We start from the raw sequence: 56,760 nt of genomic DNA on the forward strand, positions 1-56,760 counted from the left end.
TAGTACGCGCCTCGACGGGTGGCGTACCGTGCCCGTCGCGACGGAACGCGTTCCGCCGGGATGACGCGCGTCCCGAAGCCGTCCCGGCCCGCACGTGCATCGCAGAACCCTTTGCCGGCCCGCAGTTTCCGGTGGCTCCGGCACGGTCACTCGCCTGAGCCACCGGGCGCGCGGCCCGTTACGTCGCCGTCTCGCTCTTTTGCGTGGCGGCCGCACACTCTTCTTCAAGTCGCTGGTTCACGGCCCAGCGGAACTGCGACAGCGCGGCATCGACGCCGAAAGGTATCATTTTGAAACCCGGATCGAGTACAAGATTGCGGTGCTGCGCACTGATCATTTCGCGATCCTCATCGAATGCATCTACCACCGACTGATGGATCGAGCGCGTTACCTCCGGCTTGTCGAGCGAGAAGTTATGGGGATGCGCGAAGAAGTAGTGTGTCGAGCCCTCCGTCTCTGGTGTCAGCGCCTGGCAACCGTGGAATTCCGCCGCGTCCACGCGGGTCCCCTCCGGGGCACCGGTCCCCACGGGCGCCATGCCCGAATCCATGCGCAGGATCGCGGGAATCGTGAAGTCGTAGATGTTCCAGCGATCGACCTTGCCCGGCCAGTCACGCACCGCTTTCACGAACGGCGGCGGCTCGGTGTTCAGCGTCCAGCGCGTAATGCGCACGCCGTCCTTGACACGCTCCACTTTCGGCCGGACCGTCGCGTAATCTTCTCCGCCGCCCAGCGTCGTGGGATGGACATAGGGCAGATGCGAAAAGTCCAGCAGGTTATCGCAGATCAACAGGTAGTTGACGTCGTAGTGGATGTAGCCGGGCAGCGAACGCCACTGTGGATCGTCGACCCAGTGAGTGTCGGGAATCGCGGACGGATCGGCCTGCTCGGGCTCTCCCATCCAGATCCAGATCCAGCGGTGCTGCTCCACCACCGGGAACTGCCTCACCTTCGCGTGCGGCGGGATTCGCTCCTGTGCCGGCGCCTCGACACATGTGCCCTGACTGTCGAATTTCAGTCCGTGATACATGCACCGCACGCAGTCACCTTCGCGTCGGCCGTGCGACAGCGGCGCGCCACGATGGCAGCAGCGATCCGCAAGCGCGATCACCTCGCCGGACTCCTTGCGGTAGAGCATCACCGGCGTATTGATGATCGTGCGGGAAAACAGCTTGTCGCCTTCCACCTCGTGTGACCACGCGGCCACGTACCATGTATTGCGGATGAACATCGCTCGTCTCCTGTTTGTTGTAGGACATGCTGTTGCACGTCGCGCCATAACGATAGAATCGGATCCGTGATGCAGCAATCTAATGGGATTAATTTGACCTATGCATGCCGCGCATATACGTGATCTCGATCTGAATCTGCTGGTGCTGTTCGATGCGATGCTTCGCGAGCGAAGTGTCACGCGCGCGGCGGCGGAAGTCGGCCTCTCCCAGGGCGCCATGAGTCATGCACTCAATCGTCTGAGGACGTTTTTCGAAGATCCGCTGTTCGTCAAGACGCCTGCGGGCATGGAACCCACGCAAAAGGCCACGCAACTAGGCGCGACGATCACGGAGCTGATGACGGCATTGAGGGAGCGGGTTCTCTCCCAGGCGAGCTTCGATCCCGCGACGGCACGACGCATGTTCGTGATATGCATGACGGACATGGGAGAACTCGTCTTCCTGCCGCCTCTTGTGCGGCGCCTGCGGGAAGTCGCACCCTACTGTTCGGTACGTTCGGTGCAGGTGCCGCTAGAGGACATCGAAACCACGCTTGCCGCAGGCGACGCCGATCTAGCGCTCGGCTCCGTGCACGCCGCGCCTGACGGCCTGTACCAGCAGCAACTGTTTCTGCATACGTTCGTCACGATGGTCAGCGTGCACAACGAGGCCATCGGCAGAACGATCAGCCGCGCGCAGTTCGAGCGCGCACCGCAGATCGTCGTTTCACTGACGGGCCGCGCAAGCGCCGCCTACGATAGTGCGTTCGAGGAATGGGGGATCAAGCGGAATGTCTTTCTGACAACGCCGCACTTTCTGGTCGTGCCGCACCTGATCAACGCGCAGCCGGACCTGATCGCGACTGTACCGCTGGAGCTTGCGAACGTCTTTGCGAAGCTCGGCACGGTGCGGATCGTCCCTCCCCCCGTGCCGTTGCCGCCATTCGCGCTACGCCAGCATTGGCATCCGCGTTTCCACGACGATTCGGCCAACATGTGGCTACGTCGCCTCATCAAGGAGACGTTCGACCGCTACCCAGAGATCTATGACGGCCCGTGATCCACTTCACGTCTCCCCATGACCAGCCAACCGCGAGCAAAGAACGACTGGCCATGGGCATACGAGATCAGAACATATGCATCATCCCGATCGCAACCCCCGTTGTGGTCCCGGTTGGTGCAAAGAGCGAAGTCGCCCCGACTGCCGGGGTCAAGCCAAGATTCGCCTTGCCGTGATTGTTGACGACGCCGACTTGTGCGTACAGCGAGGTCGCCTTCGACATGAAATACGTGGCCCCCAATGCGCCCATCAGCGAGCGGCTCGACGTGTCATTGCGATTGCTGACGTACCAGATACCGCCATTCAAGTCCAGTTGCGGCAACGCTTGAAAATTGAGACCGCCGCCATAGGTATTGTTGCTTGGCCCGCCGCTCACTCTCAAACTCATGAACGACGCCTTCGCTGTCACCCGACCGAACTTGTAGGCCGCGCCGAGGAAGCGCCCCTCAAATGGAACATTCGTCGGCGGAAGGGTGCTTACCGTTCCTCCTGCGTTACCGTCGTAGTAGGCAGCATCGAGCGTCAGGTCATTCCATTCGTACTTGAGACTAGCCGAGTATTGACGGCCGGACTGAAAATTCCCCGGCACGCCGCCGAATGAAAACATCGCACTCGCCTGCAGTCCCGCAAGCACGGGAGAGGTGTACGAAATTGCGTTCGGATTAAACGATCCCGTCGCACCGATGGTGTTTCCGTATATCGCCAAGATACTGCCGAATTCCGAGAAAAAACGGGGATCAAGATTCCATACGGACAGGAAGAATGGCGAAAATTGAAGCCCTGCCTTCACCTCCCCGAATCCCCCCTTCAATCCGACCCATGCTTCACGACCAAAGAGATTACCATTCGAGTTATTGAATCCACCATTGGTGAGATCAATGCCACTTTCGAGATTGAATTCGGCCTTCAACCCTCCGCCAAGGTCCTCCGTGCCTCTCAACCCGAACATCGATGGAGCAATCCCGGCATTTTGCAAACCGACAAACTTTCCGCTATTCCCTCCCGTGGCGAGATTCTGCGTCTTACTCAAGTAAAGGATGCCAGCATCCACGATGCCATACAATGTGACGCTGCTTTGCGCGTGAGCCGCTACCGAAAACAACAGGCTCGACGTCACACCGATCGCCGACCCGATAAGGCACCTCCGATACATAATCGTCTCCTATGATTGTCTTTTGTGTTTTTTAGTTAATATGTAATGCCAATTAAATTACATAAAATTCATACACATCCTCTCCTGAAAATCATCGTCATGATCTAACGAACCATTGCCCTCTATATAAATTAAACGACGACCTGCTTATCTGATTCGATCTCCATCAAGATTATTTCCGGAAAATGACAGAAGGATGCGGGCGTGGTGTTCGATGTGATCTCCGATAAAGCTCTGGATGAAGAAGAATCCGTGGTCATAGTCCACGTGCCGACGCATCATGAGCAACTGCCCCGCCGCCCTGCATCCTGCCTCGAACATTTCGGGGTTGAGCTGGTTCGACAAAAACTGATCCCCGAGCCCCTGATCGATTAGAATTCCATCGTCGAACCGATTCGCGACGTGACCTATCAGTTCGCTTGCGTCGTACTGCTTCCACGCTTCGCGATCGTTGCCGAGATAACCACTAAAGGCCTTCTCGCCCCACGGACAATGCATCGGCGCCGCAATCGGCGCGAACGCGGACACTGAGCGGAAAATCTGTGGATTACGAAGAGCAAGAACCAGCGCTCCGTGTCCGCCCATCGAGTGACCGAAGATGCCGAGGCGCCCGCCGTCAACGGGTAGATGATGCATAACTATTGCGCGCAGTTCGTCTCGCACATACGAATACATGCGCCAGTGTTTCGACCAAGGCTCGCGCATGGCATCGACATAGAAGCCGGCGCCGACACCGAAATCCCACACCTCATCCTCTCCAGGTACGCCCGCGCCGCGTGGACTTGTGTCCGGTGAGATCAGCGCAATACCGTGAAGCGCAGCGAAACGCTGTGCCCCCGCCTTGATTGGAAATGTCTCTTCGGTGCAGGTCAGACCCGCGAGAAAGAATAGCCCCGGAACCTTCCTCATACGCGCCTGGGGCGGCAAATATACTGAAAAACGCATCGGCAGGCCAATGGTTGTCGAGTCGTGTCTGTAGATGCGTTGCACACCGCCGTAGCAGGCATGCTCTTCGATCAGATTCAATACTTTCTACCTCCTGTCAATGGACAACCGAACGGATCGGCTCCCCTCCATCTCGTGAGAGCGTGCCCTTCATTGACCTGACCGAGTTGCGGCGCGCTCGTCATCCGATCAAATGAATCCTGATTTCGCGATCCGCTTCCTAGATGGTCAACTTTAAGTCTCTCTATCGATAGTGACGACGCCATCCCTCACTTCATTTGTCCTCGCACTGCGAGAAAGCAGCGCATACTGCGTGATCGTCAGTGTGTGCATAGCATCCATCGAACAATTTTTTATTTCGCACTTCTATTTAATTTGTGTAAATGTTAGACTTTTTCCTTCACCTCGCTCATCGCCTGCTCGGATCGAATCAGCCCATCCAGCGTCCTTCTGACACGCACGCCGGCCGCATCTCCCGGCAGCAATACCGGCTTGAGGGACCAAAAGTCCTGTTCTCCGATTGACTCCTGCTGCCTCTCAAGCATCGGCGTATCTTCCCGATCAAAAGTGCTGGCGAATGTTTCTACGATCCTGTCGGCAACGTCTGCGGCCTGAGGGCCGTTCGATTTTGGAAGACACATTGAGAACCAGTAGTGCGACGTATCCTTTGTTTCAGGCGTAAATAGATGAGGGTTGGTGAACGAAACCCCTACCGCCTCACTACGCGGACACCCAGTTGGCGTCGCGCCCCCGAGCAGGAGAAGATTGGACGGCGCATCCCAACGAACATCGAGCCAGCGATCTACGCGCATCCCCAGTGGCACGCCGAATTGCTCGCACGCGGCATCGGGCAGAACCTCGTTTTCCATCAAGCGAAGCGACCAGACATGGTTTCCATCTTGACGTACCTCCGTACGAGCACGCCTTACCGATTCGCTGCCCAAAAGTCCGGGATGAAGAAACTCGATATGCGAAAGATCCAAAATATTCTCGACTTCGAGCAGGTAATTGGCACGGGGACGCAAGTAACCTTTGCCAACGTACCAGTTCTGGGGGTCCATGCAAGCAAAGTCCGGAATAGTCGATGGATCGGCACGTTCAGGTTCTCCCATCCAGATCCACATCACGCTGAACCGCTCAACCAGCGGATACGAACGCACCTGAGCCGCAGCCGGGATTTTTCCGTCTCCATGCGGATTTGTGACGCACTTCCCAGAACCATCAAACTGCAGCCCGTGATACCCGCATTGCACAACGCCCTTTTCCGCCAAAAGACGCCCGCAGGATAGGGGCGCAAACCGATGCGGACAGCGGTCCTGTAGCGCGTGCGCCAGGTTGTCAGAATCACGGAACATCACGATCTGTTGATCGAGAAGCTTTCTCGTCAATAACTCACCCTGCACTAGCTCACTACCCCAGCCAGCCATGTACCATGTGTTGAGCAGATACTTCACGTGGTTGTCTCCTTGTTCCGTCAGAGCGTATTGCTGATGACGGAGGTTTTCCTCGTATTTGTATTCCGTCAGATTCAACCCTACCAATGCAACTCCTACGCCTCGCGATCCATCCAGCGGGCGACGATGCGGCGTGCCTGGATGCCAGCCGCGTCGGCTTTCACGCTACGCTCGCCGGCGCTTACGCGCCGCGGGCTACGGTTTGCCTGAGCCTGGATCGCTTCGAGCACGACGCGGTCTTCGTCGAACCCTTTTCGAATCGCGCCCACCAGATGATCCATTGCCTCTGGTACGGTCGCGAAATCCCGACCGACGACCCAGAAGTACAACATGTGGGTCTGATCAATCGGCGTCGTAGCATGTGCAACGCGGAAGCGGGACGGAGCACGTTCCGGCTTGGAGGGATCCTGGAAATCCACGCATCCTTCCTGCAGCGCGGGTGAGAGGAACGATCCGCGGTGCTCACGGTGCCACGGCGTACCGGGCGGAACGCCTAGGGACATTGCGTAGCCGGGAGCGAGAGGTTTGCTCAAGAAACGTTGGCAATATCCGACGGTTTCACCGTCACCGCTTACCTCAGGCGGATTGGTCCAGTCCTCGATCTGAAATGTCGACGCATGGACATATCCGAAGTGCGTCAAATCCAGAACGTTTTCTTTGAGAAGCATGTAGTTTGCCGCGATCTCCATTCCGCCCGATCGAGTGGCAAAGGATGAGTCGGACAACCAGTCCAGCTCAGGCGGCGGGGGCACCGAATCGACCGTCGACGGATCACCGAGATAAATCCATACAAAAGGGCCTACCTCCTTCACCGGATAGGGTCGCGCAGAAAACGTTGGGGCGACATCTGCAGACGGTACGCGCACACAGCTCCCCGTGGAATCAAAACAGAATCCGTGATAGCCACATTCCACCGTGTCGCCATGAAGGCGACCAAGCGACAACGGTGCCTGGCGATGAGGGCAGCGATCTTCAAGCGCCGCAACCGTGCCGTCCTCCCGCCGGAAAAGCACCACGGGCGTATCGAGCAACCAGCGCCCCAGCAGCGAGCGCCCTACTTCACTCCCGAATGCAGCAACCCACCAGCAGTTGTAGGGGTAGTTACGCATTTCGGTGATGCTTTCCGCAACATTCATGGTTGCCACGATGTCTCACTCCTTGTTGAAAGAATTTTTTCCGTCGGTGCCGCGGCGTAAGACATCAACCACGACATCCGGGTGCTGGCGTCGCTCACCAGCGTCATCGCTATGGCGCGATCCGCTTTTCCTCGACAATTCATCTATAGCGACCGCTCCACCCGAACCGGCCATTCGATCATTCGGCCGTCGGCGACACGGCCCCATTCCCGTCACTCCTCTCGTTAACATCGAACCGACAAATCGGTGTCCGAACTGGGTGATGCTGCGCCCGGGCAATGATCTATTCTCGAAAGGGCCATGGTCACCAAGTGAAACAAATCAACTACCGAAACGATTCGTCTCGTTTCACTTTAGCCCAACGATTCTCCCCGAGCAAGGGTGATATCGATCACGCGCTCCAGTTCAGCGGTATTCGCGACGTAGTCGAACCATTCCGATCGACGGATCCGAAATAGACTTACCCTAGAGAACCCCCCGTGGTTGTGGGCAACTTGCCTGCCCTGGTCCATCGGCAGTCATATGTCCCATAGATCATTCGGTGCCCCACGGCAAGGGTAAATCCCGATGCCGTTGCTTGGCGGCATCATTACTATTCGATACGGTTCGTTTCTATTATTTTCCGGAATCCCTACTATTTGCCGCGACAAAATTCGGGCACGCAGGTTCGCTCTGTCCGGAGGACAAAGGTGGCGTACGAGTGATGACAGGCAGGTATCGCTGGAACCCGAACCAGCAAACATTATTCAAGAACCCCAACCCATCGGCCACTGAAGGTTGGGCAAACGACCAGGAGCGTTGATATGGATGCGATGACACGTCGTCAAGTGCGAATCGTCGCCAAGGTGACGGAAGCTTGCGACATCTGCAGCTTCGAGCTGGTTTCACTGGACGGTGGTGCGCTCCCCCGGTTCTCCGCAGGCGCGCACATCGATGTCCACCTGCCCAATGGACTCGTGCGTCAATATTCGCTGTGCAATAACCCGACGGAGACGCACCGGTACCAGATCGCGGTGCTTTTGGACACGAATTCACGGGGCGGCTCCGCGGCTATGCATTCGCTCCACGTAGGGCAGACTATTGCCGTCAGCGCCCCGAAGAACCATTTTCCTCTTGTCGACAATACACATCACAGTGTGCTGCTTGCCGGAGGCATCGGCATTACACCCTTGCTGTGCATGGCTGAGCAACTGACAAGCCAGGACCGGTCGTTCGAACTGCACTATTGCACACGGTCTGCAGAGCGCACCGCATTCGTCGATCGCATTCGCTCGGCTCCGTTTTCCGACTGTGTGCACATTTACTACGACGATAGTCCCCCGTCACAAAGGCTGGATCTTCCTACCTTGCTCGCCAAGCGGAATTCCAGCGGCGCGCTCTATGTATGCGGACCGACAGGCTTCATGTCGTGGGTGATCGACACGGCCCGATCGTCCGGTTGGCCGGAACCACATCTGCATCGAGAGTACTTCGCAGCGGCTCCGATCAATACGGCCGGAGACGGCAGCTTCGAGGTGCAGATCGCCTCGACTGGGGCGGTAATCCGTGTTGAGGCTAATCAGACCGTGATTTCCGCGCTCTCGGCCAACGGCATCAAGGTGCCCACGTCTTGCGAGCAGGGTGTCTGCGGCGCGTGCCTCACCAGAGTACTGGAGGGTACCCCCGAACATCGGGACTTGTTTCTTACCGCCGAAGAACAGGCCGCTTGTGACCAGTTTACGCCGTGCTGCTCCCGAGCAAAAAGCTCGCGACTCGTCCTGGACTTGTGAAACAGTCACGGTCAGCCTACACAGGCTGGCAACCTCTGGCGATGCAGTGCGATCTTGATTCGGTGGAATGTTCCTACCACCCGTCTTACTCGACCCATTGAGAAAACTGTCATGAAATCACGTGCTGCCGTTGCGTTTGGACCTGGCAAGCCGCTGGAAATCGTAGAGATCGACGTCGAACTACCCCGCAAGGGTGAGGTGCTGGTGAAAATCTCTCATACCGGGGTATGTCACACCGATGCGTTCACGCTTTCGGGGGACGATCCCGAAGGCCTTTTCCCCGCAGTGCTGGGCCACGAAGGCGCAGGCATCGTTGTCGAAGTAGGCGAAGGCGTGACCAGCGTGAAACCTGGCGACCACGTGATCCCGCTCTACACAGCCGAATGCGGCGAGTGCCTCTTTTGCCGGAGCGGGAGGACCAATCTGTGTGTTGCTGTACGCGCCACTCAGGGCAAGGGCGTCATGCCCGATGGCACCACCCGTTTCAGCTATAACGGCCAGCCCCTTTACCACTACATGGGCTGCTCGACCTTCAGCGAATACACGGTGGTGGCCGAAGTCTCACTGGCAAAGATCAATCCGCTTGCCGATCCCGAACAAGTCTGCCTGCTCGGCTGCGGCGTGACCACCGGACTGGGTGCAGTCAAGAACACCGCAAAGGTCCAGGAAGGCGATACTGTGGCCGTGTTTGGCCTCGGCGGCATCGGCCTCGCAGTCATCCAGGGCGCAAAACTCGCCAATGCGGGCCGCATCATCGCAGTCGACACCAATCCGGGCAAGTTCGACCTCGCAAGAGTCTTTGGCGCCACCGAATGCGTCAATCCGAAAGATCACGAGAAGCCCATCCAGCAGGTTATTGTGGAAATGACCGGCTGGGGCGTGGACCATAGCTTCGAATGCATCGGCAACGTCAACGTCATGCGCGCCGCGCTCGAATGTGCGCACCGAGGCTGGGGACAGTCGGTCGTCATCGGCGTTGCAGGTGCCGGTCAGGAAATTTCCACACGTCCGTTCCAGTTGGTCACCGGCCGCCGTTGGCTCGGCACCGCATTCGGAGGAGTCAAAGGCCGCTCCGAACTGCCGGACATGGTCGAAGACGCAATGAGCAACAAGATTCAACTCGCGCCGTTCGTCACTCACACGAGGTCGCTTGCCGACATTAACGAAGCGTTCGACCTGATGCATGAAGGTAAGTCGATCCGGACCGTCATTCACTATTGAGATTCCTCAAGGAGAACGCGCATGACCATAGCCATTCACCCTTCAGTCGATCACGGCATTACAAAAGGCGCAGGCGAGTTCGCCGGCGGTACGCTGCGCTGCCTATGCACTCAGGATCCGGTAGAGGTGCGAGTCGACTCGCAGGTCGCATTCAACCATGCGTGTGGCTGCACCAAATGCTGGAAACCTGCCGGTGCTATTTTCTCTGTCGTCGGCGTGGTGTCACGCGACAAGGTGACGGTCACTGCGCACGGCGAAAAGCTCACAGTAGTAGACGAACAGGCGCTCATTCAGCGCCATGCCTGTTCCGAATGCGGCACGCACCTCTTTGGCCGCATCGAGAACAAGGAGCACGCGTTCTACGGGCTAGATTTCATCCATAACGAGCTGTCAGATGATGCTGGCTGGGAAGGCCCCGGCTTCGCTGCCTTCGTTTCCTCGATCATTGAAAGCGGCACACCGCCATCTCGCATGGCCGCTATTCGTCAGGCACTGCGAGACAAACGACTCGAGCCATACGACTGCCTCAGCCCTGCACTGATGGATCTCCTGTCTACGCACGCAGCAAAGGCCAAAGGCACCTACCGCGACTCCTGATCCACCAGTCCGCGCCGGGATTTCTCTGCAGCGGCACGGATCGCAAGAAGAAAGAGGGGCTCGATCTCGGGGCACTTCTTGCGACACTATGCGACGAACACGAGGAAGCCGGCGCCACACTTCGCTACAACGGTCCGAGAAGATTCGCTTATCTTGCTGGCCTGCCCTTCGGCGACGTCGGCAAACAGCCACGCGCGGCACCGGGTGACAGCTTTGGAGCCGCACGTAAGGCTCTTTGCGCCCCGTTGCTGACAGTCGCCTTCTGCGAGCCAATGCCCGCTCTCGAGCGCGAGGCGGTCGCTCAGCGTAGCGCATCGTCAACAGATCGTGTTTGACGAAAACATCAGCTTTCTCCGGTTCGCCATTTTGCAACGACTAGGGCTGCCCACGAATCAGGCATCGAAGGAATTGACCGGACCAATGAAATCCAGCTTTCCAACATCGACGCCATTCGTGCGCAAAATCGCGTAGGCCATGGCTACATGGAAGTAGACGTTCGGAATCACGATCTGTAGCAGATAGTTTTCACCAGTTAACTTACCCGGCACCCAGGATACTTTAACGATCTGACTGGCGGCGTCAGCGTACTGGTCTACCTTCACGCTTTCCGCAAACTCGATCGTCTTGCGGATGCGCGCACGTGCATCATCCAACGTTTGCTCGTTGTCTTCATGCCGTGGCGGCTGCTGACCTGAAAGCCAGGCGGCGCCCCCCTTCAGATAATCGCACGCGCTTTGTATCTGATAGAGCAGCCCACCCATGTCGGGGGCGAGACGGGTCGACAACAGCACGACAACGTCGAACTTCTTCGCATGCGCGAAGCGCTCTGCTTTGTCGAGATAGGTCTCCATCGTCTTTACTGCTTGCACGCATTGCGCGATAGCCTGTGCATACATCGGAGTCTCCGGGAAAGGGGTTTTCGTCAAGTCACGCGTCGATACGGCACCCTGGGAGGGACTTCCCATACAATATTGCGACCTGATCGAACGTGAGCGAACGCATTGGACCGACTAGAAGCCATGGAAATGCTGCTGACCGCCGTGGACAGGGGAAGCCTGTCGGCGGCAGCACGCGAACTGAAAATCCCTGTCAGCACGCTCACTCGTAAGGTAGCCGATCTCGAGGAATTGCTCGGAACCCGGTTGCTGATACGAACCACCCGCAAACTGACATTGACCGACGCGGGCATGTCGTATGTCGCGGCGGCCCGGCGCATTCTCGACCTCGTGCGTGAACAGGAACACGAGGCCACCGGCGAGTTCGCGACGGCCAAAGGCGAACTGGTGGTTACGGCGCCCGTGCAGCTTGGGCGTCTGCATGTTTTGCCCGTCATCAACCAGTTCCTCGCGCAGTATCCGGACATCACCGTTCGGCTCCTTCTCTCCGATCGGAACATCGATCTCATCGATTCGCACGCCGACCTCGCCTTGCGGATCGGAGAACTCGCGGATAGCAGCATGATCGCCACGCGCATCGGTTCGTTGCGGCCGATCGTTTGCGCGAGTCCGGCCTTTCTTGCCAACCGTACGCCGCCGCGCGAACCCGACGATCTCGTCAAATACTCGTGCGTCGTCTTCAATAGCCCGTATCTGTCGCCGTGGCGCTTCCGCCTTCCCTCGACGAGCAAGATCTATGTGCTCGGCGTGAAACCCCGGCTCGAAGTCACAACGCCCGACGCTGCCGTCAGCGCCGCCGTGGACAACGCAGGCATCACCTACGTCTTCGAGCACGATGCCGATGAAGCGCTTCGCAACGGGCAACTGGAGATACTCTTGCCGCAGTTCGAGATCGAGCCGGTGCCCGTCCATCTGGTTCATGTGTCCAGAAACCTCATGCCCATCAAACTGCGGCATTTCATCGACTTTGCGGCGCCGAAGCTCAGGCAATCGCTATCCAGATTCGGCAAGCAGAAGCAGCGCTAGCGCGTTTTCGTTGTTTCGTTGCCGCCAACATTCACGGCTCTTCGCTCCAGTCACCGAGCACCCGATCGTTCCGGTTCTCGATGACGTCATGCGTCGTTTTCGTCGCACCCGGACCGGCAGCGAACCGAACGTCCCGATAGCTCAGCGCCTGCCCGTCCGTCGTGCGAACTTCGACGGCCTGCACGGGATTCCCGCTCGCATGGTCCACCAATGTGATTGGTGGCTTGCCGTCCGGCCTTAGCCACCTGTCGCCCCATTGCATGAGCGCGACCAACACCGGGTATAGATCCGCCCCTTTCGCAGTCAACCGATAACCGAACGTATTGGCGCGTTCCGCGATCGAGAAGCGTTCGAGAACATCCATCTCGATCAAACGTTCCAGTCGCGCCGCGAGGACATTGCGGGCGATACCCAGCCCGCTCTGAAATTCGTCGAAGCGCCTGCTGCCTTGCGTGCACTCGCGAACAATCAGAAGCGTCCACCACTCGCCCACCTCGTCGAGGGCGCGAGCGATCGAACAGTCCATTCCATCGAAGCGTTTTCTATACATGATGGAACGTATCGTAGCTCAGGTTTCGTCACGCAACTTAACCGGTTTGTGGGGAACAGCTTCCCGGTTTCGGCCAGTAGTGTGACGCAACGGTGTTGCCTATAGTTGCGTCACGAAACTTAGCCGGCAGTCGTTCACGGAGAAGTCTCCTGGGATCGCGGCCAGATTCTGGACTACGTGGCTTTCTTCCTTCGAGAGAGCAACGATCGATCATCTGACGGGCGAGCTGGGCCACGGCCCTCTGCTGTACAGCCTGTTTCTATATTTAGGAATGCCATGAATACTGAAGTTGATCAGGCCGAGGCGAGAGTGACGACTCCCGCCAGCTCGGCGCCCTCCGGCCCTGTTCGATGGGTCGTCAAAGGTGTCGCAGCCGCTGTGATCGTCGCGATTGCGGCGACGGCGGCTCACATGCACTGGTCGAGTGCAGCCCCCGTTGCGGCACCGCCGCCACCGTCGGTTGCCATCAGCGCGCCATTGCAGCGTGATATCGAGGGCCGGCTCGGCTTTCTCGGTCAGTTCTCGGCCGTGAACCGCGTCGACTTGCGCGCGCAGGTCGGCGGCACGCTCGTGCAGATCAATTTCAAGGACGGCGACATCGTGCATAAAGGCGACGTGCTGTTCGAGATCGATCCAGAGCCGTATCACATCAAGCTGAGCCAGGCGACGGCTGGACTCGAATCCGCGAATGCCCGACTGGCTCTCGCCACGCGCGAGCTTGCCCGCGCGCAGGAACTGCAGCGTTCGGAGGCGGGAACGCTCGAGAACGTCGACCAGAAAGTCGCCGAACAACGTGCGGCTCAAGCGGCCGTCGATAACGCAAACGCGCTCGTTCGCGACGCCCGGTTCGACCTTGACCGCTGCAAGATCACGGCGCCGTTTACCGGCCGCATCGGTACACACCTCGTCTCGACGGGGAATCTGATATCCGGCAGCCGCGCCGGCAGCGGCCCCACGACGCTGCTCGCGACCATTGTGTCGCTGGACCCGATCTACCTGGATTTCGACATCAGCGAAAATGACTACGCCGCGCTCCAGCACGCTCGTGAAGACCGGAAAGGACCGCTCGCAGATGCAGTGAACATTTCGCCAACTGGCGACGATGGGTATACCCGCACCGGCACGCTCAACTTTATCGACAACACGCTCGACCGTTCGAGCGGAACCATTCATGCCCGCGCGACTATTCCAAATAGCGACCTGTCGTTAACGCCGGGTGGCTTCGCACGCCTGCGGCTGGCGACGACGGCACCGCAGGCGGCATTGCTCGTCCCGGATGCGGCCGTGCTGCAGGACCAGACCGATCACATGGTGTACGTCGTCGGAGCAGACAACGTGGCAATGCCCAGAAAGGTCGAGATCGGCGATCTTCGAGGCGGCCTGCGTGTCATTCGATCCGGACTTGCGCCGACCGACCGGATCGTGATCGACGGCATTCCGTCTGTGCGCCCGGGTTCGAAGATTTCCCCACACGCGGGAGCGATCCAGTTCTCGGCGGAGCACGGCGGCCAAGGAGCCGAATCATGAAACTGACTCACTTCTTTATCGAGCACCCGCGCTTTGCGGCGGTGCTCAACATATTCGCGGTTTTGATCGGTCTGGCAACCATGGTGAAGCTGCCCGTCGCTCAATATCCGAACATCGTTCCCACGACCATTCAGATCACAACTTCGTACCCCGGTGCATCGGCCGACACGATTGCACGCACGGTCGCCACGCCGCTCGAGCAGTCCGTCAACGGCGTTGAGAACATGGATTACATCTCAAGCCAATCGACCAGCAATGGTCAGTTGACGATCACCGTGATCTTCAAGGTCGGCACGGACCCGAATACAGCGCTTCTGCTCACACGCAGCCGCGTGGAAGACACGCTGTCTCGCCTGCCCGCCGAGGTTCAATTGCAGGGCGTCCAGGTAAAAAAGACTATCCAGGCGCTGCTGCTCGGCGTTCACGTCTACTCACCCGACGGCTCGCGCAGCCCCGAATATCTGTCAAATTACATGCTCAAGGTGCGCGATCAGATCGCGCGTCTGCCGGGCGTGTCGGACTTTCAGTTGTTCGGCGAACGGCAGTACGCGATGCGCATCTGGATCGATCCGGACAAGGCCGCTTCGTATAACATCAGCGCCAATGAAATACTGGCTGCGCTTCGTGCGCAGAACGCCGCCGTGTCGGCAGGTGTGCTCAACCAACCGCCTGTGTCGAACAATGGCACGGGTGCCTATCAGATCAATATCGATGCGCTTGGCCGCCTGACGACGGCCGAACAGTTTGGTGACGTCGTCGTCAAGTCAGATACGCAGGGACGGGTGACACGCATTCGCGATATCGGCCGTGTCGAGCTTGGCTCGGTGGACTACGGCTCCAAGGCTTATGCTGACAGGTACGCCGCCACGCCGTGGTTCGTCATCGCCACGCCCGATGCGAACGTCGTGCAGGTCGAGCACGACGTGTGGGCCAAAATGGCCGAACTGAAGAAGAGCTTCCCGCCCGGCGTCGACTACATCAAGATCTACGACCCGACCACCTTCGTTTCTCAGTCGATCGAGGAAGTCGCGAAAACCATCGGCATTGCCATTCTGCTGGTGGTTGGCGTTGTGTATCTGTTCCTGCAGAACTGGCGCGCGACGATCATCCCGGTTGTCGCGATTCCGGTGTCGCTGGTCGGCACGTTCACCGTCCTGTCGCTATTCGGCGCATCCATCAATAACCTTTCGCTGTTCGGGCTGGTTCTGGCCGTCGGGATTGTCGTCGATGATGCCATCGTGGTGGTCGAGAACGTTGAACGGAACATGGCGCTCGGCATGTCGCCGAAAGAAGCCGCGCATCGCACGATGAACGAGGTCTCGACGGCCATCATCGCCATCGCGCTCACGTTGTGTGCGGTGTTCGGCCCGACTGCGCTGATGTCCGGCATCTCGGGGCTGTTCTTCAAGCAGTTCGCGATTACGATCGCTGCGTCCACCGTCATCTCGTGCTTCGTCTCGCTTACGCTGAGCCCGGCTCTGTGCGCGGCGCTCCTCAAGCCGCACGACATGGAGAAGCCGCATGGCGGATCGACCGCGCAGGGCCGCCTCCATCACGTGATTTTCGGCCGCTTCAATACGTCGTTCGAATGGCTGTCGTCCCGCTACGGAAAATGGACCGGCCGCGCCGTACGTGCAACGACCGTCATGCTGATCGTCTATGCCGGCCTGATCGGTGCGACTGCGTTGCAGATGTCGAGGATGCCCACCGGCTTCATTCCGGAACAGGACATCGGCTATCAGGCTGTGATTGCGTTCCTGCCTCCGGGCTCCAGTCTCGAACGCACCGACAAGGTGATTCGCGAGATCAACGACATCGTGCTCGATACGCCGGGACTCAAAGGCGTGACGCACACGTCGCCCGTGTCTGGCCTCGACGTCACGACGGGCACGATTGCGCCCAACGTGGGGACGCTGTTTTACGGGCTGCCTTCGCTCTATGGCAAGCATGTCCCCGGTGTCAATGCGACGTCGATGCTGGTCGCACTGCGCAAGCGCGTCGCGGGTGTCAAGGACGCGGTGGTCGTCGTGATCAATCCGCCGCCCGTGCAGGGTCTCGGCGCAGCGGGCGGCTTCAAGCTGATGCTGGAAGACCGCGGCGGGCTCGGCCCGCAGGCACTTGCCGACGCGTCGCGCGCACTCGTGGCTGCCGCCAACAAGGACAAGGTATTCGGCGGCGTATTCACGCTGTACAACGCGGGCGCGCCGTTGGTCTATGCGGATATCGACCGCCTCAAGGCGGAAAAGATCGGCCTCACGCCAACCGATGTGTTTTCCACCATGGATCTCTACCTCGGCTCGCAGTACGTGAACGACTTCAACTTCATGGGACGCACGTATCAGGTGCGCGTTCAGGGCGATGAAGCATTCCGTCGGACGCCCGAAGACATCGGTCGGCTCAAGGTTCGCAATTCGACGGGTGACATGGTGCCGATCAGCAGCGTGGCGACCTTCAAGAGCACGACGCAGCCATATCGCGTGCCACGCTACAACATGTATCCCGCAGCGGAAATCATGGGCGCGGCAGGCCCCGGCTATTCGTCGGGCGATGCCATTCAACACATGGAACAGCTCGCGGCGCAGGTCCTCCCGAACGGCATCGCGTACGAATGGACCGATCTTGCTCATCAGCAAAAAGAGCAAACCATGTCGCCGCTCGTGATCTTTGCTGCATCGGCACTGTTCGTCTTCCTCGTGCTCGCTGCGCAGTATGAAAGCTGGAAGACACCGCTCGCGATCGTGCTGATCGTGCCGATGTGTCTGCTCGCAGCGGCGATCGGCCTGAACATGCGCGGGATGCCGATCGACATTCTTGCGCAAATAGGCTTCGTGGTACTCGTCGGTCTGGCAGCCAAGAACGCCATTCTTATCGTCGAGTTCGCGAGACAACGTCAGGACGAAGACGGCGTCAATGCCGAGGACGCTGCCACTCATGCGGCACACGTGCGGCTGCGCCCGATTCTGATGACATCGTTCGCCTTTATCGCGGGTGTGGCGCCGCTCGCCATTGCCAGCGGCGCCGGCTCGGAAATGCGGCAATCACTCGGCACGACGGTGTTCTTCGGCATGCTCGGTGTGACGCTTTTCGGGCTCGCATTCACCCCGGCGTTTTACGCCTTCGTTCGCAAGCTCGGCGTCAAGCGCCCGCTTGCCGTGCGGCAACTCGGTAGTGGAGAAGTGAAATGAACGGCTTCTTACCCAGAACTTCAAAAGCGATCATCGGTAGTCTGATTGTCAGCGCAATGCTTGCGGGCTGTGCCGTCGGGCCCGACTACGCCGCGCCTCACACCGATATGGTGCCGTTTCACAACGGGAAGGTCGTCGCGGACCGGCAAACGACATTGCCCGCCCCGAACCTCGACAGCTGGTGGACAGGCTTCAACGATCCCGAGCTGGTCAAGGTGGTGCAACGGGCGCTCGAGCAGAACCTGAGTCTCCAGGCTTCGATGGCACGCGTCGTGCAGTCGCGCGCGGCGGCCCAGGCGGCGGGCGCCAGCCTGCTTCCGACCGTCGACGCCAATGCATCGTACACGGCAGTACACCAAAGCACGCACAGCCCGCTTGGCACTATTGCGAGCGCGTTCCCCAACTACAGCCGCGATCAAAAGGAATACCTCGCCGGCGCGACGGCAAGCTGGGAAATCGATCTGGCCGGCGGGCTGCGGCGCGCCCACGCGGCAGCCACCGATGAAGAGCAGGCCGCCGAGGCCACTCAACTCGGCACGCGCGTGACGGTCGCTGCCGACGCTGCCGACGCTTACCTGCAAATCAGAGGACTGCAGGCGCAGTTGGCCGTCACCCAGGATCAGGTGACTACCGATGCGCGTTTGCTGCAACTCGTGAAAGCGCGTAAGCAAGCCGGTGCATCCGACGAGCGCGAAGTGGCGCAGGCTGAAGCCCTGTTGCGTCAGGCACGCGCCAGGGTTCCGAGCTTGCGCGTGTCGCTGGAAGCGCAAATGAACCGGCTCGATGTGCTGATGGGTGCACAGCCTGGAACCTATGCGGCAGAACTCGGCACGAATGGGGGCGTCATTCCGGACGTGCCCGCCATCGGCAGCGCGGATCAACCCGTCAACGTGCTGCGGCGCCGCCCTGACATTATTGCCGCCGAACGCCATCTCGCGGCTTCCAACGAAGCGATCGGCGTAGCAATCGCCAATTACTACCCGAAGATTTCGCTGTCCGGCGCACTCGGATTCGACAGCATCTCAGCCAGCAACTTCCTGAGCGCGAAGTCGTTTCAGCCAATCGGCACAGGTGCGCTGCAATGGCGCCTGTTCGATTTCGGCAAGGTCGACGCCGAAGTCAAGAACGCACGCGGCGCGTACGCAGAGGCATTGGCGCAGTATCGCGAAGCTGCCCTCAAGGCAACCGAAGACGTCGAAGACGCGTTGATGACGCTGTCGCAAACGGAGATTCGAGTGCAGGAAATCCAACAGGAAGTCGACGCATTGACGAAGGCGCGAGACCTTTCGGAGAAAGCGTATCGCGCGGGTTCGATCACGCTCACCGACGTGCTCGACGCCGACCGGCAACTTCTCGGTGCGCGTGACGATCTCGATGCCACGAAGGCAGACGCCGCCCGCGCCGCTGTCAGAACGTTCCGTTCGCTGGGCGGCGGATGGGACGCTCCGCATCAGCAGCTTACGCAGACGGAGTGATCCGGCGCATGACTTAACCGGTTTATGGGGAACAGCTTTCCGCTTTCGGCCCGTAGTGCGATGCAGTCGGCTTCCCTATAGTTTCGTCACGAGACTTGATTCGCAATCTTTCTGGAGAAGTCGACATGGACCGCCGCGTTCTGACACTCTCACTCGGCATGTTCGCACTTGGCACTGACAGCTTTGTCTTTGCGGGCATCCTGCCGGAGATCGCGCATTCGTTTGGCGTCAGCATCGGCGCCGCCGGTCAATTGATCAGCGTCTACGCGCTGAGCTATGCGTTGCTGGGCCCGACCATCGCAGCGCTTGCTGCGAACGTGGCGCGCAAGCGCCTGCTGTTGAGCGGCATTGGCTTGTTTGTGATCGCCAATCTCGGCACCATCGTCGCGCCGAATCTCGGCATCGCATTGGCCACGCGTGCTTTCGCGGGCCTGGGTGCAGCCATGTTCTCGCCGACTGCCAGCGGAACGGGCGCGTCGCTGGTGCCGCCCGAGCGTCGCGGCTACGCGTTGTCCATCATCGTCGCGGGATTGACGGCGGCCACCGCGCTCGGTTCGCCGATTGGTGCCGTGATCGGCGGGCTCGCCAGCTGGCACTGGACGCTGGTGCTCGTTGCCGGACTCGGTGCAGCCGCGTTTGCGGGCATTCTCGCGTTCATGCCTGAAGTGCCGCTACCGCCCGCCATCTCGCTGCGCGAACGCCTGTCGCCCCTCACCGATTCGCGCGTCGGACTCACTCTCGCGACGACGGTACTTGCGCAGATCGGCACGTTCATCATCTTCAGCTACTTCTCCGTGGTGTTCGATCGTGCGATCGGTCATAGCGCTCTAGTGCTGGGCGAATTGCTCGTTCTCTGGGGGCTGGCAGGCACCTTTTCGAATCTGCTGACGGGACGGATTCTCGACAAGATTGGTTCGCACAAGGTCGTGCTGATCAAACTCACCATCGTCGCCATCGTCATCCTCACGATGCCGGTCACGGGCGCACACCTCTGGAGTGCGGCCATCGCGGTGACGATCTGGGGAGCCTGTGCGTGGGGCGTGCTGGTGCCGCAACAGTTCCGTCTCGCGAGCCTGAATCCGCCGATGACGGCTGTGCTGGTTGGCCTCAACACGTCGGCGACCTATGTGGGTGTGTCCGTTGCCGGTGCGCTCGGCGCAGCTGTGATCCCTGTTATCGGCAGCCATAACCTGGGCTATCTCTCCAGCATTCCAGTCGTTATCGCGATCGTCGTCTCCGTGCTCGCGACGCGCCGCATCGCATCATTTGCGAAAACAGCAAACGGCGCCGTAGCGGCCTGAGCTTCAATCTCTTTCCGAGGAAAACAGCCATGTCTAATGCAAGTACATTCCGCCAGTTGCACGACAATTCGATCCCGCTGCGTTTGCCAAATGTCTGGGATGCCGGTAGCGCGCGTCTCGTCGAGGCTTTGGGTGCATCCGCGATCGCCACGACGAGCGCAGGCTTTGCGTGGGCTCTGGGCTATCCCGACGGCCGCTTGCTCCCTTTCGATGAGGTCGTGGCTTCCGTGCCCCGTATCGTCCGCGTACTGAGCGTGCCCTTGTCGGTCGATATCGAGCATGGCTATTCCGACGATCCAAAGACCGTCGCGGACCATGTAATGCGACTGGTCGATCTCGGCATCGCCGGCATCAATATCGAAGACGGCCCGGACCCGGCATCACTTCTCGCGCTAAAGATTGAAGCGATCAAGAATGCCCTCGCGAAGTCAGGTTCGGATCTTTTCGTCAATGCACGCTCCGACGTCTTTCTTGCGGGCCTCGCTGAAAAATCAAGGCAAGCCGAAGAGTCGATTGCTCGCGGCAATCTATATGCATCGGCCGGTGCGGATGGGCTTTTCCTGCCGGCCCTCATGCAGTCATCCGATATCGAAACGATTGCGGACGCAACCCGTCTGCCTCTTAACGTCATGGCCCTGCCAGGACTCGCCGATGCAGCGACGCTCGGCAAGCTCGGTGTGCGCCGGTTAAGCGCGGGCAGCGGCATCTCGCAGGCCGTGCTCGGCAAAGCGAAGGCTCTCGCGCAGGACTTTCTGAACGACGGCCGTTCTGAAACGGTCGCTAGCAATCTCCTGCCCTACGCCGAAGTCCAGAACCTTTTCGCCGGACCGACGAATCGGTAAGCAAAAAGTATGGGCAAGACACATGCCGACATCAGTTCTTTCCGTTTCCGTTACTCAACACAAAATGGAGTTTTAGATGACACTTACTGGTAAGCGCGCTCTGGTCACGGGAGCGAGTCGAGGGATCGGGGCTGCAATCGCGCAGGCTTTGGCGGCTGCCGGCGCAGACGTGGCCATCACATATGAAAAGTCCGCAGAACAGGCCGACAGCGTCGTGAAGGCGATTGAAGCGAAAGGCCGCCGCAGTACCGCAATTCAGGCCGATAGCGCAGACGCATCGGCAGTTCAGGCGTCCGTACAGAAGACTGTCGAAGTATTGGGCGGGCTCGACATCCTGGTGAACAACGCCGGCATCCTCCGGATGGGCGATGTAAAGGATATTTCCATCGAAGACATCGACGCGACGCTTAACGTCAATGTGCGTGCGCCGATCGTGGCCGCAAAAGCCGCAATCCCTCATCTGGGGATGGGAGGGCGGATCATTTCGATCGGTAGTTACTTTGCCGATCGCGTCCCGGCGTCGATGCTTGGTGTATATGCTGGCTCCAAGTCGGCTCTCGTTGCGTTCACACAAGGCCTGGCGCGAGAACTCGGCCAGCAAGGAATTACGGCAAATCTTGTCCAGCCTGGCTCCATCAACACGGACATGAACCCGGTCGATGGTCCATTCGCGTCGATGATGAAATCGCTCACGGCCACAGGTGACTACGGCACAGGCGAAGACATTGCACAAGCAGTGGTCTTCCTCGCGAGCGCCAGCGCCAGTTACATCACCGGCGCGACGCTCACCATCGACGGTGGTGCCAACGCGTAAGCGTCAACACAGGTGTCGTCGCGGACGGCATGCGCGAGCAGGGCCTCGTACTCGAACGCCCGTGCAGCAAAGGCCGCACGGGCGCACGAGAGGTCTGGCTTGACAGTCGTATACGGCCTATCGCTCCGTCGCTGCATTGCGTTGACGTCCGCTCAACCCGACGAAGCGGTCGTTCGCGGGCGGATGTTGAGCGGCTACTTTTGGTTGCGGATTCAACCCGTTGATGCAACGAATTGATGAAAGCGTTCCGCCGGTGTATCGACGGGTTGAATCCGCAGTTGAGAGTAGTCGGACGCAGTTCGCCCCGGATGTCCCGCAAAATTGTCTTTCCAGCTTAGGTGACTGAGCTTGAGGCTGTGAGCGTCGTGTCTGAACCCAGCGCTTCGATAGTCCGCGCGGTGCCCGCCACCCCCTCTGCCATTCGCAGGCTCGCCGCGGTCACCGGCTCGTCCATCAAATACTCGATGATCTGAAGCTGCTCGAGCGCGTCACTTGACAGCAACCCCGCCCGGGTCGACGAGATGTCACGCGGTCCTGTAAGTCTGTCGTCGCCTCAAACGAGGCCCATGTTGAGCCGCCCGTGCAGTCGGCGCCACGTTCACCCGCTCTCCGCCCTTCGTCTTCTGTCACCCGCGGGGAGAGCGCCAATGCCAGGTCATTCAACCTGCTCGCATTGAGTTGATTTTCGCCCCAATTCGAAAGCATTATGAAAGAATGTCGCTTTCCTTTGCCACATCGACTTAGTGCGCGCATTCACTTAGAAATACTAATAAATTTTCTCGACAGGCGACTTCTGCACGTCCCTGCCGACTCTCAAGCCCTCGTAACGCGGCGGGACATAAAATATATTTATATCAATCAGTTACATCAATTTATCACATAATGAAATGCGAGGTACGGTCTTTTTTGCACATTTCCACCCCCTTCTTCCAAGTGCGAACTTTTTTGTATGTCGACAGCTATCAACCCCATTGCCAGCAATGCTTTCAAACATATCGTCAAATTCCGATATATGATTCGCCCATCGACGATACTTCATTGCCCGACCGAAACGCCCACCCCATCCATGCCGACCGAACTCGACATCGACGCGATCCTGAAAGCGCTCTCGAATCCCGTGCGCCGGGAAATCCTCAACTGGCTGAAAACGCCGGGCGAGCATTTCCCGAACCAGACGCTGCCGTATGAACACGGCGTCTGCGCAGGGCAGATCGACGCGCGCTGCGGGCTGTCGCAGTCGACCGTCTCCGCACACCTCGCGACGCTGCAACGCGCGGGGCTCGTGACGTCGACGCGGATCGGCCAGTGGGCGTTCTTCCAGCGCAACGAGGCCGTCATCGACGCATTTCACGACGCCCTGCGCCGCGATCTCTAGTCAACACGGCCGAACCGGCCATGCGGAGCGCCGTCGCCCATGACGCGACGGTTTCCCGCCTTTCGTGAAGAGGTTATTTGCCATGCCCACACTGTTCGATCCCGTCACCCTCGGCGACCTGACCCTGCCGAACCGCATCGTGATGGCGCCGCTCACCCGCTCCCGTGCGGGCGCGACGCGCGTGCCGAACGCACTGATGGCCCGCTACTACGCCGAGCGCGCAACGGCCGGCCTGATCATTACCGAGGCCACGTCGGTCACGCCGCAGGGCGTCGGCTACGCGGATACCCCCGGCATCTGGTCCGACGACCAGGTCGAGGGCTGGAAACAGGTGACGCAGGCCGTGCATGCGGCTGGTGGGCGCATCGTGCTGCAACTCTGGCACGTCGGCCGGATCTCCGACCCGGTGTTCCTGAACGGCGACCTGCCGGTCGCGCCGAGCGCGATCGCCGCGGGCGGCCACGTGAGCCTCGTGCGTCCGCAGCGCCCGTACGTGACGCCGCGCGCACTCGAACTCGACGAAATCCCGGGCATCGTCGCCGCGTACCGCAAGGGTGCGGAGAACGCGAAGGCTGCCGGCTTCGACGGCGTCGAGATCCACGGCGCGAACGGCTACCTGCTCGACCAGTTCCTGCAGGACAGCACCAATCACCGCACCGATGCGTACGGCGGCCCGATCGAGAACCGCGCTCGCCTGCTGCTCGAAGTGGTCGATGCGGCAATCGACGTGTGGGGCGCCGGCCGCGTCGGCGTGCACCTTGCACCGCGCGGCGATGCGCACACGATGGGCGATTCCGATCCGGCGGCAACGTTCGGCTATGTCGCGCGCGAACTCGGCCGCCGCAAGATCGCGTTCATCTTCACGCGTGAATCGTATTCGGGCGACCACTTGAGCCCGCGCCTGAAGGAAGCGTTCGGCGGCCCGCTGATCGCGAACGAGCAGTTCACGCTCGACACCGCGCAGGCAGCGCTCGAGGACGGCAGCGCCGACGCGATCGCATGGGGCAAGCTGTTCATCGCAAACCCCGACCTGCCGCGCCGCCTCGAACTCGGCGCACCGCTCAACAAGCCGGTGCCGGAGACGTTCTATGCGGAAGGCGAAACGGGTTACACCGATTACCCGGCGCTGAGCGACGCGGCCTGACGGCCGGGCAGCGCGTGTTCAGCGGCGCACGTCCGCACGCATGAACACGCGCTGCGTCTCGTCGAGGCCGAGCGACACGTGATACGCGCGAATGATGCGCAGCGTGTCGTCGAGCGCGGCGTCGTCGACGATGCTGAAGCCCAGGCGCGTGTAGTACGGCGCATTCCACGGCGCGTCGCGAAACGTCGACAGCACGACTTCCGCGATGCCGTCCTGCGCCGCGCGTGCCATCACCTGTTCGATCAGGCGCGCGCCGATCCGTTGCCCGGCATGCGACGGCGCGACATCCAGCTCTTCCAGATAAAGCCGCTGCGCATCGAGCAGCCGGTAGAACGCAAACCCGACGCACGTGCCTTGCGCATCGACGGCCACATACGCTCGGCCACCATCGATGCGGACGAGCACCGCAGCCGTATCGGTCGGCTCGGCTTCAGCGATGTGGGTCATGCCGATTTCGCGAAACCGCAGCGCGGCGGCGACTTCCACGGCGGCCATCGCGGCCGCGTCTTCCCGCACGGCGGGACGGATCAGGATCGATGCAGTCATGACGGCAATTCAGGCAGTCTGGAACGGCCGTCACTATAATCGAAACTTCATACGATTCGAACACCCCACCCACGAGGTTAGTCATGACGTTGTCCGCGCTCACCGTCTTCGCTGTCGCCCTGCTCGTCACCGCCGGCACGCCCGGGCCGAGCGTCGCCGCGCTGGTCGCGCGCGTGCTGACGAACGGCGTGCGCGATGTGCTGCCGTTCCTCGCGGCCATGTGGCTCGGCGAAGCGCTGTGGCTCACGCTCGCGGTCGCGGGGCTGTCCGCGTTCGCACGCACGTTCGAGACGGGCCTGATCGTGCTGAAGCTGCTCGGCGTTGCGTACCTGCTGTTCCTTGCATGGAAGATGTGGACCGCGCCGACCGAGACGGGCGCCGACGACCTGCCGCGCGGCCAGTCGCCGTGGCGCATGTTCGTCGCGGGCATGCTGGTGACGATCGGCAATCCGAAGATCGTGGTGTTCTATCTCGCGCTGCTGCCGACCATCGTCGATCTCACCCACGTCGGTGTGACCGCATGGGCCGAGCTGGTCGGCACGATGCTCGCGGTGCTGATCCTGGCCGACTGCTTCTGGTCGCTGCTCGCATCGCGCGCAAGGGCCTTCCTGACGTCGGCGCGCGCGAAGCGGATCGCCAACCGCACGAGCGCGACCGCGATGGCCGGTGCGGCGGTGGCGATCGCGACGCGTTGATGCGATATCGCGGCGTTTGACCGGACGCTCAGGTCTTTCCGTTCGATCCTGGCTTTTCGCGGACCAATATATAGAGGCACATCTTCGGTGAAGCCCCGCTCGGGCCGTTCCCGCATGTCAATTTTTGCCCGCTATTGGAGTCGATGAAGCCCGTCCTGAAGTAATTGATGGCCTCTTGTTCCATGAGATCGAAGGCGTTACTCACATTGACGGCATCCTCCTCGTATATCGGAACCATCCATGTGTAGTCGGGCTTGTTGACCTGGTGATCCTTCAACCGGGCTTCCTTGTTGCTGGTGACACCGATATAGAACCTGTCGTATTTCTTTTCCCTGGCGAAATGCCCCAATACCTGCTGCAAGTGAAAGATCACAACGCGGTATTGAAAGACTCCCTTGGTGCTGGCACCCCGGTGAACAATGTCCCTGTTCAGCGCCAGCTTCTTGTACTCCGGGTAAAGTGCCAAAACCATGATTGACCTCCACGAGAGATGAAGCTTCAATAGGCCGAAACTATCGTTCATTCGGTCAAATTCTGGATGACTAAAAGTCCCCGACCCTCAAGCTTCGAGAAGCACGGAATCGTGGAATGCTCATAAGAATGCACGACTCACGTTTTCGCGTCGACATGAATGAACCAGGGCATGATCAAATGGGATCATGACCTGCCGCGCCAGCCGTTGACGCACGATCCGCGGATCAAGGCCTACGTGATTGCCGGCCCGATGAACGAATTCCCGACCGCCGATACGCTGAACGACGTGCACGCTGTAGCGATGCGAACGGATTCGATCGCGCGACGTTCCACGCAACGCTCGACGCAAAGGCGCTCGCGTTCTTCAGCGCGAATCTCCGCTAACAGCGAAACGTCTTGCGCCAGACGCCCGGCACCGGCACATGGTCATTGCATGCGATCAGCGCGCGCACCAGCGCCCAGTCGTCGTCATCGCAGAAATCGAGCAGCATCGCGCCGGACGGGCCGCGCTGCTCACGCAGTCGTTCGGCCAGCCGTGCATGAATGCCCTGCACCCTGCCGTCGCCGTGCGCGACCACCGACGGATTCGCGCCCATCCCGGTCCCGCTGCAGAAGTTGATCGCCCAGCGGCCGCTGTCGGGCGACGGCAGGTCCGTCAGCAGCGCATCGATCGCACGCCACTTCCAGCCGATCGACGCGGCCACCGGCACGCGATATTCGTCCTGGATCACGAACGCGCCGTCGGGATGATCGATCGTGAACGTCGCGTTGTCGGGCCACGCGGTCAGGTCGATGCCGAGCGGCCGGCTGCTGCGAAAGCGCCGCAGCAGCACGATCGCGCCGCGCACGTCGCCGAGCGCCGGCAGCGTGCCGCCGGCATGCCAGCGCAACCGCGGATGCCGCGCGCGATGCATGTCGAACGTCGCATCGAAACTGCGCGTGCACGCGTGCGCCGGCCATTCGTCCTTCACCGACATCACAATGCATTCGCGCGGATGCGCATCGAGAAAGCGCGTGCAGGTTTCCAGCACGTCGTCGAACGTCATGCCGAGCGCGATGCCGCCATGATGGATGTCGAACGCATCGCGCACGTGCCGGCAGCGGATGTCGAGCAGCCGCACGCCATGCGCGAGCTGCGCATCGAGCGGCGCACGCTGGGTGCGCACGAGCCGATCGTCGACGGTATACGCACAGGTGTCATGGCTGCCCGGTAGGGTCAGCGTATGCAGCGGCCGCGCGTCGTCGAGCGCCGACATCCAGTCGGCAGGCGGTGTGCACGTATCGTGGCTCGAAGGAATCATGAATCGATGAATGACAAGGAAAGAAAACCGTGGGTAACGGCGTCGGATGTCGCGGCGCGCGCCGGTGTCTCACGCTCCGCGGTGTCGCGCGCGTTCACGCCGACGGCGAGCATCGCGCCGCAAACGCGTGAGCGCGTGATGGTCGCCGCGCGCGCGCTCGGCTACCAGGTCAACCTGATCGCGCGCGACATGATCACGCAGCGCAGCAGCATGATCGGCGTCGTGACGGCCGGGTTCGAGAATCCGTTCCGCGCGCGGCTGCTGTCGGACCTGATGGCCGCGCTCGGGCAGCGCGCGCTCACGCCGCTCGTGACCAATGCGGAAGATCCGCGCCAGGTCCGGCAGTCGCTCGAGCAGTTGCTCAGCTACCGGATCACGGGCCTCGTGATGACGTCTGCGTCGCCGCCGCTGTCGGTCGCGCAGCAGTATCTCGAACACCGGATCCCGGTCGTGATGATCAACCGCGAGGCCAACCTGCCGGGCGCGGACATCGTCGTCAGCGACAACGCGGCGGGCGCCGTCCATGCGGCGCAGCGGCTCGTGCGGGCCGGCGCGCGCCGGCTTGCATTCGTCGGGCCGCGCGGCGCGAGCTACAGTGCACAGTCGCGTGCCGCTGCGTTCGAGCACGCAATCGGGCGCGGCGACGCGTTCGACGCGACGCTCGCGCACGTGCTCGACACGCCGTCCGACACCCATGCGAGCGGCGTCGAAGCCGCGCGGCAACTGTTCGCGAACGGCAAGCGGCCCGACGGCGTGTTCTGCTCGTCCGACCTGCTCGCGCTCGGCGTGATCGACGTCGCGCGCGGCGAATTCGGGTTGCGCGTGCCGGACGACCTGCGCGTGATCGGCTTCGACGACGTCCCGGCCGCCGAATACGACGCGTATCGGCTCACGACGCTCCGGCAGGACACGCGCGGCCTTGCGCAGGCGGCCGTCGACCTGCTCGCCGACCGGATGCAGACGTTCGACGGCCCGTCGCGCACGCGCATCGTGCCGGTCACGCAGGTCGTGCGAGACAGCTGCGCGTGACGAACCGAAATCGGGCGCGGCGTCGCCGCGCGTCACTTCAGCCCGCCGGCGAACCCGCGCAACAGGTAGCGCTGCACATAGCCGGCCACGGCCAGCGTGGGCAGCGACGCCATCAGCCCCGCGCTCATCAGGTCGCCCCAGTCGATGCCGTTCTCCGTCACGTAGCCGGCAATCGCGAGCGGCAGCGTGAAGCGGCTCGGCGTCGACACGAACAGCAGCGCGATCAGGAATTCGTTCCACGCGGCGATGAACACGAAGATCGCGGTCGCGATCAGCCCCGGCGCGCACAGCGGCAGCACGATCTGCACGAGCCGTCGAGCAAGCCCCGCGCCGTCGATGCAGGCGGCTTCCTCGTATTCGATCGGCACGTCGCGCACGAACGCGAGCAGCATCCAGATCGCCATCGGCAGCGCGTAGATCTGGTACGCGAGCATCAGGCCGAGCGTCGAATCGAGCAGGTGCAGCCGCTTCGCAAGCGCGAACAGCGGCACCGCGATCGTGATCGGCGGCATCAGCTTCAACGCGAGCACAAGCACCAGGAACAGCAGGTCGAGCCGCGCCGGAAACCGCAGCCGCACGAGCGCATAGGCGGCCGGAAACGCGAGCGCCAGCGCGAGCAGCGTCGTGCCGAACCCGACCAGCAGCGAATTGAACAGCGGCGCACCAATGCCGTTGGACCAAACCGATGCGAAATGCTCGAAGGTCGGCGCGGCCGGCCAGATCCGCAATGGATGATCGAGCCGTTCGAGCGTCGGCATGAAGGCCGCGCCGGCCATCCACAGGCACGGCAGCAGCAACAGCGCGAGTGCGACGATGCGCAACGCCCACGGCATCGCCCGGCCGAATGTGGCGCCCATGCGCGCGTGCGCGATGCCTGCGGTTGGCGCCGTCATGCGCGCCGCTTGCGAACCGTCTGCCATACGTACCCCGAGACCAGCAGCGCGGACGCCGCAAGCATCAGCACCGACGCGGCGCTCGCCGGCCCGACGTTGAAGAAGCGGAAGCCCGTGTCATAGATATAGGTCGACAGCGTCTGCGTCGCGTTGCCGGGGCCGCCGCCCGTCAGCGCATAGACCTTGTCGAACAGCTTGAACGTGTCGATCGAGCGCAACAGCAGGGCGAGGCCAATCTGCGGCGCCGCGAGCGGCAGCGTGATGTCGCGCAGGCACTGCCACTCGCTCGCGCCGTCGGTGCGTGCGGCTTCGTAGAGTTCCTGCGGGATCGACTGCAGGCCCGCGAGCACGATCAGGAACGCCATCGGCGTCCACTGCCACACGTCGACGAGCGCGAGCGACCACAGCGCGAGATGCGGATCGGACAGCCAGCGCACGCCTTCGATGCCGAATGCCGCGAGCAGCGCGTTCAGGAAGCCGTCGAAGTTGAGCCAGTTGCGCCAGATCGCCGAGCACACGAGCGTGGACAGCATCATCGGCAGGATCGCGAGCGGCAGCGCGATGCGCCGCCCCGGAAACGCGCGCACGAACAACAGCGCGAGGCCGAAGCCCAATGCGACTTCGGCGAGCGACGCGACGATCGTGAAGCGCAGCGTGTTGCCGAAGCCGGCCGTAAAGGCATCGTCGCCGAGCACCGCGCGATAGTTCGCGAGCCCGGCGAATGCGCGGCGGCCGGCCGAGTAGTCGACGCGGCAGAACGAATCGATCAGCACCTGCGCGACCGGATACAGCGCGAGCGCGGCGAGCACCAGCAGCGCGGGCCCGAGCAGCGCGACGAACGGCAGGCTGCGGCGGAAGGCTTTCATGCGCTGTATCCCGGCGAGGGGTCGCGGCGAGCCGTCACTTGCCGGCCGCGGCCGTCGCCTGCGCGATCTTTTGCTGCGCCTGACGCAGCGCGGCGTCGGGTGCGGCCTGCCCGGTCAGCGCGAGCTGCAGCTGGTCGCCGAGAATGCTCTCGACCTGCTGCCAGTCCTTCACGCGCGGCCGCGCACGGCCGGCTTCGAGCGCCTTCAGCTGATCCGGATACCAGCGGTACTGACGCACCAGCGCCGGATCGTTGAACACGCTGCGGCGGGTCGGCGGAATGCCGATGCCGGCGAGGCGCGCCTGCGTGTCACGCGCGGTCAGGTACGCGAGGAAATCCTGCGCGAGCTTCGCGTGCGGGGCGTCCTTCGGGATGCCCATCTGCCAGATGCCGAGCATCGGCGCCGGGCCCGCGGTCTGCCCGGGCGGCGGCTGCAGCGCGATCTGCCCGACCACGCGCGACTGCTTCGGATCGTCGAGCGCCGGCACCCACGCCGGCCACACCTCGATCGACTGCGCCGCCGTGCCGCGCTGCAGTGCATCGCGCACTTCCGCCGCGCCGTATACGTCGACGTCCTTCGGCGCGGACGCCTTCAGCGCAAGGAAGGTCTTCAGCGCGGCCTGCGCCTCGCGGGAGTCGATCGTCACGTTGCCGGCATGGTCGAACACGTCGCCGCCGTAGGCCCACAGGATCGGCAGGAAACCCGTCACGACCGGGTTGCCCTTCGTGCCGCGAAACACGACGCCCGACACGCTCTTGTCCGCGCCGCCGACGGTCTGCGCGATCTTCAGCACGTCGTCCCAGTTGCGCGGCGGCTGCAATTTGTACTTCGCGAGCAGGTCCTTGCGGTACGCAAACATCTCGACGTTGCCGACGATCGGCAGCGCGTACAGCGCACCGGCCGCATTGCGGCCGAGCGCGACGGCGGACGGCACGAGATCGGCATCCGCGAGCGACGCGGGCAGCGGCTTCAGCCAGCCGTTGCCGATGAATTCGGGCGCCCACGTGTCGTCCATCATCACGAGATCGTACGCGCCGGTGCCTTCGCGCATCGACAGCTTGAGCTTCTGGTACAGGTTCGCGTTCGGCAGCTTGAGCAGCTCGATCTCGGTGCCCGGGTGCAGCTTGTTGAAGCCGGCGACGGCGTCGGCCAGCCCCTTGCCGTAGATGTCGTCGCGGCCTGCGATGACGAGATCCGCGGCAACGGCGTGCGTGGCGGCGAAGGACAGCGCAAGGGCGGCGGACAGCGCGCGCAGGCGGCTCAGCAAGGTCATGAGGTCTCTCTCGTTCGGCGTGGTGGCGGGACGGCCAGGCGTTGCACACGTGTGCAACGCGGGCGACGCTTCTGGCCGCCTGAAGCGAACGCCATTGTTCACGCCGATCGTTACGAATTTATGGCACGCGGCGGCAGAGGCCGCCGCCGTGCCCGGCCGCCCCGCCCGCCTGGCCGCCTCACTGCCTCGGCGCGGCCTCCCCGGCCAGACCTCCCCGGCCGGATCAGAAGTTCACGCGGATCCCGGCCATCACCGCCAGTTGCCGGCTCGAGTTGCTGTTCGCGAGCACCGGAATTTGCGCATAGTTCACCGCATTGCCGTCCGCGTCGGCGCCGAGCCCCTTGCCGCTCGCGATCTGGCCGATCGCGACCGCATACAGCGCCGTGCGCTTCGACAGGCTGTAGTTCGTGCCGACGTTCACCTGGTGGAACCGCGTCGTGCCGCGCCCGTCGGTATGCACAGCGTTGAAGATATAGGCGACGCCGCCCTGCAGCGCGGGCGTGAACATGTACGTGGCGTTCAATTCGCCGATATCGAACGTGAACGCCTGCGTGCGCGGCTGCGCGGCGGTCGAGAAATAGCGGCTGTCGCCGAGGCGCGTATGCGTATAGGTGAGCGCGATCGTCGCATCGCCGAACGTGACCGACCCGCCCGCGCCGAACGCGCGCATCGAGCCGGCATCCTGCAGCAGGCAATACATCGCCCCCGCGTTGCTGCACGCGAAATCGCCGATATAGCCGCTCGCGCCGCCGAGCGCCGCGTCGAGCGGCTGGTGCAGGTCGAGGTAGCCGACCGAGAACGCCACCGGTGCGCGCGTGTACGTCGCGGCCACCGCATAGCCGCGCTTCGCCGAGAAATCGCCGGCCTGCCCGCCGAAACTGAACGTGCCGCCGAACGTGAGGCCGTTGAAATCGGCGCTGGTGAACTTCACCGCGTTGTTGAAGTTGAATGCGGCGTTCAGGTTGTCGACGTCGCCGAGGTGCGAGCCGTACGGCGTCGCCCAGTTGTTGCTCGACACGTACGCACCGAGCATGTCGGTGTACGAGTCGTACTGACGGCCGAGGCCGAGCGTGCCGATCCCGTCCTGGCGCAGCCCGACCCACGCCTGCCGGCTGAAGGCCGTGCCGCCCTGCAGCGCCTGCCCGTTCGCGGACAGGAACTGCTGCTCGAGCGTGAACACCGCATTGAGCCCGCCGCCGAGCGGCTCGGCGCCCTGGAAGCCGAAGCGCGACGGCACGAGGTTGCCGCCGCCCATCTGCCACGCATGGCCGCCGCCCGTACTGCCGTCGGCGCGCGTGAACTGCTGGTTCGTCGAGTAGATGATGCCGGTATCCACGGTGCCGTACAGCGTCACGCTGCCCGAGGTCTGCGCGTGTGCGTGCATGCAACCCAGCGTAGCCGCGGCCGCGGCCAGTCGTCGTCCGATCTTCATGTCCCGCCCCTCTGTTGTCATCGATTCGCAGTGCAGATCGATGGGGTTATCGATATGGGTGACAGGACTCTATCCAGCGAAAATTCAGGACCTCTATCGCAAATCGGCAAACAGTGGCACGCATTGACCGCGACGGCACCCGGCGGCGCCGCTGCGGTGCGCGTGCGTCATTCGGGACGCGTCGTCTGGGAAGGCAGCTCGCCGAACAGGTCGCGATACTCTCGCGCGAAATAGCCGAGGTGCGTGAAACCCCAGCTCGCGGCGGCCTCGCCGACGCCGAGCTGCTGCACGGACGTCGTGCGCAGCATGCGGCGCACCGCGTTCAGCCGGATCGTGCGCAGATAGCCGACCGGCGTGACATCGGCCACACGCTGGAAGCTCGTTTGCAGCGTGCGGCGGCTGCAGCGCAGCGCGCGGCACAGCTCGAGCACGGTGACGGGTTCCTCGGGCCGATCGCGCAGATGCTTCTCGCAGCGGCTCACGATGTCGCTGTAGGTGGCGTGCGTGATGTCGCGGCGCTCGACGCCGATGCCCTGCTCGAGCGCGTCGAGGAACATGCCGAGCATCGCGTCGCGGAACATCTTGCGGGTCGCCGCATATTCGAGGTGGCCGGGATTGCGCTGCGCATCGTCGATCAGCGACGACAGCCGCACGCCGAGCGCGACGCCCTGCTCGTCGGACAGCCGCGTCACGTGCCGCAGCTTGCGCGCGCCGGCCGCGCCGAATTCGGCTTCGCACAGCTCGTCGACCATGTCGGACGCCGCGCTGATCCCGACGAGCCCCATCCCTTCCGGCGTGTGGAATTCGAAATCCTCGCCGGCGCGCAGCGCGAGCAGCGCATAGCCGTCGACGGGCTGGCCCTGGAACGTGCCCGCGAGCGGCACGGACAACGGCACCGCGAGCGACGTGCGCCCGGCCGGCGCGAGCCCGGTTTGCGCGACGCGCCGGTTGGTCGTTTCGCGGAAGAAGTGGAAATCGTCGTACAGCACCTGCGTGACGGTGCCCTTGAAGCGGCCCGGCGTCATCTGGCGGTAGACCTGATGCCAGCCCGCGATCGCGAGCCCGTGATCGTGCACGTCTTCGTGTGAGCGTGACTGGAACAGCATCGGCATCTCCGGTAAAACCCTTAAACGCGGCCGCCGGTTCCCCGGCGCGCAACGCCATAGCTTACCCGTGCAAAATCCTGCGTAGTGCGGTTTCGAACGCAAGGCAAGCCGCCGACAGCGCAGCGGCCTGCTCGCCCGTCAGGCGGACGTAGCGGCGGAACGACGGCATCCGGTTCACGACCTCGCTGCCGCCGAACGGCACGATCGCAAGCGTCCAGCGGCCGGCGCGCGCGTCGATCGTACAGTCGGTCAGGTGCAGCGGCCGCAGCGCATCGGCCAGCGACGGCTCGGCGACCAGCGCGGCCACCGTGTCGACGAATCCGGGGTCGCATCCCGGCACGGCCGCCGCGTCGATGCCGGTGCAGCGCAGCCAGCCGGTCTGGCGCACGCGCGCGCTGCCCTGCACGGCCGGGCCGCGCGCGGTTGCCGCCACCTTCACGCTGACCGTATGCATCAGGAACTGGCGGTCGACACACTCCTCGATGCTCACGCGCACGCCGTTCGGCAGCCTCGCGGTCGGACTGCCGACGCGATCGGCATCACGCGCGGCACCCAAATCGGCCAGCACGCGCGCGGCGATCGCGCCGGGCCGATGGCCGGGCGGCGGCGCATCGGGCGCCGCGCGCCAGCGGGCAAGCGCGGCCTTCACGATGCAACGTGCTCGTTGCGCAGCACTTCCTCGACCGGCACCGGCCTGAACGGATGCCGGCGCTGCACGACGAGCGTCCAGAACAGCGCGTACAGCGCGGTGAGCCCGAGCATCGCGCCGAACGGCACGTAGATGTCGCGCGCGTTCATGCCCGGCGGCGTGATGTACCAGATCGCGAGCACGATGCCGACGCTCGACACGATCTGCGGCAACGGGAACAGCGGCGAACGGTACGGGCGCGGCAGGTCCGGGCGGCGAATCCGCAGCATCACGACCGACGCGGTGACGAGCAGGTACGCGGTGCCCCACGCGCAGGTCGCGGCGAGCACGAGGTGCAGGATGCTGTCGAGGTTGCCGTTGATCAGCCACGCGTGGATGATCGGCACGATCGCCGCCGCGACAATGCCGACCACGGGCGTCTTGAAGCGCGGATGCAGGTACGCGAAGCAGCGCGGCAGCGCGCCGTCGATCGCCATCCCGTACAGGATGCGCGGCAGCCCGGCCATCAGCGTGTTGATCGTCGCGGCGCCCGCGCACAAGAACGCGATGCCGAACCACACGCGGCCGAAGGGCCCAAGCACGTGCAGCGCGAACGCGGGAATCGCGCCCGGCGTGTCGAGCAGGTGCGTGAGGCCGTCGGGGCTCACCGGCACGTTCGCGACCTGGCGGCGGATCGCCGCGCCGTACAGGAACATGCAGATCGCGACGCCGACGAGGCCGAGCGCCATCGCCCGCGGAATCGTGCGGCCCGGCGCCTTCATTTCCGGCGCGAGCGGCGTGACGAACTCGCAGCCGACGAACATGAACATCGCCATCCCGACCAGCGACAGCACGGCCGGCACCGACGTGCCGACTTCCGAGCCGCCGAACCAGCCGTCGAGATGCACGGCCGGCGCAGCCGCGAGCCCGAGGATCCCGAAGATCATCAGCGACAGCCACATGCCGGCCGTCAGCACGATCTCGAGCTTGCTGAACACCTTGATGCCGATGATGTTGGTGATCGCGAACGTGACGACGAGGCCGACGCCGACGAGCCACGAACTGTTGTGCTTCTCGAACGCGGCGTTCAGCGATTCGAAATTGACGAGCGCCATGATGCCGCTCAGGATCGTTTCCGCCGTGCCGGCGAACACGTGCACGAGGAAATACGCGGAGATCGTGCCGGTGATCGCCCAGAAGCGGCCGAGCCCGCACGACAGGTAATCGTAAACCGAGCCGGCCGTCGGCAGCATCGCGGCGGCTTCGGAGAAGGTCGTCGCCTGCGCCTGCATCATCACGAACGCGATGATCATCGCGACCGCGAACGCCCAGCCGCCCATCCCGAAGCCCGACGTCGCGGTGAGAATCACCGGGCTTGCCATGATGAGGCCGACGGCACTCGCCAGCGCGGTCGGAAAGCCGACCGCACCCGCCGTCAGTGCCGTGCCGCCGCCCGCTTCAGCCGGCGTGCCGGCGGGCGTGTCGCCCGCTGCGCCGGTAACTCCTGACCATCCCGACATCCTTGTCTCCTTCCAGTGTCGAACCGGGCCGCCGCTTCGTCGGCGACCGGGGTTCCATGCCTTGCGGTCGGCCCGGGACGGTGCTTCAGCGCTTCGTTACCCGGGCCCCTTGTCGATCACACCTCGATCCGATGTCGAAAAAATACGCAGGCAAAATAATCCGGGCATAGCGCAAATCGGCAAACCGGCGGCAGCCGCGCTGCCCGCCGCCGGTGTGCCGTCACGCGATCATGCGGTCACGCGAACGGCACGGCCTCGAAGCCCGCCGCGAGCGCGTCGACGATCCGGTCGAGCTGCTCGCGCTGGATCACGAGCGGCGGCGACAGGATGATCTTCGTGCCGACCGGACGCACCAGCACGCCGTTCTCGCGCGCGACTTCCGCGACCGCGTTCGCATAACCGGACAGCGGGTCGATCGGCTCGCGCGTGTCCTTGTTCGCGACGAGATCGAGCGCGAGCATCAGCCCCTTGCCGCGCACCTCGCCGACCGCCGCGAAGCGTTCCGCGAACGGCTGCAGCGCTTCGAGCAGGTACGCGCCCTGCTTCGCCGCGTTTGCCGGCAGGTCTTCCTTCACGACGATGTCGAGGCTGGCGAGCGCGGCCGCGCACGCGACCGGGTGGCCCGCATACGTGTAGCCGTGCATGATCGCGCCGCCGAAATCGGCATTCGCGGCGAACGCGTCCTCGATCCGCGCGTTCACGACCGTCGCGCCGAGCGGCACGTAGCCCGACGAGATCCCCTTCGCAAGACACATGATGTCCGGGCGCACGCCCCAGCCACGGCTGCCGAACAGGCTGCCGCTGCGGCCGAAGCCGGTCACGACCTCGTCGGCGATCAGCAGCACGCCATAGCGATCGCACACCTCGCGCACGAGCGGCCAGTAGTTGGCCGGCGGCACGATCACGCCGCCCGCGCCCTGGATCGGCTCCGCGATGAACGCGGCGACCGTGTCGGGGCTCTGGAACTGGATTTCGCGCTCGAGCATTTCCGCGCAGATCCGGCCGAGTTCTTCGGGATCCTGCGTGAACGGGTTGCGATACAGCCACGGCGTCTCCACGTGGAAGCAGCCGGGCAGGTTCGGCTCGTAGTTGCGGCGAAACACCGTGTTGCCGTTCACCGACGCGCCGCCGAAGTGCGTGCCGTGATAGCCCTGCTTCAGCGAGATGAACTTCGTGCGGTCGGCCTGGCCGCGCACCTTCCAGTACTGGCGCGCGATCTTCAGCGCGGTCTCGATCGAATCGGAGCCGCCCGAGCTGTACAGCACGCGGCGCATGCCTTCCGGTTCGAGCATGTCGATCAGCTTCTTCGACAGCTCTTCCGCGCGCGGATGCGAGATGCCGTCGAACAGCTGGAAGTATTCGAGTTCGTCGAGCTGGCGCACGATCGCGTCCTTCACTTCCTGGCGGTTGTGGCCGACGTTCACGTTCCACAGGCCCGCGACGCCGTCGACGAGCTTGCGCCCCTCTTCGTCGAACACATAGCAGCCGTCGCCGCGCACGATGCGGATCGGCTTGCGCTGCTTCATCTCGTTCGGGTGCACCATCGGATGCCAGAATTTCGCTTCGTTGTAGCTCATTGCAGTCTCCACTGTCGGATCGTTTGAACCCGGGTCGTTCTGGTTCAGGGTTCGAGGTTCGGGGTTGATGCCGCGCGTCAGTGCGCGATGCAGACGGATTTGGTTTCGGTGAAGCCTTCGATCGCGTACTGGCCGAACTCGCGGCCGATGCCCGATTGCTTGTAGCCGCCGAACGGCATCGACGGGTCGAGCGGGATATGGCAGTTCACCCACACGGTGCCGGCCTCGATCTGCGGCACGAGATTCATCACGCGCTTCAGGTCGTTGCTCCAGATGCTCGCCGCGAGGCCGTACGGCGACGCGTTCGCGAGGCGCACCGCGTCGGCCGCATCGTCGAACGGCACGACGACGATCACCGGGCCGAACACTTCGTCGCGCACGATCGCGCTGTCCGGATGCGGATCGGCGATCACGGCCGGCTTCACGTAGTAGCCGGGCAGGTCGTCGGCCGGCGTGCCGCCCGCGAGGAACGTGAGGCCCGCGCGGCGCGCGCCTTCGATGTGCTGGACGACCTTGTCGCGGTGGTGCGCGGAGACCAGCGGGTTGATCTGCGCGGTCGTGTCGAGGCCCGCGCCGAGCTTCATCGACTGCGCGACGCCCGCGAGGCCGTCCGCAAGCTGCGCGAACTTGCTGCGATGCACATAGATGCGCGACGCGGCCGCGCACACCTGCCCCTGGTTGAAGAACGCGCCGGCGGCGACGCCGTCGAGCGCCTGTGCGACGTCGATGTCGTCGAGCATCACGATCGGGTTCTTGCCGCCGAGTTCGAGCGAGAAGCGCGTCATGTTCTGCACGGCCGCCGCGCCGACCAGCTTGCCGGTCGCGGTCGAGCCCGTGAACGAGATCTTCGCGATCGACGGGTGGCCCGCGAGCGCAGCGCCGCACACGCGGCCGCCGGTGACGACGTTGAACACCCCGGGCGGCACGCCGGCCTCGCGTGCGAGTTCGGCCAGGCGCAGCGCGGTGAGCGGCGTTTCCGGCGACGGCTTCAGCACGATCGTGCAGCCGGCCGCGAGCGCGGGGATCAGCTTCCACACCGCGATCATCAGCGGGAAATTCCACGGCACGATCGCGGCGACCACGCCGACCGGTTCCTTGCGCGTATAGGCCGTATAGCGCGCGCCGGGCGGGAACGGGATCGACACGTCGAGCGTCTGGCCGGTGATCTTGGTCGCCCAGCCGGCCATGTAGCGCACGTATTCGACGCTCGCGCCGACTTCGATCGCACGCGACACGTGGATCGACTTGCCCTGGTTCAGCGTTTCGAGCTGCGCGAGCGTTTCGGCGTCGCGCTCGATCAGGTCGGCGAGTTTCAGCAGGATGCGTTCGCGGTCGGCCGGGCGCAGGCCGCTCCACACGCGGGTGTCGAATGCGCGCTTCGCGCCGGCGACCGCGCGATCGACGTCGCGTTCGTCGGCGTCCGCGACCGTCGCAAGCCGCTCGCCCGTCGCGGGGTCATGCACGTCGAGCCGCGCGGCAGCGTGTGCGGGCTGCATTTCACCGTCGATGAAGAGGCCGAAGTCGCGCGCAACGAAGGTGCGCACGGTGTCGCTGACGGCGACGAAGTTCGTGGTGCTCATGGGCGTCTCGAGGATTGTCGTGGCTGGACCGCGTGCGCATAGGCACGCGGGCGTCGTTCCACTGTATCGACGAGGGTTCGCGCCGGGTGAGCGCAAATTGGCAGCGCGTGGGCGCTGGAGGGGGGGCGGGTTCGAACCCCGCGGTGGCGTGTCGAGTGTCGAGACGGGAAGCCGGCTCGGTATCGCGCGGGCAGACCGGCCGGCCGACTCGACCGGTGCGGGTATGCCCGCGCCGGTACCGGGCCAATACCCGGTCATTGCAATGCTAGTTTCTGAAGCCGTGCCCCATCGACGCAAGGAAGTCGTACGCCTGGTAATCCAGCCAGTAGATGCCGAGCGCCAGCGGAATCAGGAAGTACAGCGAATCGTATATCCCGCTTCTCACGGTCCTGACGATGAAAATCGGCAGTGCAATGCGGTTCGAATTCCGGATCGCAATTATCCGATGAATTACAGGAACAACGCCCCCACCAGTTCCGTACGGTTCGACACGCCGAGCTTGCGGTACATCCGCATCAGGTGCGTCTTGACGGTCGGCTGGCCGAGCGCGAGATCGCGGGCGATCTCCTTGTTCGAGCGGCCGTCGCGTACGAGGCGCGCGATCTGCTCCTCGCGGTAGGTCAGCCGCTCCTCGCAGCCGATCCGGTGGATCCCGCGCCGCGCGCGCAGCAGCGGGCTCAGCGCGGCTTCGGCCACAGGCTGCAGCCGTGCGAGCGCATCGATCTCGCCGGGCGCGAACCGCCCGGCCGTGCTGTTGCCGGCCACGCCATCAAGCGTTTCACCCGCCCCGAAGCGCAGCAGCGAGAACGCACCGACCGTACGGCCCGCATCGCGCAGCCAGATCTCGACGACGTCGGCCACGTCGTGGCGCCGCAGGAAACGGGTCCAGTACGCGGACGCATCGCGCCTTTCGTCAGGCAATTGCGACGCGAGCGTGACGACCGCGCGTTCGCCTGCCGCGCAGCGCGACGGATGCAGCGGATCGAGCATCCGGTAGCGCGCGACGTAGGTGCGATGCATCGATTCCGGCATCCCGAACAGCTCGAAATCGGCCGGTTCGCCGCTCTGGTCGAGCCGGTAGAACACGATCGCGGACGGGCTCGCGAACGCATCGAACGCGTCCACGCATGCGCGCAGCGCACGTGGCCAGTCGGCGGCGGCCGGGTCGGCGGAAACGGATGGGGTCGGCATGGTGGAATCGGCTGGCGGGCGAACGTGTCGAAGATCGACGTTCGGGCCAGCCTACCGGCGCCGAAAAGCGCCGGTGAGCACAAATCGGCAAATCGCCCCGGTCCGGCCGGCATGGCAGGTTCGGCCGGGACGATGCGGGCGCGCGACGGCGCGCGCCCTCGAGTCAGCGCGCGTTCGCGGCGAACGTGTCGCAGGCGCTCAGCTCGCCCGATTCCATCCCGCGCCGCAGCCAGTAGACGCGCTGGTCGCTGGTGCCGTGCGTGAAGCTTTCCGGTACGACATAGCCCTGCCCTTGCTGCTGCAGCCGGTCGTCGCCGATCGCGGCGGCCGCCTTCAGCCCCTGCTCGAAATCGCCGGGCTCCATCAGGTGCTGGTTCGCGCGCTGCGCATTGTTCGCCCACACGCCGGCGAAGCAGTCGGCCTGCAGTTCCATCCGCACCGACAGCGCGTTCGAATGCGCCTGGCTCGCCCGCCGGCGCGCGGCGTCGACCTTGTCGGAAATACCGAGCAGGTTCTGCACGTGATGGCCGACTTCGTGCGCGATCACGTAAGCCTGCGCAAAATCGCCGCCCGCGCCGAAACGCTTGCGCAGTTCGTCATAGAAACCGAGATCGATGTACACCTTGCGGTCGGGCGGGCAATAGAACGGCCCCATCGCGGTCTGGCCCGTGCCGCATGCGGTCGGCGTCGAATTCGTGAACATCACGAGCGTCGGCGGCTGGTACTGCGCGTGCAGCTGGGTATTGAACACGCCCGTCCACGTGCGCTCGATATTGCCGAGCACCTTGCGCGTGAACACCGCACCCGGGTCGTTCGCCGGCACGCCCTGCCGCTGCGCGGGCGCGGGCTGCGCCTGCTGCTGGCGGCCCTGCAGCGCCGATGCGCCTTCGAGCACCACGCGCGGGTCGATCCCGAAGAAATACGACGCGGCGAACGCAATCACGATCGTGCCGATGCCGATCGTCGCGCCGCGCCCGCCGCCGAACCCGCCGGCGCCGCGGCGATCCTCGACGTTCGTGCTTTCCCTTTCGTCGTCCAGCCTCATTGCCGGCCCTCCCTGTTCTCGTCGATGGTCCGGCGCGCGAGCGCGCAACCGGGCGATATGTTGTCGTGGCACGATCCTTCGGCCGATACAACGCCCGCGCGCCGGGTGCGCGCGCATGCCGGGATCGCCGGCCTGCCGCTCCGCTCGCACGACGGATTCAGCCGGCCGATGCGCCGCGCGTCGAACGCGGCCCGCCCGCGCTATTCTGCCGGGCTTTCGTGACTTATCGCAAAAATGTGGAGGATAGAGCGATTCGGCGCCGGACATCGTCAGCCTTTGCAAAATGGCCGCGACCGATGCGGCCGGCCGGATGCCGCCCGCGTTCATCCTTTCGGCTGATACCGGTGCACGCCGGCGCCGCCTAAAGTGACCGGAAACGACACCTTTCCGGAGCACGACATGACACACCTGCAACCCCGCACGATCGCGATCACCGGCGCGGGCACCGGTATCGGCGCCGCGTGCGCGCGCCGCTTCGCCCGCCGCGGCGACCGCGTCGTGCTGATCGGGCGGCGTCAGGCGCCGCTCGACGCGCTGGCCGCCGAAACGGGCGGCCTCGCGCTGGCCGGCGATGCCGCGAGCACCGCCGACTGGGCCCGCTTCCTGCCGCAGATCGCCGAACGCTTCGGCCGCGTCGATGCGCTGGTCGCGTGCGCAGGCGGCCACGGGCTCGGCCGCGCGGGCGAGACCAACGACGCGCAGTGGCGCGACGCGCTGCACGCGAACCTCGACACCGCGTTCGTCGGCGTGCGCGCGTGCCTGCCCGACCTGATCGCGCAGCGCGGCAGCATCGTGCTGGTCGCGTCGATCGCCGCGCTCGCGGCCGGGCCCGGCGTATGCGGCTATACGGTCGGCAAGCACGCGCTGCTCGGGCTCGCGCGGTCGCTCGCCCGCGACTACGGGCCGCACGGCGTGCGGGCGAATGCGGTGTGCCCCGGCTGGGTGCGCACGCCGATGGCCGATGCGGAGATGGAACCGCTGATGGCGGCGCACGGCGACACGCTCGACGGCGCGTATGCGCGCGTCAGCGCCGACGTGCCGCTGCGGCGCGCGGCCGACCCGGACGAGATCGCGGCCGTCTGCGCGTTTCTCGCGTCGCCGGACGCGTCGTTCGTGACCGGCGCGACGCTCGTCGCCGACGGCGGTGCGATGGCCGTCGACGTGCCGACGCTCGCGTTCGACAAGCTTTGACGTGCGCGGGCGCGCCGCTCGCACGACGCACGCGTCGCGGGCGGCGTTGCGTGCTCGTCCTGCACGCCCCCCGTCCGCGCTCCCGCCGCCGCACGCGCATCGCGGCACCCGCTCGTTTCCCGCCCCCGAAAATCCGCTACCATCGACCGATCCCGCCGCCCTGCCCGGCACCGCCTCACCGTTCGGATCTCGATGAACATCCGGTTTCTTGAAACCTTCGTCTGGCTCGCGAAGCTGGAAAACTTCCGGCTCACGGCCGAAAAACTGCACACGACGCAGGCCGCCGTGTCGAGCCGCATCGCGTCGCTCGAGGAAGCGTTCGACGTGCGCCTGTTCGACCGCAACACGCGCTCGGCCACGCTCACGCCTGCCGGGCGCCGCATGCTCGCGTACGCGGAGCGGATCGTGCGGCTCGACGGCGAAATGCGCCGCGACATCGACGCGGCGAGCGACGCAGGCCTGATCCGGATCGGCGTGATCGAATCGATCGTGCACAGCTGGTTCCCCGCGTTGATGGCGCAACTGCGCGAGCGCTATCCGCGCCTCGACGTCGAGATCACGAGCGACACGACGCTGCACCTGGTCCGCCTGCTCAGCACCGACGGCGTCGACCTGATCCTGCAGACCGACCCGGTGCCGGGCCCCGATTTCACGAACCTGCCGCTGTGCGAATTCCCGGTGCGCTGGGCGGCCAGCCCGCGCCTCGGGCTCGGCGGCCAGCCGCTCGACGTTGCGCGCCTGGCCGAATTCCCGATCATCAGCTTCTCGCGCCACTCGGGGCCGCACGCGACGATCGAGCGGCTGTTCGCGGCCGTCGAGCGGCCGGCCAGCATCAACTGCATCACGTCGGTCGCTGCGATGATCCGCCTCGTCGCTGACGGCTTCGGCGTGGCCGCGTTGCCGCCCGCGATCATCGGGCGCGAACTGCACGAAGGCGCGCTCGAGTTGCTCGACGTCGAGCCCGAATTCCCCGCGCTGCCGCTCGTCGCAACGTACCGCAGCCAGGGCCTGCCGGTGGCCGCGCGCATCGCGGAACTGGCCAGCGAAGTCGCGCGCGCAATGTCGGCCGCCGCGAGCCATGCAAAGACCGCGGCGGCGGCCAGGTCCCGCCGCGTGGAAAAAACACCCGCCCGTTCCGCGACGAAAACAAAAGCCAATACGCCGGCGAAAGCGAAGCGCACGACGCAATCCGCGCCGCCCGCCACGCCCCCCGCGAAACGCCGCCCGCGCCGCTCATAAGAAAACCTGTTCACCGCGAATTTGTTTTCTTGTTGGACGGGCGCGGCGCGTCTTCGGGACACTGCGGTTCCTGACACCCCCGTCACGAGGAACCCCGCGATGACCCGCCTTTCCCTTCCGCACGGCCAGCTTTGCGTCTGGACGGATATCGATCCCGCGCATGAAGCCGATTTCAACGCGTGGTACGACCGCGAGCACATGCAGGAACGTGTCGCGATTCCCGGCTTCACGCATGCCCGTCGCTTTCGCGCGACCGATCGCGGCCCGCGCAAGTACCTCGCGCTGTACGTGACGGACGCGCTCGACGTGTTCCATGGCGACGCATACCGGCGCGCGTTCACGCAGCAGAGCGCATGGTCGCTCGCGAACTTCGAGCGCATGACGGGCACGCAGCGGCGCGTCGGCGAACTGACGATCGAAGCGGGCGACGGCGAAGGCGCGCATCTCGCGCTGTTCGTGCTGCCGCCGGATCGCATCGACGTACCGCACCTGCGCGCGCGCTTCGACGACGTGCTGCACGAACCGGGCATTCACGCCGCGCGGCTCTTGCGCACCGCGCCCGAGCTGTCCGCGCCGATCGGCGCCGATGCCGCGGCCCGCCCGGCCGCCGATGCGCTCGTGCTGATCGAAGGCAGCGACGCGGCCGCGACGCGCCGCGTGGCCGCCACGCTCGCCGGGCACGACGACGTGCGCACCTTCGACCTGCTGTGGCGCGCCGCTGCACCGCTGCATGCGGCATGCGGCGACGTCGAAACCGAGCCGGCTGTCGCCGCCGCACTGCCCGCCTGATCGCCAATGCGCCGGCCGCACAGCAGGCGCGATGCCCGCCAGCGCATCGGCCTGGCGCTTCACCCCTTCCCCGTCACGACATGCCCGACACCATGAGCACTCTCGCCCAGCCCGCCGCCCACGCGCCCCGTCGCGTCCGCAACAGCCGACTCGCGACCGCGAGCATGATCGGCACGTCGCTCGAGTGGTACGACTTCACGATCTACAACACGCTCGCCGCACTCGTCTTCAACCACCTGTTCTTTCCGTCGGTCGATCCGCTGGCCGGCACGATCCTCGCGTTCTCGACCTATGCGGTCGGCTACGTGTCGCGCCCGCTCGGCGGCTTCGTGTTCGGCAATCTCGGCGACCGCATCGGCCGCCGCGCGGTGTTGATGCTCACGCTCGTCCTGATGGGCGTGACGACCGCGCTGATGGGCGCGCTGCCGACCTACGCGCAGGCCGGCATCCTGAGCCCGATCCTGCTCGTCGCGCTGCGCTTCGTGCAAGGTGTCGCACTCGGCGGCGAATGGGCCGGCGCGGTGCTGCTGTCGGTCGAGCACGGCGACCAGAAGCGGCGCGGGCTGTCGGCCTCGTGGACGCAGGTCGGCCCGTCGTTCGGCACGCTGCTCGGCACCGGCTGCATCGCGCTCGTGACGCTGTCGACCACGTCGGGAGACTTCCTGTCGTGGGGCTGGCGCGTGCCGTTCGCGGCCAGCGCGCTGCTCGTCGTGTTCGGCTTCTGGCTGCGGCGCGGCGTCGACGAAACGCCGCAGTTCGAGCAGCTCGCCGAATCGCACGCGACCGCCGAGGTGCCTGTCGCGGACGTGCTGAAGTACCACTGGAAGCGCCTGCTGATCGCGGGCGGGTCGCGAATCGGTTCGGACGTGCTGTATGCGCTGATCGTCGTGTTCACGCTGACCTACGTGACGACCGTGCTGCACCTGTCGCGCCCCGTCGCACTGACGGCCGTGATGATCGGCACGGCCTGCAACGCGCTCGCGGTGCCGTTCTTCGGTGCGCTGTCGGACCGCTTCGGCCGCCGGCCCGTGTATCTCGCCGGCGCGCTCGCCGGCATCGTGTGGGCGTTCGTGTTCTTCGCGATGCTCGATTCGGCGCGCCCGGGCGCGATCGTCGCAGCCGTCGCGATCGGCCTCGTGATCCATGCGGTGATGTACGGCCCGCAGGGCGCGTTCGTGACCGAACAGTTCCCGACCCGCGTGCGCTATGCGGGCTCGTCGCTCGCGTACACGCTCGCCGGCATCGTCGGCGGCGGCTTCGCACCGCTCGTGATCGCCACGCTGTTCCGCCAGACGGGCACCACGACGGCCGTATCGCTGTACGTCGCCGCCGCGCTCGTCGTCACGTCGATTGCGCTGCTCGCCGCACGCGAGACCGCGCATCGGCCGCTCGCGGATTGAGCGCCTCCGCCAGCCGATTCATTCCTTCGCACTTCAAACGGATATCCGCATGCCAACCCTGTCGTTCAACGTGATTTCCCCTCAAGGCGCACCGGCCGCCGTCGACGTCGAAATCGAGCGCGTCGTGATTGCCGGCTGGGCCGGCCGCGATCCGGCCGCGATCCAGGCGCATATCGACGAACTCGCGGCGCTCGGCGTCGCGCCGCCGTCGGCCACTCCGTGCTTCTATCGCGTATCGTCCGCACTGCTCACGCAAGCGCCCGCAATCGGCGTGCTCGGCGCGCGCTCAGGGGGCGAGATCGAGTGCGTGCTGATCGATTCCCCGGCCGGCACGCTCGTGACCGTCGGCTCCGACCATACGGATCGCGAAGTCGAAGCCTACGGCGTCGCGGTGTCGAAGCAGGTGTGCGCGAAACCGCTCGGCCGCGACGCGTGGCTTTACGCGGACGTCGCGGATCACTGGGATGCGATCGAGATGCGTTCGTGGCTGATCTCGCACGACGGCGAGCGGACGGCGTACCAGCACGGCGCAGTGAGCGGCCTGCTCGCACCCGACGTGCTGTGGCAGCGCTTCGACGGCCGGCGCACGATGCCCGCGCGCTGCGCGATGTACGGCGGCACGGTTGCCGTGCATGGCGCGATCGCGGCAATGGGCGACGGCGATGCGTTCGACATGGAACTGTACGATCCGGTGCTCGGGCGCAGCCTTCGGCACCGCTATGCCGTGGAGATGCTGCCGGTCGTCGCGTGACGGGCAACGAGCAATCGCGGGGCACACGGGCGCGGCGGCTTTCTGTCGCCGCGCATGCCGCTGTCAATAACGCTGAAAGCAGTGATAGTCCGGGAAGTTGAACTGCGAGTTGTTGCAATACAGAACACCGGCCAGGTCGGTGCACCCGCTCAATGCGAACATGATTGCCCCCGCAACCGACACTTTCCATCCGAAATGCAACATTGCGCCCCCGTTTTCGCTTTATCGACGTTGACCGCCATGATGCTCATCGGACGCGCCCGGGTATGTGGAAAATTGTTGCCCCGCGGGCTCTTCGGTTCGCCGTCATGCATTCCCGTGCCCGGGCACTGCCCGACGCGCCGGTAGGCGAACGACGTGCCGCCGGTCCTGCCGCAAGCAATGGCGGCGGCCAGCGCACACGCCGCCGCCCGTCACGCCTTGAACGTCACCCACGGCTTCAACCGGACCGCGCTGCGAATGAGACCGGCCTGCTCCTGCGCATCGATCACGGGCCCGATCGGCTTGTAGGCTTCCGGCGCTTCCTCGATGCGGCGCTCGTCGCGCAGCGTGACGCAGCGCCACGTGCCCGGCGCCTGCTCCGTGCGCATCCGCCGCACCGCCTGCCGGCGCACGCTGCGGCCCGCGCCGTGGCTGCATGACCACAGCCAGTCGGGATGGCCGAGCCCGGTCGCGAGAAACGACGCATCGCCCATCGATCCGGGAATCAGCGCGAAATCGCCGTCGCGGGCGGGCGTCGCCCCCTTGCGGTGGATGTTCATCCCGTTTTCGCGCAGCACGACGTTGTGCGGCACGTCGACCACGAGTGCCGAGCGGGTCTCGCCCGTGAGTTCCGCCAGTTCCTTGCGCACCATCTCGGCCAGCACGACACGGTTGAGCCACGCATAGCGCGCGGCCGTGCCCATCGCGACGAGATATTCGCGCGCCAGCTCGCCGGAAAGGCCGTACAGGCCGCTTTCCGGATGCCTGACGCCCGCCGGCCACGCCGCGCGCGCCCGGTCCATCCAGCGGCGTCCGACGTAGAAACCGACATCGCGCGACCCGCTGTGGATCATCACGACGACATCGTCCTTCGCGAGCCCCGCACGGTAGGCCGCATGCCGATCGAACACGGCGTCGACCACCTGCAGTTCGACGAAATGATTGCCCGACCCGGGTGTGCCGAGGCAAGGATCGCGGAATACCTCGCGCGACCCGACGTGTGCGTCCGGCGCATATTTCGCGCTGCCGTCGAACCGGTCGAGGCCGATGCACGACGACAGTTCGTCGATGAGCCGGTCGCGGTCGACGTGCTGCCAGAGCCCCTGCCGCGCGACGCGATCGACGAATGCCGCCGGGCCCGCATCGAACAGCGCGCGGAATGCGTCGCTGGCGACCGGCACGTCGCGCCGATCCGCGAGAATCGCACGCGTCAGCCGCTCGACGAGCGCCGTCTCGAACGGCGCGAGCGCCGACCGCTTGAGGCCCGTGGTGACGAGACGCATCCCGCAATTGATATCGGTGCCGATCGCGGCGGGAATCACGAACGCGTCGTCGGTCGCGACGATCGAGCCGACGGGCGCGACCCCGCCCGGATGGAAATCGGGCGTCGCGCAGGCCTGGCATACGCCCTGATGGCCATCAGGCGAACGGACGGCCGCGAACGCGAGCAACTGCCGAACGGCCTTCTCCTCGAGCGGGAGCGAATCGGGCAACAGGACGGACGCCTGCGTCAGTTCATTGCGCAGGTGATAGATGCCGGCGTGATAGTCGACATGGATGCCTTGCCGTTGCAAAGCCTTTTTTAAACGAGGGAAAGGTGACATCGCTGCTGGAAATGAAAAAGGTACGACGCGACCTCCGGCATTCCGGCGGTCGTGGGTACCTTCCTGCAGCAGCGTCGAGGAAGGGAGCGCGGATCATAGCAGAACGCGCGTGCGTCCGCGACCGCCGTTGCTCACTTGAGACACCCGAGCCCCGCCAGCGTCGCCTCCACCGCGGTATCGAGCGGCGTCACCGGCTCGCGGCCGAGCACCGCGGTCACCCGCGCGTTGTCGAGCCGGATCGGTTCGCGCCACAGGTAGCGCATCTCGAGCAATTCGCGCATCGTCGTGACGAACGGCGCCGCAGCCCACACGAGCCACCACGGAAACTTGCGCACCGTCGGCCGCAGCCCGTGCCGCTGTGCGACGCGGCGCACGGCCTCCGCCATCTGCGTGCCGTCCGCGTCCCAATGTCCGCCGAGGTGGAAGCGCGCGAACGGTTCCAGCGTGCCGCGCCGCTCGATCAGCTCGACCATCGTGCGCGCGGCGTCCGGCACATACGACCATTGATGCCCGATGCCGCGCCGCCCCGGCACGCTGACGGCCGCAACCGGCTTCCCGGCCTTGACGACCCCCGCCGCAAACCAGCTGTTGCCGGTGAGCTTCGGCCCGAAGAAATCGCCGGCACGCACGATGATCGTGCGAACGCCCTGCCCGGCCGCATCCTGCAGCCGGCGCTCCAGCTCGACGCGGATCGCGCCCTTGCGCGTCGACGGATGCTGCGGCGCATCTTCGTGCAGCACCGGAAACGCGTCGGCGCCGTAGTTGTAGACGGTGCCCGGCAGCACGACGGTGGCCTGCTCCGCCTTTGCCGCCGCGATCGTGTTGTCGATCATCGGCAGCACCTGCCCGGCCCAGTTCCGGTAGCCGGGCGGATTCACCGCGTGCACGATCACGCTGCAGCCGCGCGCGGCCCGGACGACCGCGTCGCGGTCCATCGCGTCGCCGAGCATCCAGACGATGCCGTCGCGCTCCACGACCTCGGCGTCGAGCCCGCGCTTCAGCGCGCGCACCTGCCAGCCCGCATCGCGCAACTGCCGCGCGACTTCCCCGCCAATCCCGCCGCTCGCGCCGAGCACGAGTGCCTGTCGTTGGGTCCCGCCTGCGTGGGTCGTCATTGCCGCTCTCCTTGAATGAACTTCCGTGATGACACGCATTCTGGCGCGCCTTCGGCTATCAAGGAATTGCCGAACCTGATGGATCGGCTATACATTTATGTATGACCACCGATCTGAACTGGGAACGCTACCGCACCTTCCTCGCCGTGCTGACGGAAGGCTCGCTGTCGGGCGCTGCGCGCGCGCTCGGCATCACGCAGCCGACGGCCGGCCGCCACGTCGCGGCGCTCGAGGCCGCGTTCGGCCAGACGCTGTTCACGCGCTCGCCGTCCGGCCTGCTGCCGACCGAGGCGGCGCTCGCGCTGCGCGGCCATGCGGAGGCGCTGCGCAGCGCGGCAGCCGCGTTCGAACGCGCGGCCGCGAGCCACGGCGCCGGCGTGCGCGGCATCGTGCGGCTCTCGGCCAGCGACGTGATCGCCGTCGAAGTGCTGCCGCCGATCCTCGCGCAATTGCGGCGCAACCATCCGGGGCTCGTCATCGAACTGGTGCCGACCGACCGCATCCAGGACGTGCTCAAGCGCGAGGCCGACATCGCGGTCCGGATGGCGCCGCCCGCGCAGGAGGCGCTCGTTGCGCGGCGCATCGGCGAAATCGACATCGGGCTGTATGCGCGCGACGACTACCTGGCGCGCAACGGGGCACCCGCGACGATCGACGAACTCGCGCATCACGCGCTGATCGGCTTCGATACGGTTACGCCGTTCATCCGCTCGGCGGGGCGCGGCATGCCGCTGTGGAAACGCGATGCGTTCGCGCTGCGCACCGACAGCAACCTGGCGCAGCTCGCGATGATCCGCGCCGGCTACGGGATCGGCTTCTGCCAGACGGGGCTCGCGAAACGCGACGCGCGGCTCGTGCGCGTGCTGCCGGACAGGCTCGCGATGCAGCTGGAAACCTGGGTCGTGATGCACGAGGACCTGCGGACGAGCCCGCGCTGCCGCGCGGTGTTCGATGCGCTGGCCGACGGGCTGCGTGCATACGTGAACGGCGAAACCGTCGAATAGACGGGTCGCGGCGCCTGCGCGAAGTGAATGCAGCGCGCGAGCCGCGCTATTCGTAGATTTTCCCGGCGAACAGGATGTCCGCCATGCGCCGCCACGGATTGTCGGGCACGTCGTAGAAGCGCAGCCCTTCCTCCGACGCCTCGGCCCAGTCGACCATCGCGTCCAGGTACTCGCCGATCGAACGGTTTTCCCAGCCGAGCGCAGCACGGGAGTACGGCGACGGCGGCACGTCCGCCTCGAGCTGCCGCTCCTTGTTCCAGTCGTGGCCGAGCACGCGCAGGAAGTGGATCAGCGAACGTTCGTCGACCACGCGCTCCAGCGCATCCTGCAGCTTCGCGGCCATCTGGCGTTGCAGTTCGTCGTTCATTTTTTGTCCCCTGGCGCGCCTCTCGGATACGCGCCGCCGCATGTCGTGCGGCCCGGTTTTACATCAGCAATTGCCGCGACAGCACCTCGCGCGCCTGTGTGACGGTTTCGCGCTCGCCCGGCGTCGGCGGCGTCAGCGAAAACACCGCGTCGGGCAGCGGCGGCAGCCGGTATTTCGCGCCGAGCCGCATCATGCCCTCGCCGATCGCCGACGCGCACAGGCAGCCCACACCGAGCCCCGCCGCCAGCATCGACTGCAGCCCGGCAACCCCCGACGCGCTGTGCACGAGCCGGTACGGCGTGTGCTGTTCGTCGAGCGAGCGCACTGCGACCTGATGCATCATGCAGTCGTCCGGCAACAGCACGAGCGGCAGCGGCTCGGGCAACTGCTCGGCGAGCGCGGGCGACGCAACCCACGACAGCGGCTCACGCCGCAGCACCCAGCGCGTATCGGCCGATGCCGGTCGGAACGGCCCGCTCGACAGGTTCATCACCACGCCGAGATCGACCTGCCCTCGCGCGTACGCCACCTCGATATCCGCGCTCTTCATCGCGCTCACGTGCAGGCTCAGTTGCGGGTAGCACTCCCGCAGCCTTGCAAGCAGGCCCGCGACTTCGTTGGTCCGGTAGTAATCGGTGATCGCGACGCGCAGCTCGCCCTTGATCGCCTGCCCGCGCACTTCGTCGAACGCGGCCTCGTTCAGCGCGACGATACGCCGGGCGTGCTGCAGCAGCCGCAAACCGGCCGGCGTCGGCTCGACGCCGCGCTTGCTGCGCACGAACAGCGGCACGCCGGCGCGCGATTCGAGCTTGCGCACCTGCTCGCTGACCGTCGACTGCGACAGGTGCAGCAGCGGCGCGGCGGCCGTCAGGCTGCCGGCATCCGCGACCGCCGCGAAAGTGCGCAACTGATCCAGGTCGAAACCGCGCATCGCCATTCTCCATCCATCGAATTACCCGATGGATGCTACCACCATTTCCCGCTTTTCCGATTTGTGGCCGCCGCCCAGAATGTCGGTCAACCGCCCGCCCCCGGCCGCACCGGCGCTCACGGCGTCGCGTCCGGCCAGGATGCAGCCCTCATTCTTTCGGACTTGCTTCCATGACCAACGACACCCTTGCCCCCTGCGTGCCGGCCGGCGCGGCTGCCGTGGCGACACCGCGCAGCCACCACGGCTGGGCGCTGGTGGTCCTGCTGATTGGCGCGATTTTGCCGCCGCTCGACTACTTCATTGTGAATCTCGCGCTGCCGGCCATCCGCGACGGCATCGGCGCGCGCCCTGCCGAGCTGCAGCTGGTCGTGTCGGCGTACGCGTGCGCGAACGCCGTCATGCAGATCACCGGCGGCCGGCTCGGCGACCTGTACGGCCGCAAACGCATGTTCATGATCGGGATGGCCGGCTTCGTCGTCGCGTCGACGCTGTGCGGGCTCGCCGCCAGCGGCGCGGTGCTGGTCGGCGGCCGCGTGCTGCAGGGCCTGTTCGCCGCAATCCTCGCGCCGCAGGTGCTCGCGACGATCCGCAGCGTATTCAGCCCGCAGGAGCAGGTGCGGGTGATGGGCTTCTATGGTTTCGTGTTCGGCCTCGCGGCCGTGATCGGCCAGCTCGGCGGCGGTGCGCTGATCAGCCTGCATCCGTTCGGGCTCGGCTGGCGTGCAATCTTCCTCGTCAACCTGCCGATCGGCATCCTCGCGCTGATCGGCAGCTGGCGCTTCATCCCGGAAAGCCGGCCGCCGAAAGGGCAGCGTATCGACGCGCCCGGCATGGTGTTGCTGTCGCTGTTCCTGCTGATGCTCGTCTACCCGCTCACGCACGGGCGCGAGGCCGGCTGGCCGCTGTGGATGGTCGCGTGCCTCGTGGGCGCGCTGCCGATGCTCGGCGCGCTGCTGGCGGTCGAGGGGCGCCGGCTCGCCGGCGGCCGCGATCCGCTGCTCGACGTGCGGCTGTTCCGCAATCCGGTGGTCGCGCTCGGGCTCGGGCTGGCGTTCCTGTTCTACACGCTGAGCGCATTCTTCCTGAGCTACGGGATCTACCTGCAGGGCTGTCTGAACTGGTCGCCGCTCGCGTCGGGGCTCGCGATCCTGCCGCTCGGGCTCGGCTTCCTGTCGAGCCCGCTGCTGATGCCGCGGCTCGTCGGCCGGCTCGGCGGCTATCGCGTGCTCACGCTCGGTTTCGCGATGCTCGCGGCCGGCGTCGCGACGGCCGCCGCGCTGGCCGGTGCAGCCGCACCAGGCCCCGGTTTCTACGCGGGGATCGCGGCGATCGGGATCGGCCAGGGCCTCGTGCTGCCGTCAGTCGTGCGGATCGTGCTCGCGGAAGTCGACACGGCGCGCGCGGGTGTTGCATCCGGCATGGTTACCGCGATGCTGCAGATCGGTGCGGCCGTCGGTGCGGCCACGCTCGGCGGCGTGTTCTTCGCCCGGCTCGGCGCGCATCCGGCCGCGCTCGATTATGTGCAGGGCTTCAGGACGTCGATGTTCGCACTGACGGCCGTGCTGCTCGTGTGCATGGCGTTGTCGGCCATGCTCGAACCGCTGCACCGGCGGCTGCATGCAGGCACGTGAGCGGAACGGGAATCGCAGCGCACGCAGGGTCTGAAGCGGAAACGGTCAGACGCTCGTGCAACTGCTCGCCGGCATCCGGCATCACGCGTGATGCTTGCGTTGCGCCTGACGCGCTTCCCATTCGGCCAGCTCGACGCGATAGCGCGCGAGTGCTTCGTCGTAGAGATCGAAGACGCACGGCGAGCAGCCGCTGTTGCAGCAGTCTTCCAGTTCGGGTTGGATGGGCGGGGTCGGACGGGGATCGTCGACGGACGATTCCGGAGAGGCAGTGTTGGGCACGGCGAAAATCGAATGAAGAGACGTGTTCAGTATAAGCGGACGCTGCACGGCATGCGTGCCGCGCCGGCCATTCCACGCTGCGTCATATCCCCAGTATCGTCACCTGGTCGTGGCGAATCCGAACCTCGCGCGTCCATGCATCGATTTCGGCGATCACCTCCGCAAGCTCGGCGCAGCTCGCGTCAAGACGGTCGACGAAAGCCTGCCGCGAATCGCGGAAGAGGAAGCCGAGCCGGTCGAGTATCGTCGTTCGCTGCGCGGTGTCGCCAAGCATCCTGCGCGTGTCGTCCAGCTCGGCGACGATCTGAAGCCAGTCCGACATGCGAATGCCATTGAATGCGTAATGATCGTAGGCGGGGATCTGCCGCGCAATCGCCGGCTCGAGCAGACCGAAGACTTCCTCTTCGAAAAACAGCGATCCCGCATTCCAGCACGTGCGCGCGTACGGCCCACCCATGAGTTCGATGTACGCCGTGCCGTCGAGCGCCGCGCGATCCCTGATGATCCGGATATCGTCCATGGAGTGTCGTCGTTGCTGCCATGGCGTCGCTCACGCTTCGCCGGGCGTTGATCCATAATGGCGCGATTGTCGGCGAACGCGTCGACGTTGTCGACGTCTCGCTTCCATAGCGTTTCCGGCCGGTGCACGGCCCGGGCCGATCGCGACGCCCTCCGCCATCCGTGCTGCCGCCCCTCCCCGCCTACCGTCAGGAGCCGCGCGATGGCCGAAGCAGTGAATCCGCCGGAAGTCTGGGCGCCGTTCGGCGCGTTCTCGATGGCCGTGATCCAGGGCGACGGCCGGATCGTGCATCTGAAGGGGCAGGTGGCGCTCGACCGCGACGGCCAGGTGGTCGGCCACGGCGACATGCGCACGCAGGTGCGGCAGACGCTCGACAACATCCGTGCCGTGCTCGCCACGATGGGCGGGCAAATGCAGGACGTGATTTCACTCGCTCACTACGCGACCGACATCGATGCCTTCATGCAGGCCGGCGACATCCGCAAGACGTACTTCGCCGAGCCCTTTCCCGTGACGACGACCGTCCAGGTCGAGCGTCTCTACCATCCCGACCTGCTGATCGAGATCACTGCGGTTGCCGAAATCCCGCTGGCGCGGTTTCGCCGGCCGGCATCGCGCGCGTGAATCGGCGGTACGGCATCGCGCCGTATGACGCGCCGGCCATCGCATTCCCGACCGGCGCGCCTGCTCGCAACCCTCGTGCTTACTTCACCTGCGTGCCCGGCTTCGCTGCGCCCGCGCCCGCCTTGTCGGCCAGCGGCTGCCACGCGGCACCGAGCGAATACCAGTCGACCCGGCGCGTGAGCGTCATGATGCCGGCGAGGATCGCGAACAGCAGCAGCGAACCGAGCATCAGCGCGTTGTCTTCCGACAGCAGCAGCCCGTAGAGCGCCGCATACAGCACCGAGAGCAGCGCCGCGAACACCGCGCCGCGCTTCACGCTGTGCAGCACGAACGACAGGTAGAAACCGAGCAGCCCGATGCACGCGCCGCTCGCCGCGAGATACGCATACGCGAACCGGATGTGTTCGGACAGGCTCAGCAGCAGCAGGAAGAACAGCGCGAGCGACAGGCCGACCAGCGCGTACTGGATCGGGTGGATGCGCAGCCGCTTCACAAGCTCGTACATGAAGAAGCTCGCGAACGTGAGCATCACGAACAGCGCGCCGTACTTCGTCGCGCGCTCGGCCTGCAGGTAGACGTTCACGGGTTCGATCACCGACACCGACGCCATTTCGATCGCACCTTCCCCGTTGCCGGATGCGATCTGCTCGCGCGCCTTCGTGTTGAACGACGTCACGCGCCAGTTGCCGGTGAAGCCGTGCGCATCGACCGTGCGGCTGTTCGGCAGGAACGCGCCGTCGAAACTCGGATGCGGCCACGTCGACTTCAGCGAGAAATCGTTCTGGTCGCCCACCGGCGCGAACGCGACGGAATCCGCGCCGCGCAGCGGCAAGTCGATGCTGAACGGCACCGCCGCCCCCGCGCTTGCGTCCGCCAGCGCCGCGAGATCGACGTTCGCGTGCACGCCCTGGCGCAGGCTGTCCAGCCGCGTACCCTGCTCGACGTCGAAACGCGCGCCGCCGATGCGCAGGTCGGGCTGCGCGGTCAGCCCGCGAATGTCGCCGATGCCGATCGAGACATAGACGTCGTCGACCTTGAGGCTCACGTGACCGTCCGCCTGCGGCAGCTTCTTCAGGTCCGGCAACGGCAGCGTGCCGGTCAGCCGGCTCGCCAGCTCGTACACCAGCGCCTTGTGGATGCCGCGATAGCGGACGCTGGTCGTCAGCGTGCCGTCGACGTTCAGCGTCTTCGGAAACACGAGCAGGCGCTTCGTCTCGCTTCGCAGGCTCGTCTTCGCCGCGCCACCGGCCGGCGAATCGTCACGCACGCGCGTGACTT

At 64.7% G+C, this 56,760-nt stretch carries 52 protein-coding genes (2 of these 52 only partly in view); 24 read left to right on the top strand and 28 right to left on the bottom strand.

Annotation, left to right across the window (positions count from 1 at the left end; all coding sequences use genetic code 11):
• Positions 1–3, top strand: partial view of a FadR/GntR family transcriptional regulator gene (locus B7G54_RS07145; protein WP_244289278.1) — the 3' portion only. The gene continues 738 nt to the left of window position 1, outside the view; the window shows 3 of its 741 coding nt (coding positions 739–741); the start codon falls outside the window, past its left edge; the stop codon is at positions 1–3.
• A 175-nt stretch (positions 4–178) separates the two neighbouring features.
• Here the strand turns inward: B7G54_RS07145 and B7G54_RS07150 are convergent, their stop codons facing one another.
• On the bottom strand, positions 179–1,231 hold the full coding sequence (locus B7G54_RS07150; RefSeq protein WP_085038473.1) for an aromatic ring-hydroxylating dioxygenase subunit alpha: 1,053 nt from the start codon (positions 1,229–1,231) through the stop codon (positions 179–181).
• Positions 1,232–1,331: 100 nt separating this feature from the next.
• Here B7G54_RS07150 and B7G54_RS07155 point away from each other — a divergent pair, with 100 nt between their 5' ends.
• A complete protein-coding gene (locus B7G54_RS07155) occupies positions 1,332–2,270 on the top strand; it encodes a LysR family transcriptional regulator (protein ID WP_165765558.1) in 939 nt (312 codons plus the stop codon).
• Positions 2,271–2,337: 67 nt separating this feature from the next.
• On the opposite strand, the gene B7G54_RS07160 is transcribed toward B7G54_RS07155, so the two are convergent.
• From B7G54_RS07160 to B7G54_RS07175, 4 genes are all read right to left on the bottom strand, one after another.
• Positions 2,338–3,423, bottom strand: a complete 1,086-nt coding sequence (locus B7G54_RS07160) for a porin (RefSeq protein WP_085038474.1) — start codon at positions 3,421–3,423, stop codon at positions 2,338–2,340.
• A gap of 147 nt (positions 3,424–3,570) precedes the next feature.
• Complete coding sequence (gene fghA, locus B7G54_RS07165; RefSeq protein ID WP_085038475.1) at positions 3,571–4,449, bottom strand: S-formylglutathione hydrolase; 879 nt, start codon at positions 4,447–4,449, stop codon at positions 3,571–3,573.
• Between the two features lie 305 nt (positions 4,450–4,754).
• The gene (locus B7G54_RS07170) at positions 4,755–5,822 is read right to left on the bottom strand and encodes an aromatic ring-hydroxylating oxygenase subunit alpha (RefSeq protein ID WP_085038827.1); all 1,068 of its coding nucleotides are present in this window, start codon (positions 5,820–5,822) and stop codon (positions 4,755–4,757) included.
• 95 nt (positions 5,823–5,917) lie between these two features.
• Positions 5,918–6,958: an aromatic ring-hydroxylating oxygenase subunit alpha gene (locus tag B7G54_RS07175; RefSeq protein ID WP_085038476.1), complete on the bottom strand. Its 1,041-nt coding sequence runs from the start codon at positions 6,956–6,958 to the stop codon at positions 5,918–5,920.
• Positions 6,959–7,770: 812 nt separating this feature from the next.
• Between B7G54_RS07175 and B7G54_RS07180 the strand changes: the two genes are divergently transcribed.
• The 3 genes from B7G54_RS07180 to gfa all read left to right on the top strand — a co-directional run bounded on the left by B7G54_RS07180 (position 7,771) and on the right by gfa (position 10,545).
• Complete coding sequence (locus B7G54_RS07180; RefSeq protein WP_085038828.1) at positions 7,771–8,727, top strand: PDR/VanB family oxidoreductase; 957 nt, start codon at positions 7,771–7,773, stop codon at positions 8,725–8,727.
• Positions 8,728–8,838: 111 nt separating this feature from the next.
• Positions 8,839–9,948: an S-(hydroxymethyl)glutathione dehydrogenase/class III alcohol dehydrogenase gene (locus B7G54_RS07185; RefSeq protein WP_085038477.1), complete on the top strand. Its 1,110-nt coding sequence runs from the start codon at positions 8,839–8,841 to the stop codon at positions 9,946–9,948.
• A gap of 21 nt (positions 9,949–9,969) precedes the next feature.
• The gene (gene gfa, locus B7G54_RS07190; RefSeq protein ID WP_085038478.1) at positions 9,970–10,545 is read left to right on the top strand and encodes an S-(hydroxymethyl)glutathione synthase; all 576 of its coding nucleotides are present in this window, start codon (positions 9,970–9,972) and stop codon (positions 10,543–10,545) included.
• Between the two features lie 392 nt (positions 10,546–10,937).
• Here gfa and B7G54_RS07195 read toward each other — a convergent pair whose 3' ends face one another.
• Positions 10,938–11,441: a DUF1993 domain-containing protein gene (locus B7G54_RS07195; protein WP_085038829.1), complete on the bottom strand. Its 504-nt coding sequence runs from the start codon at positions 11,439–11,441 to the stop codon at positions 10,938–10,940.
• Between the two features lie 123 nt (positions 11,442–11,564).
• Here B7G54_RS07195 and B7G54_RS07200 point away from each other — a divergent pair, with 123 nt between their 5' ends.
• Positions 11,565–12,467, top strand: a complete 903-nt coding sequence (locus B7G54_RS07200; protein WP_279628051.1) for a LysR family transcriptional regulator — start codon at positions 11,565–11,567, stop codon at positions 12,465–12,467.
• Positions 12,468–12,498: 31 nt separating this feature from the next.
• Here B7G54_RS07200 and B7G54_RS07205 read toward each other — a convergent pair whose 3' ends face one another.
• Positions 12,499–13,017: a winged helix-turn-helix transcriptional regulator gene (locus B7G54_RS07205; protein ID WP_085038480.1), complete on the bottom strand. Its 519-nt coding sequence runs from the start codon at positions 13,015–13,017 to the stop codon at positions 12,499–12,501.
• A gap of 276 nt (positions 13,018–13,293) precedes the next feature.
• On the opposite strand from B7G54_RS07205, the gene B7G54_RS07210 reads away from it, so the two are divergent.
• From B7G54_RS07210 to B7G54_RS07245, 8 genes are all read left to right on the top strand, one after another.
• Complete coding sequence (locus B7G54_RS07210; RefSeq protein ID WP_085038481.1) at positions 13,294–14,544, top strand: efflux RND transporter periplasmic adaptor subunit; 1,251 nt, start codon at positions 13,294–13,296, stop codon at positions 14,542–14,544.
• Positions 14,541–17,729: an efflux RND transporter permease subunit gene (locus B7G54_RS07215; RefSeq protein ID WP_085038482.1), complete on the top strand. Its 3,189-nt coding sequence runs from the start codon at positions 14,541–14,543 to the stop codon at positions 17,727–17,729. The genes B7G54_RS07210 and B7G54_RS07215 overlap by 4 nt, the downstream gene beginning before the upstream one ends.
• Positions 17,726–19,204: an efflux transporter outer membrane subunit gene (locus tag B7G54_RS07220; protein WP_085038483.1), complete on the top strand. Its 1,479-nt coding sequence runs from the start codon at positions 17,726–17,728 to the stop codon at positions 19,202–19,204. Before B7G54_RS07215 ends, B7G54_RS07220 begins: the two co-directional genes overlap by 4 nt.
• Before the next feature lie 125 nt (positions 19,205–19,329).
• A complete protein-coding gene (locus tag B7G54_RS07225; protein ID WP_085038484.1) occupies positions 19,330–20,505 on the top strand; it encodes an MFS transporter in 1,176 nt (391 codons plus the stop codon).
• Positions 20,506–20,534: 29 nt separating this feature from the next.
• Positions 20,535–21,347 (top strand): isocitrate lyase/PEP mutase family protein, encoded by an 813-nt coding sequence (locus B7G54_RS07230; protein WP_085038485.1) that lies wholly within the window; start codon positions 20,535–20,537, stop codon positions 21,345–21,347.
• 76 nt (positions 21,348–21,423) lie between these two features.
• Entirely contained in the window at positions 21,424–22,161 is a 738-nt protein-coding gene (locus B7G54_RS07235) for an SDR family oxidoreductase (protein ID WP_085038486.1), read from the top strand.
• 1,066 nt (positions 22,162–23,227) lie between these two features.
• Positions 23,228–23,536: an ArsR/SmtB family transcription factor gene (locus B7G54_RS07240; protein ID WP_069252050.1), complete on the top strand. Its 309-nt coding sequence runs from the start codon at positions 23,228–23,230 to the stop codon at positions 23,534–23,536.
• Between the two features lie 82 nt (positions 23,537–23,618).
• Entirely contained in the window at positions 23,619–24,680 is a 1,062-nt protein-coding gene (locus B7G54_RS07245; protein WP_085038487.1) for an alkene reductase, read from the top strand.
• Positions 24,681–24,698: 18 nt separating this feature from the next.
• Here B7G54_RS07245 and B7G54_RS07250 read toward each other — a convergent pair whose 3' ends face one another.
• Positions 24,699–25,226, bottom strand: a complete 528-nt coding sequence (locus B7G54_RS07250; protein ID WP_085038488.1) for a GNAT family N-acetyltransferase — start codon at positions 25,224–25,226, stop codon at positions 24,699–24,701.
• A gap of 83 nt (positions 25,227–25,309) precedes the next feature.
• Here B7G54_RS07250 and B7G54_RS07255 point away from each other — a divergent pair, with 83 nt between their 5' ends.
• Complete coding sequence (locus B7G54_RS07255; RefSeq protein ID WP_085038489.1) at positions 25,310–25,921, top strand: LysE family translocator; 612 nt, start codon at positions 25,310–25,312, stop codon at positions 25,919–25,921.
• Between the two features lie 28 nt (positions 25,922–25,949).
• Here B7G54_RS07255 and B7G54_RS07260 read toward each other — a convergent pair whose 3' ends face one another.
• Positions 25,950–26,393, bottom strand: coding sequence for a GIY-YIG nuclease family protein (locus B7G54_RS07260; RefSeq protein ID WP_085038830.1), 444 nt, complete (start codon positions 26,391–26,393; stop codon positions 25,950–25,952).
• Between the two features lie 382 nt (positions 26,394–26,775).
• Complete coding sequence (locus B7G54_RS07270; protein ID WP_165765559.1) at positions 26,776–27,696, bottom strand: phosphatidylinositol-specific phospholipase C; 921 nt, start codon at positions 27,694–27,696, stop codon at positions 26,776–26,778.
• A gap of 6 nt (positions 27,697–27,702) precedes the next feature.
• On the opposite strand from B7G54_RS07270, the gene B7G54_RS07275 reads away from it, so the two are divergent.
• Complete coding sequence (locus B7G54_RS07275) at positions 27,703–28,725, top strand: LacI family DNA-binding transcriptional regulator (RefSeq protein WP_085038490.1); 1,023 nt, start codon at positions 27,703–27,705, stop codon at positions 28,723–28,725.
• A 32-nt stretch (positions 28,726–28,757) separates the two neighbouring features.
• Here B7G54_RS07275 and B7G54_RS07280 read toward each other — a convergent pair whose 3' ends face one another.
• The 11 genes from B7G54_RS07280 to ypfJ all read right to left on the bottom strand — a co-directional run bounded on the left by B7G54_RS07280 (position 28,758) and on the right by ypfJ (position 41,836).
• Positions 28,758–29,618 carry a carbohydrate ABC transporter permease gene (locus B7G54_RS07280; RefSeq protein WP_085038491.1) on the bottom strand — a complete coding sequence of 287 codons (861 nt, stop codon included), beginning with the start codon at positions 29,616–29,618 and terminating at the stop codon, positions 28,758–28,760.
• Positions 29,615–30,484: a carbohydrate ABC transporter permease gene (locus tag B7G54_RS07285; protein WP_085038492.1), complete on the bottom strand. Its 870-nt coding sequence runs from the start codon at positions 30,482–30,484 to the stop codon at positions 29,615–29,617. The genes B7G54_RS07280 and B7G54_RS07285 overlap by 4 nt, the downstream gene beginning before the upstream one ends.
• 34 nt (positions 30,485–30,518) lie before the next feature.
• A complete protein-coding gene (locus B7G54_RS07290; protein ID WP_085038493.1) occupies positions 30,519–31,757 on the bottom strand; it encodes an ABC transporter substrate-binding protein in 1,239 nt (412 codons plus the stop codon).
• Between the two features lie 223 nt (positions 31,758–31,980).
• Positions 31,981–33,189, bottom strand: a complete 1,209-nt coding sequence (locus B7G54_RS07295; RefSeq protein WP_085038494.1) for a porin — start codon at positions 33,187–33,189, stop codon at positions 31,981–31,983.
• 167 nt (positions 33,190–33,356) lie between these two features.
• On the bottom strand, positions 33,357–34,295 hold the full coding sequence (locus B7G54_RS07300; RefSeq protein ID WP_059525869.1) for a helix-turn-helix domain-containing protein: 939 nt from the start codon (positions 34,293–34,295) through the stop codon (positions 33,357–33,359).
• Between the two features lie 61 nt (positions 34,296–34,356).
• Entirely contained in the window at positions 34,357–34,944 is a 588-nt protein-coding gene (locus B7G54_RS07305; protein ID WP_085038495.1) for a DUF3156 family protein, read from the bottom strand.
• Entirely contained in the window at positions 34,941–36,443 is a 1,503-nt protein-coding gene (locus tag B7G54_RS07310; RefSeq protein ID WP_085038496.1) for an APC family permease, read from the bottom strand. Before B7G54_RS07310 ends, B7G54_RS07305 begins: the two co-directional genes overlap by 4 nt.
• Before the next feature lie 236 nt (positions 36,444–36,679).
• On the bottom strand, positions 36,680–38,020 hold the full coding sequence (locus tag B7G54_RS07315; RefSeq protein WP_085038497.1) for an aspartate aminotransferase family protein: 1,341 nt from the start codon (positions 38,018–38,020) through the stop codon (positions 36,680–36,682).
• A gap of 77 nt (positions 38,021–38,097) precedes the next feature.
• On the bottom strand, positions 38,098–39,600 hold the full coding sequence (locus B7G54_RS07320; RefSeq protein WP_085038498.1) for an aldehyde dehydrogenase family protein: 1,503 nt from the start codon (positions 39,598–39,600) through the stop codon (positions 38,098–38,100).
• A 450-nt stretch (positions 39,601–40,050) separates the two neighbouring features.
• Positions 40,051–40,791 (bottom strand): helix-turn-helix transcriptional regulator, encoded by a 741-nt coding sequence (locus B7G54_RS07330; RefSeq protein ID WP_085038500.1) that lies wholly within the window; start codon positions 40,789–40,791, stop codon positions 40,051–40,053.
• A 163-nt stretch (positions 40,792–40,954) separates the two neighbouring features.
• The gene (ypfJ, locus tag B7G54_RS07335; RefSeq protein WP_085038501.1) at positions 40,955–41,836 is read right to left on the bottom strand and encodes a KPN_02809 family neutral zinc metallopeptidase; all 882 of its coding nucleotides are present in this window, start codon (positions 41,834–41,836) and stop codon (positions 40,955–40,957) included.
• Positions 41,837–42,235: 399 nt separating this feature from the next.
• Here ypfJ and B7G54_RS07345 point away from each other — a divergent pair, with 399 nt between their 5' ends.
• The 5 genes from B7G54_RS07345 to B7G54_RS07365 all read left to right on the top strand — a co-directional run bounded on the left by B7G54_RS07345 (position 42,236) and on the right by B7G54_RS07365 (position 47,206).
• A complete protein-coding gene (locus B7G54_RS07345) occupies positions 42,236–43,027 on the top strand; it encodes an SDR family NAD(P)-dependent oxidoreductase (RefSeq protein ID WP_085038503.1) in 792 nt (263 codons plus the stop codon).
• Positions 43,028–43,219: 192 nt separating this feature from the next.
• Positions 43,220–44,266, top strand: coding sequence for a LysR family transcriptional regulator (locus B7G54_RS07350; protein WP_085038504.1), 1,047 nt, complete (start codon positions 43,220–43,222; stop codon positions 44,264–44,266).
• 99 nt (positions 44,267–44,365) lie between these two features.
• Positions 44,366–45,055 (top strand): DUF4286 family protein, encoded by a 690-nt coding sequence (locus B7G54_RS07355; protein ID WP_085038505.1) that lies wholly within the window; start codon positions 44,366–44,368, stop codon positions 45,053–45,055.
• Between the two features lie 80 nt (positions 45,056–45,135).
• Entirely contained in the window at positions 45,136–46,455 is a 1,320-nt protein-coding gene (locus B7G54_RS07360) for an MFS transporter (protein ID WP_085038506.1), read from the top strand.
• A 49-nt stretch (positions 46,456–46,504) separates the two neighbouring features.
• Positions 46,505–47,206, top strand: a complete 702-nt coding sequence (locus B7G54_RS07365) for a DUF2848 domain-containing protein (protein ID WP_085038507.1) — start codon at positions 46,505–46,507, stop codon at positions 47,204–47,206.
• A 413-nt stretch (positions 47,207–47,619) separates the two neighbouring features.
• On the opposite strand, the gene B7G54_RS07370 is transcribed toward B7G54_RS07365, so the two are convergent.
• Together B7G54_RS07370 and B7G54_RS07375 are read right to left on the bottom strand one after the other, a co-directional pair.
• On the bottom strand, positions 47,620–49,011 hold the full coding sequence (locus tag B7G54_RS07370; protein ID WP_085038508.1) for an RtcB family protein: 1,392 nt from the start codon (positions 49,009–49,011) through the stop codon (positions 47,620–47,622).
• Positions 49,012–49,142: 131 nt separating this feature from the next.
• Positions 49,143–50,126 (bottom strand): NAD-dependent epimerase/dehydratase family protein, encoded by a 984-nt coding sequence (locus tag B7G54_RS07375; RefSeq protein ID WP_085038509.1) that lies wholly within the window; start codon positions 50,124–50,126, stop codon positions 49,143–49,145.
• A 101-nt stretch (positions 50,127–50,227) separates the two neighbouring features.
• On the opposite strand from B7G54_RS07375, the gene B7G54_RS07380 reads away from it, so the two are divergent.
• Positions 50,228–51,130, top strand: a complete 903-nt coding sequence (locus tag B7G54_RS07380; protein WP_085038510.1) for a LysR family transcriptional regulator — start codon at positions 50,228–50,230, stop codon at positions 51,128–51,130.
• A gap of 46 nt (positions 51,131–51,176) precedes the next feature.
• On the opposite strand, the gene B7G54_RS07385 is transcribed toward B7G54_RS07380, so the two are convergent.
• Positions 51,177–51,497: a DUF7660 family protein gene (locus B7G54_RS07385; protein ID WP_085038511.1), complete on the bottom strand. Its 321-nt coding sequence runs from the start codon at positions 51,495–51,497 to the stop codon at positions 51,177–51,179.
• A gap of 58 nt (positions 51,498–51,555) precedes the next feature.
• Positions 51,556–52,428, bottom strand: coding sequence for a LysR family transcriptional regulator (locus tag B7G54_RS07390; RefSeq protein WP_085038832.1), 873 nt, complete (start codon positions 52,426–52,428; stop codon positions 51,556–51,558).
• Positions 52,429–52,598: 170 nt separating this feature from the next.
• Here B7G54_RS07390 and B7G54_RS07395 point away from each other — a divergent pair, with 170 nt between their 5' ends.
• Positions 52,599–54,059, top strand: a complete 1,461-nt coding sequence (locus B7G54_RS07395; RefSeq protein ID WP_085038512.1) for an MFS transporter — start codon at positions 52,599–52,601, stop codon at positions 54,057–54,059.
• A gap of 81 nt (positions 54,060–54,140) precedes the next feature.
• On the opposite strand, the gene B7G54_RS07400 is transcribed toward B7G54_RS07395, so the two are convergent.
• Both B7G54_RS07400 and B7G54_RS07405 read right to left on the bottom strand, forming a co-directional pair.
• Positions 54,141–54,338: an oxidoreductase-like domain-containing protein gene (locus tag B7G54_RS07400; protein WP_085038513.1), complete on the bottom strand. Its 198-nt coding sequence runs from the start codon at positions 54,336–54,338 to the stop codon at positions 54,141–54,143.
• A gap of 82 nt (positions 54,339–54,420) precedes the next feature.
• Positions 54,421–54,858 carry a hypothetical protein gene (locus tag B7G54_RS07405; protein ID WP_244289281.1) on the bottom strand — a complete coding sequence of 146 codons (438 nt, stop codon included), beginning with the start codon at positions 54,856–54,858 and terminating at the stop codon, positions 54,421–54,423.
• Between the two features lie 201 nt (positions 54,859–55,059).
• On the opposite strand from B7G54_RS07405, the gene B7G54_RS07410 reads away from it, so the two are divergent.
• Positions 55,060–55,482, top strand: a complete 423-nt coding sequence (locus B7G54_RS07410) for a RidA family protein (protein ID WP_085038514.1) — start codon at positions 55,060–55,062, stop codon at positions 55,480–55,482.
• Positions 55,483–55,561: 79 nt separating this feature from the next.
• Here the strand turns inward: B7G54_RS07410 and creD are convergent, their stop codons facing one another.
• Positions 55,562–56,760: the 3' portion of a cell envelope integrity protein CreD gene (gene creD / locus B7G54_RS07415; protein ID WP_085038515.1), read on the bottom strand. 193 nt of this gene lie beyond the right edge of the window; the window shows 1,199 of its 1,392 coding nt (coding positions 194–1,392); its start codon lies beyond the right edge, outside the window; the stop codon is at positions 55,562–55,564.

Origin of the sequence: Burkholderia puraquae (genome assembly GCF_002099195.1) — a bacterium.
Lineage (GTDB): Bacteria > Pseudomonadota > Gammaproteobacteria > Burkholderiales > Burkholderiaceae > Burkholderia > Burkholderia puraquae.

What these genes read in the sequence shown, in the direction of transcription:
- B7G54_RS07270 (WP_165765559.1), bottom strand. Translation starts at nt 27,696, where the DNA reads ATGATTCCTTCGAGCCACGATACGTGCACACCGCCTGCCGACTGGATG.
- B7G54_RS07330 (WP_085038500.1), bottom strand. Translation starts at nt 40,791, where the DNA reads ATGCCGACCCCATCCGTTTCCGCCGACCCGGCCGCCGCCGACTGGCCA.
- B7G54_RS07210 (WP_085038481.1), top strand. Translation starts at nt 13,294, where the DNA reads ATGAATACTGAAGTTGATCAGGCCGAGGCGAGAGTGACGACTCCCGCC.
- B7G54_RS07200 (WP_279628051.1), top strand. Translation starts at nt 11,565, where the DNA reads ATGGAAATGCTGCTGACCGCCGTGGACAGGGGAAGCCTGTCGGCGGCA.
- B7G54_RS07225 (WP_085038484.1), top strand. Translation starts at nt 19,330, where the DNA reads ATGGACCGCCGCGTTCTGACACTCTCACTCGGCATGTTCGCACTTGGC.
- B7G54_RS07285 (WP_085038492.1), bottom strand. Translation starts at nt 30,484, where the DNA reads ATGAAAGCCTTCCGCCGCAGCCTGCCGTTCGTCGCGCTGCTCGGGCCC.
- B7G54_RS07375 (WP_085038509.1), bottom strand. Translation starts at nt 50,126, where the DNA reads ATGACGACCCACGCAGGCGGGACCCAACGACAGGCACTCGTGCTCGGC.
- B7G54_RS07215 (WP_085038482.1), top strand. Translation starts at nt 14,541, where the DNA reads ATGAAACTGACTCACTTCTTTATCGAGCACCCGCGCTTTGCGGCGGTG.
- B7G54_RS07250 (WP_085038488.1), bottom strand. Translation starts at nt 25,226, where the DNA reads ATGACTGCATCGATCCTGATCCGTCCCGCCGTGCGGGAAGACGCGGCC.
- B7G54_RS07315 (WP_085038497.1), bottom strand. Translation starts at nt 38,020, where the DNA reads ATGAGCTACAACGAAGCGAAATTCTGGCATCCGATGGTGCACCCGAAC.
- B7G54_RS07235 (WP_085038486.1), top strand. Translation starts at nt 21,424, where the DNA reads ATGACACTTACTGGTAAGCGCGCTCTGGTCACGGGAGCGAGTCGAGGG.
- gfa (WP_085038478.1), top strand. Translation starts at nt 9,970, where the DNA reads ATGACCATAGCCATTCACCCTTCAGTCGATCACGGCATTACAAAAGGC.
- B7G54_RS07180 (WP_085038828.1), top strand. Translation starts at nt 7,771, where the DNA reads ATGACACGTCGTCAAGTGCGAATCGTCGCCAAGGTGACGGAAGCTTGC.
- B7G54_RS07395 (WP_085038512.1), top strand. Translation starts at nt 52,599, where the DNA reads ATGACCAACGACACCCTTGCCCCCTGCGTGCCGGCCGGCGCGGCTGCC.
- B7G54_RS07370 (WP_085038508.1), bottom strand. Translation starts at nt 49,011, where the DNA reads ATGTCACCTTTCCCTCGTTTAAAAAAGGCTTTGCAACGGCAAGGCATC.
- B7G54_RS07245 (WP_085038487.1), top strand. Translation starts at nt 23,619, where the DNA reads ATGCCCACACTGTTCGATCCCGTCACCCTCGGCGACCTGACCCTGCCG.
- B7G54_RS07365 (WP_085038507.1), top strand. Translation starts at nt 46,505, where the DNA reads ATGCCAACCCTGTCGTTCAACGTGATTTCCCCTCAAGGCGCACCGGCC.
- B7G54_RS07390 (WP_085038832.1), bottom strand. Translation starts at nt 52,428, where the DNA reads ATGCGCGGTTTCGACCTGGATCAGTTGCGCACTTTCGCGGCGGTCGCG.
- B7G54_RS07320 (WP_085038498.1), bottom strand. Translation starts at nt 39,600, where the DNA reads ATGAGCACCACGAACTTCGTCGCCGTCAGCGACACCGTGCGCACCTTC.
- B7G54_RS07150 (WP_085038473.1), bottom strand. Translation starts at nt 1,231, where the DNA reads ATGTTCATCCGCAATACATGGTACGTGGCCGCGTGGTCACACGAGGTG.
- B7G54_RS07385 (WP_085038511.1), bottom strand. Translation starts at nt 51,497, where the DNA reads ATGAACGACGAACTGCAACGCCAGATGGCCGCGAAGCTGCAGGATGCG.
- B7G54_RS07380 (WP_085038510.1), top strand. Translation starts at nt 50,228, where the DNA reads ATGACCACCGATCTGAACTGGGAACGCTACCGCACCTTCCTCGCCGTG.
- B7G54_RS07310 (WP_085038496.1), bottom strand. Translation starts at nt 36,443, where the DNA reads ATGTCGGGATGGTCAGGAGTTACCGGCGCAGCGGGCGACACGCCCGCC.
- B7G54_RS07230 (WP_085038485.1), top strand. Translation starts at nt 20,535, where the DNA reads ATGTCTAATGCAAGTACATTCCGCCAGTTGCACGACAATTCGATCCCG.
- B7G54_RS07355 (WP_085038505.1), top strand. Translation starts at nt 44,366, where the DNA reads ATGACCCGCCTTTCCCTTCCGCACGGCCAGCTTTGCGTCTGGACGGAT.
- B7G54_RS07185 (WP_085038477.1), top strand. Translation starts at nt 8,839, where the DNA reads ATGAAATCACGTGCTGCCGTTGCGTTTGGACCTGGCAAGCCGCTGGAA.
- B7G54_RS07195 (WP_085038829.1), bottom strand. Translation starts at nt 11,441, where the DNA reads ATGTATGCACAGGCTATCGCGCAATGCGTGCAAGCAGTAAAGACGATG.
- B7G54_RS07280 (WP_085038491.1), bottom strand. Translation starts at nt 29,618, where the DNA reads ATGACGGCGCCAACCGCAGGCATCGCGCACGCGCGCATGGGCGCCACA.
- B7G54_RS07410 (WP_085038514.1), top strand. Translation starts at nt 55,060, where the DNA reads ATGGCCGAAGCAGTGAATCCGCCGGAAGTCTGGGCGCCGTTCGGCGCG.
- B7G54_RS07300 (WP_059525869.1), bottom strand. Translation starts at nt 34,295, where the DNA reads ATGCTGTTCCAGTCACGCTCACACGAAGACGTGCACGATCACGGGCTC.
- B7G54_RS07350 (WP_085038504.1), top strand. Translation starts at nt 43,220, where the DNA reads ATGAACATCCGGTTTCTTGAAACCTTCGTCTGGCTCGCGAAGCTGGAA.
- B7G54_RS07205 (WP_085038480.1), bottom strand. Translation starts at nt 13,017, where the DNA reads ATGTATAGAAAACGCTTCGATGGAATGGACTGTTCGATCGCTCGCGCC.
- B7G54_RS07360 (WP_085038506.1), top strand. Translation starts at nt 45,136, where the DNA reads ATGCCCGACACCATGAGCACTCTCGCCCAGCCCGCCGCCCACGCGCCC.
- ypfJ (WP_085038501.1), bottom strand. Translation starts at nt 41,836, where the DNA reads ATGAGGCTGGACGACGAAAGGGAAAGCACGAACGTCGAGGATCGCCGC.
- B7G54_RS07175 (WP_085038476.1), bottom strand. Translation starts at nt 6,958, where the DNA reads ATGAATGTTGCGGAAAGCATCACCGAAATGCGTAACTACCCCTACAAC.
- B7G54_RS07160 (WP_085038474.1), bottom strand. Translation starts at nt 3,423, where the DNA reads ATGTATCGGAGGTGCCTTATCGGGTCGGCGATCGGTGTGACGTCGAGC.
- B7G54_RS07405 (WP_244289281.1), bottom strand. Translation starts at nt 54,858, where the DNA reads ATGGACGATATCCGGATCATCAGGGATCGCGCGGCGCTCGACGGCACG.
- B7G54_RS07255 (WP_085038489.1), top strand. Translation starts at nt 25,310, where the DNA reads ATGACGTTGTCCGCGCTCACCGTCTTCGCTGTCGCCCTGCTCGTCACC.
- B7G54_RS07295 (WP_085038494.1), bottom strand. Translation starts at nt 33,189, where the DNA reads ATGAAGATCGGACGACGACTGGCCGCGGCCGCGGCTACGCTGGGTTGC.
- B7G54_RS07345 (WP_085038503.1), top strand. Translation starts at nt 42,236, where the DNA reads ATGACACACCTGCAACCCCGCACGATCGCGATCACCGGCGCGGGCACC.
- B7G54_RS07155 (WP_165765558.1), top strand. Translation starts at nt 1,332, where the DNA reads ATGCATGCCGCGCATATACGTGATCTCGATCTGAATCTGCTGGTGCTG.
- B7G54_RS07260 (WP_085038830.1), bottom strand. Translation starts at nt 26,393, where the DNA reads ATGGTTTTGGCACTTTACCCGGAGTACAAGAAGCTGGCGCTGAACAGG.
- B7G54_RS07275 (WP_085038490.1), top strand. Translation starts at nt 27,703, where the DNA reads ATGAATGACAAGGAAAGAAAACCGTGGGTAACGGCGTCGGATGTCGCG.
- B7G54_RS07290 (WP_085038493.1), bottom strand. Translation starts at nt 31,757, where the DNA reads ATGACCTTGCTGAGCCGCCTGCGCGCGCTGTCCGCCGCCCTTGCGCTG.
- B7G54_RS07240 (WP_069252050.1), top strand. Translation starts at nt 23,228, where the DNA reads ATGCCGACCGAACTCGACATCGACGCGATCCTGAAAGCGCTCTCGAAT.
- B7G54_RS07220 (WP_085038483.1), top strand. Translation starts at nt 17,726, where the DNA reads ATGAACGGCTTCTTACCCAGAACTTCAAAAGCGATCATCGGTAGTCTG.